52 protein-coding genes and 2 pseudogenes (1 of these 54 cut by a window edge) are annotated in these 57,671 nt (G+C 55.8%); 16 read left to right on the forward strand and 38 right to left on the reverse strand.

The window, feature by feature from the left end; all coding sequences use genetic code 11:
• From GF1_RS09580 to GF1_RS09595, 4 genes are all read right to left on the reverse strand, one after another.
• A protein-coding gene (locus GF1_RS09580) for a hypothetical protein (RefSeq protein ID WP_267926315.1) crosses the window boundary here: on the reverse strand, positions 1 to 571 show its 5' portion. Its footprint begins 1,799 nt before the window's first position; 571 of the gene's 2,370 nt are visible here — the first part of the coding sequence; its start codon is at positions 569 to 571; its stop codon lies off the left edge, out of view.
• A 157-nt stretch (positions 572 to 728) separates the two neighbouring features.
• Positions 729 to 1,910, reverse strand: a complete 1,182-nt coding sequence (gene dsrP / locus GF1_RS09585) for a sulfate reduction electron transfer complex DsrMKJOP subunit DsrP (protein WP_267926316.1) — start codon at positions 1,908 to 1,910, stop codon at positions 729 to 731.
• A gap of 77 nt (positions 1,911 to 1,987) precedes the next feature.
• Complete coding sequence (locus GF1_RS09590; protein ID WP_267926317.1) at positions 1,988 to 2,917, reverse strand: 4Fe-4S dicluster domain-containing protein; 930 nt, start codon at positions 2,915 to 2,917, stop codon at positions 1,988 to 1,990.
• A gap of 1 nt (position 2,918) precedes the next feature.
• Positions 2,919 to 3,599 (reverse strand): hypothetical protein, encoded by a 681-nt coding sequence (locus tag GF1_RS09595; RefSeq protein WP_267926318.1) that lies wholly within the window; start codon positions 3,597 to 3,599, stop codon positions 2,919 to 2,921.
• Positions 3,600 to 4,104: 505 nt separating this feature from the next.
• Between GF1_RS09595 and resB the strand changes: the two genes are divergently transcribed.
• The 3 genes from resB to GF1_RS09610 all read left to right on the forward strand — a co-directional run bounded on the left by resB (position 4,105) and on the right by GF1_RS09610 (position 6,894).
• A complete protein-coding gene (gene resB, locus GF1_RS09600) occupies positions 4,105 to 5,454 on the forward strand; it encodes a cytochrome c biogenesis protein ResB (RefSeq protein ID WP_267926319.1) in 1,350 nt (449 codons plus the stop codon).
• Between the two features lie 66 nt (positions 5,455 to 5,520).
• Entirely contained in the window at positions 5,521 to 6,372 is an 852-nt protein-coding gene (gene ccsB, locus GF1_RS09605; RefSeq protein ID WP_267926320.1) for a c-type cytochrome biogenesis protein CcsB, read from the forward strand.
• A 117-nt stretch (positions 6,373 to 6,489) separates the two neighbouring features.
• A complete protein-coding gene (locus GF1_RS09610) occupies positions 6,490 to 6,894 on the forward strand; it encodes a cytochrome c3 family protein (RefSeq protein WP_267926321.1) in 405 nt (134 codons plus the stop codon).
• Between the two features lie 119 nt (positions 6,895 to 7,013).
• On the opposite strand, the gene ltrA (GF1_RS09615) is transcribed toward GF1_RS09610, so the two are convergent.
• The 15 genes from ltrA (GF1_RS09615) to GF1_RS09685 all read right to left on the reverse strand — a co-directional run bounded on the left by ltrA (GF1_RS09615) (position 7,014) and on the right by GF1_RS09685 (position 23,076).
• Positions 7,014 to 8,282, reverse strand: a complete 1,269-nt coding sequence (gene ltrA, locus GF1_RS09615) for a group II intron reverse transcriptase/maturase (RefSeq protein ID WP_267926322.1) — start codon at positions 8,280 to 8,282, stop codon at positions 7,014 to 7,016.
• A 957-nt stretch (positions 8,283 to 9,239) separates the two neighbouring features.
• Positions 9,240 to 11,318, reverse strand: a complete 2,079-nt coding sequence (gene glyS / locus GF1_RS09620; protein WP_267926323.1) for a glycine--tRNA ligase subunit beta — start codon at positions 11,316 to 11,318, stop codon at positions 9,240 to 9,242.
• Positions 11,315 to 12,049 carry a GTP cyclohydrolase I FolE2 gene (locus GF1_RS09625; RefSeq protein ID WP_267926324.1) on the reverse strand — a complete coding sequence of 245 codons (735 nt, stop codon included), beginning with the start codon at positions 12,047 to 12,049 and terminating at the stop codon, positions 11,315 to 11,317. Before GF1_RS09625 ends, glyS begins: the two co-directional genes overlap by 4 nt.
• Before the next feature lie 271 nt (positions 12,050 to 12,320).
• The gene (locus GF1_RS09630) at positions 12,321 to 12,686 is read right to left on the reverse strand and encodes a response regulator (protein ID WP_267926325.1); all 366 of its coding nucleotides are present in this window, start codon (positions 12,684 to 12,686) and stop codon (positions 12,321 to 12,323) included.
• A gap of 11 nt (positions 12,687 to 12,697) precedes the next feature.
• The gene (galT, locus tag GF1_RS09635) at positions 12,698 to 13,696 is read right to left on the reverse strand and encodes a galactose-1-phosphate uridylyltransferase (RefSeq protein WP_267926326.1); all 999 of its coding nucleotides are present in this window, start codon (positions 13,694 to 13,696) and stop codon (positions 12,698 to 12,700) included.
• A gap of 81 nt (positions 13,697 to 13,777) precedes the next feature.
• Positions 13,778 to 14,140, reverse strand: a complete 363-nt coding sequence (gene dksA, locus GF1_RS09640) for an RNA polymerase-binding protein DksA (protein WP_267926327.1) — start codon at positions 14,138 to 14,140, stop codon at positions 13,778 to 13,780.
• A gap of 55 nt (positions 14,141 to 14,195) precedes the next feature.
• Entirely contained in the window at positions 14,196 to 14,711 is a 516-nt protein-coding gene (gene moaC / locus GF1_RS09645) for a cyclic pyranopterin monophosphate synthase MoaC (protein WP_267926328.1), read from the reverse strand.
• On the reverse strand, positions 14,712 to 15,842 hold the full coding sequence (gene dnaJ, locus GF1_RS09650; protein ID WP_267926329.1) for a molecular chaperone DnaJ: 1,131 nt from the start codon (positions 15,840 to 15,842) through the stop codon (positions 14,712 to 14,714).
• Between the two features lie 145 nt (positions 15,843 to 15,987).
• Entirely contained in the window at positions 15,988 to 16,254 is a 267-nt protein-coding gene (rpoZ, locus tag GF1_RS09655; protein WP_267926330.1) for a DNA-directed RNA polymerase subunit omega, read from the reverse strand.
• A gap of 202 nt (positions 16,255 to 16,456) precedes the next feature.
• A complete protein-coding gene (locus GF1_RS09660; protein WP_267926331.1) occupies positions 16,457 to 17,761 on the reverse strand; it encodes an adenylosuccinate synthase in 1,305 nt (434 codons plus the stop codon).
• Positions 17,762 to 18,092: 331 nt separating this feature from the next.
• Entirely contained in the window at positions 18,093 to 18,686 is a 594-nt protein-coding gene (locus GF1_RS09665; protein ID WP_267926332.1) for a hypothetical protein, read from the reverse strand.
• 97 nt (positions 18,687 to 18,783) lie between these two features.
• Positions 18,784 to 20,370, reverse strand: a complete 1,587-nt coding sequence (locus GF1_RS09670) for a multiheme c-type cytochrome (RefSeq protein ID WP_267926334.1) — start codon at positions 20,368 to 20,370, stop codon at positions 18,784 to 18,786.
• Between the two features lie 155 nt (positions 20,371 to 20,525).
• Complete coding sequence (nrfD, locus tag GF1_RS09675) at positions 20,526 to 21,731, reverse strand: NrfD/PsrC family molybdoenzyme membrane anchor subunit (RefSeq protein ID WP_267926335.1); 1,206 nt, start codon at positions 21,729 to 21,731, stop codon at positions 20,526 to 20,528.
• The gene (locus tag GF1_RS09680; RefSeq protein ID WP_267926337.1) at positions 21,731 to 22,531 is read right to left on the reverse strand and encodes a 4Fe-4S dicluster domain-containing protein; all 801 of its coding nucleotides are present in this window, start codon (positions 22,529 to 22,531) and stop codon (positions 21,731 to 21,733) included. Before GF1_RS09680 ends, nrfD (GF1_RS09675) begins: the two co-directional genes overlap by 1 nt.
• Positions 22,528 to 23,076, reverse strand: coding sequence for a cytochrome c3 family protein (locus GF1_RS09685; RefSeq protein WP_267926338.1), 549 nt, complete (start codon positions 23,074 to 23,076; stop codon positions 22,528 to 22,530). The genes GF1_RS09680 and GF1_RS09685 overlap by 4 nt, the downstream gene beginning before the upstream one ends.
• Before the next feature lie 390 nt (positions 23,077 to 23,466).
• Here GF1_RS09685 and GF1_RS09690 point away from each other — a divergent pair, with 390 nt between their 5' ends.
• The 3 genes from GF1_RS09690 (at position 23,467) to tatC (ending at position 25,296) form a co-directional block, all read left to right on the forward strand.
• Positions 23,467 to 23,823 carry a nitrous oxide-stimulated promoter family protein gene (locus GF1_RS09690; RefSeq protein ID WP_267926339.1) on the forward strand — a complete coding sequence of 119 codons (357 nt, stop codon included), beginning with the start codon at positions 23,467 to 23,469 and terminating at the stop codon, positions 23,821 to 23,823.
• 238 nt (positions 23,824 to 24,061) lie between these two features.
• The gene (gene tatB / locus GF1_RS09695; RefSeq protein ID WP_267926341.1) at positions 24,062 to 24,568 is read left to right on the forward strand and encodes a Sec-independent protein translocase protein TatB; all 507 of its coding nucleotides are present in this window, start codon (positions 24,062 to 24,064) and stop codon (positions 24,566 to 24,568) included.
• On the forward strand, positions 24,565 to 25,296 hold the full coding sequence (gene tatC, locus GF1_RS09700) for a twin-arginine translocase subunit TatC (RefSeq protein ID WP_267926342.1): 732 nt from the start codon (positions 24,565 to 24,567) through the stop codon (positions 25,294 to 25,296). Before tatB ends, tatC begins: the two co-directional genes overlap by 4 nt.
• An 89-nt stretch (positions 25,297 to 25,385) precedes the next feature.
• Here tatC and GF1_RS09705 read toward each other — a convergent pair whose 3' ends face one another.
• The 6 genes from GF1_RS09705 to GF1_RS09730 form a co-directional block, all read right to left on the reverse strand.
• On the reverse strand, positions 25,386 to 26,594 hold the full coding sequence (locus GF1_RS09705) for a tetratricopeptide repeat protein (RefSeq protein WP_267926343.1): 1,209 nt from the start codon (positions 26,592 to 26,594) through the stop codon (positions 25,386 to 25,388).
• Positions 26,595 to 26,644: 50 nt separating this feature from the next.
• Positions 26,645 to 27,667 (reverse strand): radical SAM protein, encoded by a 1,023-nt coding sequence (locus GF1_RS09710; RefSeq protein ID WP_267926344.1) that lies wholly within the window; start codon positions 27,665 to 27,667, stop codon positions 26,645 to 26,647.
• Entirely contained in the window at positions 27,664 to 28,158 is a 495-nt protein-coding gene (locus GF1_RS09715) for a nucleoside deaminase (RefSeq protein WP_267926345.1), read from the reverse strand. Before GF1_RS09715 ends, GF1_RS09710 begins: the two co-directional genes overlap by 4 nt.
• Positions 28,159 to 28,217: 59 nt before the next feature.
• Positions 28,218 to 29,036, reverse strand: a complete 819-nt coding sequence (locus tag GF1_RS09720) for a two-component system sensor histidine kinase NtrB (protein WP_267926346.1) — start codon at positions 29,034 to 29,036, stop codon at positions 28,218 to 28,220.
• Positions 28,952 to 30,388 carry a PAS domain S-box protein gene (locus GF1_RS09725; protein ID WP_267926347.1) on the reverse strand — a complete coding sequence of 479 codons (1,437 nt, stop codon included), beginning with the start codon at positions 30,386 to 30,388 and terminating at the stop codon, positions 28,952 to 28,954. The genes GF1_RS09720 and GF1_RS09725 overlap by 85 nt, the downstream gene beginning before the upstream one ends.
• A gap of 99 nt (positions 30,389 to 30,487) precedes the next feature.
• Positions 30,488 to 31,234 (reverse strand): substrate-binding periplasmic protein, encoded by a 747-nt coding sequence (locus GF1_RS09730; protein ID WP_267926348.1) that lies wholly within the window; start codon positions 31,232 to 31,234, stop codon positions 30,488 to 30,490.
• Between the two features lie 337 nt (positions 31,235 to 31,571).
• Here GF1_RS09730 and GF1_RS09735 point away from each other — a divergent pair, with 337 nt between their 5' ends.
• From GF1_RS09735 to nrfD (GF1_RS09765), 7 genes are all read left to right on the forward strand, one after another.
• Positions 31,572 to 31,922, forward strand: coding sequence for a hypothetical protein (locus GF1_RS09735; protein WP_267926349.1), 351 nt, complete (start codon positions 31,572 to 31,574; stop codon positions 31,920 to 31,922).
• 140 nt (positions 31,923 to 32,062) lie between these two features.
• Positions 32,063 to 33,175, forward strand: a complete 1,113-nt coding sequence (locus tag GF1_RS09740; RefSeq protein ID WP_267926350.1) for a sensor histidine kinase — start codon at positions 32,063 to 32,065, stop codon at positions 33,173 to 33,175.
• On the forward strand, positions 33,172 to 34,971 hold the full coding sequence (locus tag GF1_RS09745; RefSeq protein WP_267926351.1) for a sigma-54 dependent transcriptional regulator: 1,800 nt from the start codon (positions 33,172 to 33,174) through the stop codon (positions 34,969 to 34,971). Before GF1_RS09740 ends, GF1_RS09745 begins: the two co-directional genes overlap by 4 nt.
• A 279-nt stretch (positions 34,972 to 35,250) precedes the next feature.
• A complete protein-coding gene (locus GF1_RS09750; protein ID WP_267926352.1) occupies positions 35,251 to 35,472 on the forward strand; it encodes a hypothetical protein in 222 nt (73 codons plus the stop codon).
• 72 nt (positions 35,473 to 35,544) lie between these two features.
• Complete coding sequence (locus GF1_RS09755) at positions 35,545 to 35,766, forward strand: hypothetical protein (RefSeq protein WP_267926353.1); 222 nt, start codon at positions 35,545 to 35,547, stop codon at positions 35,764 to 35,766.
• A 43-nt stretch (positions 35,767 to 35,809) separates the two neighbouring features.
• The gene (locus tag GF1_RS09760) at positions 35,810 to 36,832 is read left to right on the forward strand and encodes a hypothetical protein (RefSeq protein ID WP_267926354.1); all 1,023 of its coding nucleotides are present in this window, start codon (positions 35,810 to 35,812) and stop codon (positions 36,830 to 36,832) included.
• A 151-nt stretch (positions 36,833 to 36,983) separates the two neighbouring features.
• Positions 36,984 to 38,183 (forward strand): NrfD/PsrC family molybdoenzyme membrane anchor subunit, encoded by a 1,200-nt coding sequence (gene nrfD, locus GF1_RS09765; RefSeq protein ID WP_267926355.1) that lies wholly within the window; start codon positions 36,984 to 36,986, stop codon positions 38,181 to 38,183.
• A gap of 323 nt (positions 38,184 to 38,506) precedes the next feature.
• On the opposite strand, the gene ftsH is transcribed toward nrfD (GF1_RS09765), so the two are convergent.
• The 7 genes from ftsH to GF1_RS09800 all read right to left on the reverse strand — a co-directional run bounded on the left by ftsH (position 38,507) and on the right by GF1_RS09800 (position 46,374).
• Positions 38,507 to 40,327, reverse strand: coding sequence for an ATP-dependent zinc metalloprotease FtsH (ftsH, locus tag GF1_RS09770; protein WP_267926356.1), 1,821 nt, complete (start codon positions 40,325 to 40,327; stop codon positions 38,507 to 38,509).
• 498 nt (positions 40,328 to 40,825) lie between these two features.
• Positions 40,826 to 41,650, reverse strand: a complete 825-nt coding sequence (locus GF1_RS09775) for a 4Fe-4S binding protein (RefSeq protein ID WP_267926357.1) — start codon at positions 41,648 to 41,650, stop codon at positions 40,826 to 40,828.
• The gene (locus GF1_RS09780) at positions 41,650 to 42,246 is read right to left on the reverse strand and encodes a 4Fe-4S dicluster domain-containing protein (RefSeq protein ID WP_267926359.1); all 597 of its coding nucleotides are present in this window, start codon (positions 42,244 to 42,246) and stop codon (positions 41,650 to 41,652) included. Before GF1_RS09780 ends, GF1_RS09775 begins: the two co-directional genes overlap by 1 nt.
• Positions 42,243 to 42,551: a chaperone NapD gene (locus GF1_RS09785; protein WP_267926360.1), complete on the reverse strand. Its 309-nt coding sequence runs from the start codon at positions 42,549 to 42,551 to the stop codon at positions 42,243 to 42,245. Before GF1_RS09785 ends, GF1_RS09780 begins: the two co-directional genes overlap by 4 nt.
• A gap of 273 nt (positions 42,552 to 42,824) precedes the next feature.
• Positions 42,825 to 45,212 (reverse strand): molybdopterin oxidoreductase family protein, encoded by a 2,388-nt coding sequence (locus tag GF1_RS09790; protein ID WP_267926362.1) that lies wholly within the window; start codon positions 45,210 to 45,212, stop codon positions 42,825 to 42,827.
• A 45-nt stretch (positions 45,213 to 45,257) separates the two neighbouring features.
• Positions 45,258 to 45,626 carry a cytochrome c3 family protein gene (locus GF1_RS09795; RefSeq protein ID WP_267926363.1) on the reverse strand — a complete coding sequence of 123 codons (369 nt, stop codon included), beginning with the start codon at positions 45,624 to 45,626 and terminating at the stop codon, positions 45,258 to 45,260.
• A gap of 178 nt (positions 45,627 to 45,804) precedes the next feature.
• Positions 45,805 to 46,374: a cytochrome c3 family protein gene (locus GF1_RS09800; protein ID WP_267926364.1), complete on the reverse strand. Its 570-nt coding sequence runs from the start codon at positions 46,372 to 46,374 to the stop codon at positions 45,805 to 45,807.
• A gap of 352 nt (positions 46,375 to 46,726) precedes the next feature.
• On the opposite strand from GF1_RS09800, the gene GF1_RS09805 reads away from it, so the two are divergent.
• From GF1_RS09805 to GF1_RS09815, 3 genes and pseudogenes are all read left to right on the forward strand, one after another.
• Complete coding sequence (locus GF1_RS09805; RefSeq protein WP_267926365.1) at positions 46,727 to 48,304, forward strand: ATP-binding protein; 1,578 nt, start codon at positions 46,727 to 46,729, stop codon at positions 48,302 to 48,304.
• Positions 48,305 to 48,343: 39 nt separating this feature from the next.
• Positions 48,344 to 49,179, forward strand: a pseudogene (locus tag GF1_RS09810) (sigma-54-dependent transcriptional regulator); the annotation flags it as partial.
• 48 nt (positions 49,180 to 49,227) lie between these two features.
• Positions 49,228 to 49,653: an AAA-type ATPase lid domain-containing protein gene (locus GF1_RS09815; protein ID WP_492226177.1), complete on the forward strand. Its 426-nt coding sequence runs from the start codon at positions 49,228 to 49,230 to the stop codon at positions 49,651 to 49,653.
• A 106-nt stretch (positions 49,654 to 49,759) separates the two neighbouring features.
• Here GF1_RS09815 and GF1_RS09820 read toward each other — a convergent pair whose 3' ends face one another.
• The 6 genes and pseudogenes from GF1_RS09820 to sat all read right to left on the reverse strand — a co-directional run bounded on the left by GF1_RS09820 (position 49,760) and on the right by sat (position 57,312).
• A complete protein-coding gene (locus GF1_RS09820) occupies positions 49,760 to 50,254 on the reverse strand; it encodes an FmdB family zinc ribbon protein (RefSeq protein WP_267926366.1) in 495 nt (164 codons plus the stop codon).
• A gap of 307 nt (positions 50,255 to 50,561) precedes the next feature.
• Positions 50,562 to 51,182, reverse strand: coding sequence for a 3-dehydroquinate synthase family protein (locus tag GF1_RS16605; RefSeq protein WP_267929133.1), 621 nt, complete (start codon positions 51,180 to 51,182; stop codon positions 50,562 to 50,564).
• Positions 51,165 to 51,640: pseudogene (locus GF1_RS16610) on the reverse strand (3-dehydroquinate synthase family protein); the annotation flags it as partial. The pseudogene GF1_RS16610 and the gene GF1_RS16605, both read right to left, overlap by 18 nt.
• A gap of 242 nt (positions 51,641 to 51,882) precedes the next feature.
• The gene (gene ltrA / locus GF1_RS09835) at positions 51,883 to 53,151 is read right to left on the reverse strand and encodes a group II intron reverse transcriptase/maturase (RefSeq protein WP_267926322.1); all 1,269 of its coding nucleotides are present in this window, start codon (positions 53,149 to 53,151) and stop codon (positions 51,883 to 51,885) included.
• 822 nt (positions 53,152 to 53,973) lie between these two features.
• On the reverse strand, positions 53,974 to 55,242 hold the full coding sequence (gene ltrA / locus GF1_RS09840; RefSeq protein ID WP_267926322.1) for a group II intron reverse transcriptase/maturase: 1,269 nt from the start codon (positions 55,240 to 55,242) through the stop codon (positions 53,974 to 53,976).
• A 789-nt stretch (positions 55,243 to 56,031) separates the two neighbouring features.
• The gene (gene sat, locus GF1_RS09845) at positions 56,032 to 57,312 is read right to left on the reverse strand and encodes a sulfate adenylyltransferase (protein WP_267926368.1); all 1,281 of its coding nucleotides are present in this window, start codon (positions 57,310 to 57,312) and stop codon (positions 56,032 to 56,034) included.
• Between the last annotated feature and the right edge of the window lie 359 nt (positions 57,313 to 57,671).

Genomic DNA, 57,671 nt, shown 5'->3' on the forward strand with positions numbered 1-57,671 from the left:
TGGTGGGATACTGATCCGGATACATGGCGATCTGCTCGCGCATGTACTCCTTGTAGGTCTCGGTACCGGAAATCGGTTCCTGACCGTCAATATCCTCGGTATCGTAGTTACCATAGGGATTCTTGAAATTCTGAACCTCCTCGAAGCCCCACGTGTGCAGATTACCCGAGATCTTGCCGGCCTCGGTGTTCATCAGGGACTGCTTGGTCCGGTAGACGTAACCGGGATGACAGGCCCCACAGGTGTTTTCCGCGATCCAGATGGAACCAGGATCCGGATAGAAATCCTTGGGGCCGGGCGCCATCCGCAGGGTTGCCGGAATTCCCTTGTGGGCCTCTTCCTTTTTGGTGGCCTTGGGATTGCCACCATGACACATGACGCATCCGTCAGGATCGCCATGCTGGGCACCATTCATCTTGATGGTGCGCATCATTTCGTGATCCGCCGGCTTGATATCGGACAGGCCTGCATGACACTCCTTGGTCGAGCAGCCTCCACCGGCGTACGCTGCTGACCCGGCCGCGAAAACAAGACCAAAGGCCAGCATGCAACAAACTTTTTTCCTTGCCATTTCTTCAAGTCCTCCTTTTTGAAAACAGCAACTCCAGTAGAAAAAACCTTTTTTCGCTTCTTTCCCTGTCTCACCTCCTTTTTGTTCTCTTTCTGATTGGCTACGCCGGCCACCGGGACGTGCGGCCTGGCGGAAACGGGCGGAAGAACCAAAGGGGTTATTCTTCCCGGTTGATAATGGGAATGGCTCCCTTGAGCATGAGGGTATAGACGAGCAGGCCAAAAGCCCACACACCCACGCAGACCAGGAGTTCGTTCACCGAGGGAACGTACTGGACAAAGTCGCCCAGGGTGGTCGGGATAAAGGCCGGAATAACAAAGCCAAGCCCCTTTTCCGTCCAGATACCGACAATGATCATCATACAGGCGACGATCAGGACCCCCTGGTTACGGCGGGCCGGAGAAAGGAGAAGGATGGCCGCCGCGACATTGAGACCAAGGGCGGTCCAGATCCAGGGCGCCAGCAGGCTTTCACCGTGCAGCCCGAAGAGATGGCTGAAATGGACCACATGCTTGGAGTCGGAGTAGAACTCGGCAAAGAGCTCGGAACCGGCAAAAAAAATGTTGATCAGGAGCGACACGGTGATAATGACCCGGATGCGGCCGATCACCTGATCGTTGAAGGTGATGGCTCCGCTTTTCCGGAGAAAGAGAAAGACAAGAATCATGAAGGACGGTCCGGCGGCAAAGGCCGAGGCCAGGAAACGGGGCGCGATCAGGCCCGAGTTCCAGAACGGACGGCCACCAAGGCCCTGGAAGAGAAAGGCTGTGGTGGTGTGAATGGAAAAGGCCCAGCCGATAGCCAGAAAGACAACCGGAATATAGAGAGCCGGTTTTGGCTTTCTGCCATGGAACCGGGAGTAGAGGACATAGAAACAGACATAGAGGTTGAGCAGCAGGTAGCCGTTTAAAACCAGGACATCCCAGGTCAGCATGGATCCAGGCCAGTTGAAATAACCAAGCCTGGGCACCATGTGCCAGATCCGGTCCGGCCGGCCCAAGTCCACGGTGACAAAAAGAATACACATCACCATGGCCGCCACTGCAAAGAGCTCGCTCAGCACGACGATCTTGTGCATCTCCCGGTCTTTGAAAATGTAAGCCGGGATAACCATCATCACCGCGGCCGCAGCCATGCCGACAAGGAAAACGAAGTTGGCGATGTACATACCCCAGGAGACCTCATCTCCCATGCCGGAGGTGGCCAGGCCGTGGGCCAGCTGTCGGGCCCAGGCATTGAGACCGATCAGGGAGACAGCGAGGAGAAACGTCACCCACAGCCAGTAGGTCCTGCTGCCGCGAAAGGTGGAGATAAATCCGTGCACGAAAAACTGTATCATGATGCTCTGTCTGGTCGGGTTAGCGGGTTAGTGTTGCAACTGCCTCAAGGGTAAGGACGGGCCAGCAGGAGCTTCGCCTACTTGGCAAAGACGTAGTAGAACTTGGGCAGGGTTCCCAGGTCCTGCTTCAGGACATAGACCCGTTCGTTTTCAAGGATCTTGCGCACCTCTGAATCTGGATCACGCAGGTTGCCGAACTTGCGGGCCCCGGTGGGGCAGACCTCCAGGCAGGCCGGATAACGCCCTTCCCTGGTCCGATGGAGGCAGAAGGTGCACTTCTCCATAACCCCCATGTAGCGGGGCCGGTTGGAGAGGTAGCCCATATCGGGATTAAGATCTTCGCTGGAGAGTCCGGGCTTGGACCAGTTGAAACGCCGGGCATGGTAGGGACAGGCCGCCTCGCAGTAGCGGCAGCCGATGCACCAGTTGTAGTCGATGACGATGATGCCGTCCTTTTCCTTCCAGGTGGCCTTGACCGGGCACACCTTGACACAGGGAGGATTGCGACATTGCTGACACTGGACCGGCATGTAGAAATAGTTGGGATCCGCGGCCTCTTCCGGCGGATAGTCATGAACGGAGGTCTCCAGATCCACGCTGCCTTTTTTCAGTTTCATCACCCGGATGTACTGGATCTGCGGATCGCGGGACTGGTTGTTTTCCTTCATGCAGGCATAGACACAGCGTCGGCAGCCGATACAGCGGCCTATGTTGAGCACATAGGCGAACTCGACCCCATCGATGGGTTTGGGATCGCAGATGGTGGCCTTTTTGCCGTACTGCTTTTCGATTTCCCGTTCCAGGCGGGCAAAGATCTCCTTTTTGTCCGCCGGAGTCAGCCGCCGGTAATGTTTCTGGATAAACTCATCAGCCGTGGGTATCTCCTCCGCATCCATGAGCGGGGCCAGGGCCGCGGCGCCGGCTCCGACACTTGCCAGGGTCACAGCGGCACCGGTGACAAAATCCCTCCTGCTGATACCTGCGCAGGCCTTCTGATCGCCAGACATTTTAGAACATCTCCTTGGGTTCCGATCCTATGATAAATTCGGACATTGCATCGCCGTGCTCTTCCACCTGACCTTTGCGGATGTACTTGGCCGGCCAGGTGGGCGCGGGGGCAAAATCCTTGAATTTGAATTTCGGGGAATGGGGATCGTGGCACTCGGTGCACTTGAAATTTTCCTGGTCGAACCGGCGCTTCACCTGCCACTTGCCCCGACGCAGACCATGGGTACCGTTTTGCCAGTCCTTGTAGATCAGCCCGTGGCATCGGGCGCAGAGCAACTCCACATTCTGGGGCATGATGCCGGTTCCATCATCGGCCACATACTTGTTACGGTCATAGATGAGGTGACAGTTATAGCACCGGTCGTTACGACCGTGATCGAGCTTGATAGCCACATGGGCAAACTGCGGCTGGCGCACTTCAGGATCCGGTGGCACCTTGACCCAGAAGGCATGACAGATGAAACAGTTACCGACCATTACCGCGTTTTTCACCTCTTCCCCCCGGGCGGTTTTGGGTGTATACCAGGCAGGATTGAGGGAAGGTACCGCCTCTTCAGACTCCGACGTCCCGGCACTGAAGAAGAGGAAATAGAGGGCCAGGGCGATACAGGCGGGGATTGTCAGCAGCAGATACCATCTGCTGCCACAGGTCTTGGCCAAGTCACGGTCGCGGTTGTTCATGGGATGCTGTTCTTTCCTGAAAGTTCATCTGTTGCAGGGTTTTGCCGGGAACCTCATGTGCAGCGGATTATGGCATAACAACCAACCCAAACAAATACCGGGAAGCCGGGATATGGACATCGGAAATCCAGGGAGCAGGTGACAGGATCTCCCTGATAATAAATAGTAAAATTCATAGATTTCTTCGGTGCATACTGGCTTGACAACGGCCATGGGAGAGCTGCCGAAAAAGGCTTTCAATGCCGGATCTGGCTCTGGACGGCCATTGGGACAAAAAAAAACAGTTGAGATCAGGTGGCAACAGATGTTAATAGTAATTATCAGTTCTAAATAGGTCGAGCTCGGGTCGGCTCCAGCAGCCGTGCAGCCGGCAGCTGTGCCGCAGTTTGCGCCGGTGTATTGTGTATTGACAGGTCACAGATGTTGTGGTAGCAGAAACAGCCATGCCACAGTGTGCGAACAGGCACATAATCCACTAAATATTCACTGATCCAAAAATATTCCCATGTCCCAAAAAAAGAAAAATCCTGTCTGGGCGTTTTTCGCCTCGGTCAAACTGGCGCTTTTCCTGCTCTTTATCCTGGCCGCCACATCCATCATCGGTACCATCATTCCCCAATCCAAGCCCATGGACTTCTATGTCCATGAATATGGAGAAAACATGGCCAGGCTCATGCAGACCCTGGGCATCCCGGACATGTACAATTCCTGGTGGTTTCTTGGTCTGCTCACCTTCTTTTCCCTCAACCTCATTGTCTGCAGCCTGGAACGCATCCCCACGGTCTGGAAAATCATTCATAAGGACAACCTGGACATAGACCCGGCCAAGCTTGTCCGGCGCAAGATCAAAAAGGAAGTGACTCTGCGGAGCAAGAAGGATGAGGTGGTGTCCAAGGTTGCCTCGTTTCTCAAATCCAAGGGCTGGAAACCTGAACAGCGGGACAAGGGCGACGGCGTACTGCTCTTTGCCGAAAAAGGCCCCTGGACCAGGTTCGGGGTCTACATCGTCCACACTTCCATTCTGATCATTTTCATCGGAGCCATTATCGGCTCGCCTACGGTGGCCAGGAAGATCTTCAAAAACCCGACCTTTGCCTTCAAGGGCTCGATCATGATCCCGGAAACCAGGCAGACCGATTCGATCTTTGCCTTTGACACCGGTGAAAAAATTCCCCTGGGTTTCACCATCCGCTGTAACTATTTCAACATCGAGTACTATCCCAATGGCATGCCCAAGGAGTATCTCTCCGACCTCACGGTCATCGAGGATGGCAGGGAAGTCCTGCACACCAGGATTGAGGTCAACAGCCCCCTGACCTACAGGGGTATCACCTTTTATCAGTCCAGCTACCAGCCCTATAACGACTTCGTTGTCCGGGTAAAGAGTGAAAAGACCGGGGCCACCTACGCATCGGTCATCCCCCCGGCCAAACAGATCCGCTGGGACGAGGGCGGAATCACCTTTGGTATCCTCAATACAGAGCGGTTCGGTGAGGTGGTCCGGCGGGTCAAGGTTTGGTTCTCCGACAACCAGGGCGAGCCCTCCATCTTCTGGATCGAGGCGGGACGGGAGGCCATTATCGAGCGGCCGTCCGGGAAATACGCCTTCACGGCCAAACAGCTCTATGCCACCGGCCTCCAGGTTGCCAAGGATCCCGGCGTCTGGTTTGTCTATATCGGTTGTGGTATGATGCTCCTGGGCCTCATGGTCGCCTTTTTCATGTCCCATCGCAAGATCTGGGCTTATGTCCGGGAAGAGGACGGGGCCATCCGGATCCTCTTTGTCGGCTCTGCCAACAAGAACAAGCTTGGGTTTGAGAAAAAATTCCACGAGATGCTGGACGATTTTTCCTGAACCTGATCTGTACGTTATGCTGCCTGGCAGCCTTTAAACTCATATCAACCAAATAGCGAGATAACTATGAACAGTTCACAGCTTCTTGGTATCACGACGCTTGCCTATCTGCTTTCGTCTGCGTTCTACATTGCCCTGTTTGTCTTCAAGAACAGAAAACTGGGGACCATCGGCCTTGCCATAACCGTTATCGGCTGGTTCTGTCAGACCGCTGGCCTTGGCCTGCGCTGGTACGAGTCCTACCAGATGGGCATCGGTCACGCGCCACTGACAAACATGTATGAATCCCTGGTCTTTTTCGCCTGGTGCGTTGTTCCGTTCTACATTTATATGGAACTCAAGTTCAAGACCAGTGTGATTGGCACATTTGCCATGCCCTTCGCCTTTGTGGCCATGGCCTATGCCTCGTTCGCCAAAGGTATCAACCAGGAGATCAGCCCGCTTATTCCGGCCCTGCAATCCAACTGGCTGATCGCCCACGTCGTCACCTGTTTTATCGGCTACGGTGCCTTTGCCGTGGCCGGCGGACTGGGCATGATGTACCTGCTCAAGAAATCGGCCATCAGGCGGTCTCTGTCGGCGGATTCTCTGACCGGCTCTCTGCCGGACCTCAAGGTGATCGACGACATGACCCACAAGACCATTGTCTTTGGCTTTCTCTGGCTCTCCGCCGGGATCATCACCGGCGCCGTATGGGCCAACGAGGCCTGGGGCACCTACTGGAGCTGGGACCCCAAGGAAACCTGGTCGCTGATCACCTGGTTTATCTACGCGTCCACCCTCCATGCCCGTTTTACCCGCGGCTGGAGCGGCAGCCGGATCGCCTGGCTCTCCATCCTCGGTTTCATTGCCGTCTTCTTCACCTATTTCGGTGTTAACTTCTGGCTCTCAGGCCTCCACAGCTACGGAGCCGGTTGATCCCCGGAACTTCCTAAAAGCCGGCTTGACACCACTACACTGTCGTGCTATAAAATGTTTGATTTTATGAATCACCATTCAGCAAAAAATGTGATACATACCAAGAGGAGGAGAAGTATGAAAAAAACAATCGTTTATGCAGTGGCTGCAGCCTTTGTGTTCAGTGTAGCCCTGAGTGGCCTGTCCATGGCCCAGGACAAGGGTCCGGCCGAGATGACCCTGAAATCCACCATTGATGGAGCCAAGAAGCCCAAACCGGCCCATTTCCCCCATGCCGAGCATCAGGAACGACTGAAATGCGGTGAGTGCCACCACACCAAGGGTGCGGACGGCAAGCAGGTTCCCTACTCCGAGGGTATGAAGATCGAGAAATGTGAGAGTTGTCACAACAAGGGTGCCGGAATGCCCAAGGGTCTGCAGACCTTCAAGGCTGTTGGCCATAAGAACTGCAAAGGCTGCCATAAAGAAACCGGCAAGAAAGAGCTGACCAAGTGCTCCACCTGTCATCCGAAGAAGAAATAACCGGCTGACAGCAGGTTAGAGGCAAATCGAGTAGGGTGAGGCAAGTTAATTACGCTTGCCTCATCCCTCTCACAGAACCGTACGTACGGGTCTCGTATACGGCTCCTGTTTATTTTCCTTCATATTGAAACAGAGATTCCAGTAGATACAGCACCAAGATCAAAGAGACCCAAGCCCCGGTGTAAATATCCGTTGGGCAGGGCATAATGGCTCAAAGGACTTGCCGCATTGGCCCAGGAGTTCATTTTGATCGCATCAAACTTCCCCCTGTATCCAAGCTGCCTCAGCCTGCGGTGAAGCCGATTGGGCTTCTTCCACAATTTCAGCTGGATGGCTCGCAGTCTTCTCCGAATCCATCTCATCAGCCTTGAAAATTCTCCTGTGCAGTTCGCTATCCGGAAGTAGTTGGCAAATCCCCTCAAGAGCGGATTGAGATCTGCAATCACTTTCTCAAGATTCACCGGGGAATTACGCCGGGTCATTGCCTTGACCTTTGCCTTGAAAGACTTAATCTTGCCTCGCTGGATTTGCGTATACTGAGAGCATACGGATACTCCCAGAAAGTTTACGCCCCGACTGCTGTGGCAGATATGGGTCTTTTCACGGTTGACAGTCAGCAGCAATTCTCCTTCAAGATAGTGCCGTGCCTGCTCAAGAGCATTCTCGGCCGCTTTCTTTGATTGGCACAGAATCAGGATATCGTCCGCATAGCGGACTATTCGGTGGCCACGATTCTTCATGAATTGATCAAAAGAATCGAGATACACATTGGCTATCAGAGGGCTGATCACGCCGCCCTGTGGACTGCCGATCTCGCTAGCCGTAAATCCCGAATCCGTCATTACACCGCTCTTCAGAAACTTCTCCAGGAGACCGAGGATACTCCCGTCCCTGATCCGGCGACGAAAGGCGCTGAGGATGAGATCATGGTCCAAGGTGTCAAAGCATTTGGACAGATCCATATCAACTACCCACTTTCGATCGTAGTCACGGATAAACATCGTCGCCTTGGATATCGCCTGATGACAACTGCGGCCTGGGCGATAGCCATAGCTCGACGGGTGGAAATCCCGATCGAATATCGGCAGGAGAATGTCGAGCAGTGCCTGCTGCACTACACGGTCACGGACTGCTGGAATACCGAGCAACCGAACTCCTCCGGTTGGCTTGGGTATCTCTACCCGGCGCACGGCCAGTGGCTGGTAACTCTTTTCCCACAGTTCCTTCAGGAGACAGTCGATGTTGGCTTCGGCTGATGCGGCAAAGTCCTTGATGGACTGGCCGTCTATTCCGGCAGCTCCCTTCGCAGACCTCACCTTCCCAAACGCCTTGTGCAGAGCGTCCCTGCTCAGCATCCGGTCATACAGACTGTACCAAACGTCAACCATGCTCCTGTCCTGCGTCCCCATCCCTCCACTTCTGCCTGGAATCCCCGGGTCTTCACCCAAATGAGAGCGCCTTCTATCCCAATGGGCAATGTACGCTCAACTGTTCAGGTTACTCCGATGAACGGCCAAAATCAGCAGACGGCCTCTCACAGCATACCGCCGAAAATGTGCCCCGCCCCGTCGGGCAGCTTGTGTTCTGACTCCAGACCTCCATGATCTTCAGGGAACCTTCAAATAAACTTCATCCCTTCGCAACTGATACCGCTTTTGGCAAATACCAGCCCCTGTCAAACAACGCTGACAGGTCATCCCGGTTTTATCCTCCACGCTGTTACCAGGCTTCTCCGGCCGGGATTTCATCACTACTACGGAATCATCTGCCACCTCCCACCGCTTCGGTAGGCCTTGGATCTCTCCTTGAACCTTCCTTAACTCTCGTACTGCAAGTACGCTAGGAGGCTTCCCCGGTTAAGGCGAACTCCCGGTGAGCAATCCCATCCTCAATCACGCCAAAGGTCTGACCAGGTATCGGGCTTCACGCTATTGTGCACGCTTACCCACCTATGACGCCGAATCAGGTTCACTTACGCTATGTACCGCTCACTTCCTATCGCTTCCTTCAGACCCTGCCGTTGCCAGCAACGCCCTTGCGATTCGGATTGTCTTCCCCTGGTCGGGGTGACGCCTGCGTTCCGCAGGCTGGGTTTGCCCGCCATGCCGGGCAAACACAAAAAAAGGCTGCTCAATTCGAGCAGCCTTTTTTTGTGTCTTTTTGTATTGTTACAACAAGGTCCAACAAGAGCGGCGGCCATCATCAGGGCCGCCTGAAATAATCTCAAGGTAGCCTCAAAATGTCCTGCAAGAAAACACTCCGCCTGGAGTGTAGTATCCCGGCATCGGACGACGGTCAGGTCAGCCCATCACGGGCTTATTGCCAGAAGGCCTGTTTGCCGACCTCTATCCCTCAACATGCATCTTGGAGATATCGCCCACCTGCAGGACAAGCTGGCCCAGGGCGGTGAGCAGGTTGAGCCGATTCTGCCGCACGGCCGGATCCTCGGCCATGACCATGACCTGGTCGAAGAACCGGTCCACCGGCTCCTTCATCCGCAGCATGGCCCGCAGCGAGGCCTTGTATTCTCTTTTCTCAAGCAGGGGCCCCACAGCCTCCTGAACTTCCTGCAAGACCTGGTAGAGCTCCTTTTCCGCCTCCTCGACAAACATGTCCGGATCCACGGCTGTCTCGGTATTGTCCTTGATGATGTTTCTGATCCGCTTGAACGATCCGGCAAGAACAGTGAACTCTTCCTGGCTGCGTATCCCATCCAGAGCCCGGATCCGGGCCAGACAGTCAACCACATCATCAAATCCGACCGAAGTCGCCGCTTCCACCACCTCGGACCGTGTACCCGAGGCCACCAGGTCGTTGGTAAAGCGCAGGCGGATAAAGCGGAGTACCTCGTCAACGATCTTTTCATCCGGCTCATGCCCGAGCAGCTCTCCGTATCCCTTAAGAGCATAACCGACAATGGCCTTCAGGGAGAGGGAAATATTGAGTCCTGAGATGATATGCAACAACCCAAGAGCCTGGCGTCTGAGACCAAAAGGATCCGTGTTGCCAGTGGGTTTTTCACCGATGGCAAAGCAGCCGGTCAGGGTATCGATCCGGTCGGCAATACCGACAATGGCGCCCAGCAGGGTGGTCGGAAGCTCGCCACCGGCCCGGAGCGGCAGATAATGTTCATGGATGGCCAGCGCCACTTCCGGTTTCTCGCCATCCAGCAGGGCGTATTCCCGCCCCATGACCCCCTGGAGCGATGGGAACTCGCCCACCATCTCGGTCAACAGATCGGCCTTGCACAGCCAGGCTGCCCGGACCGCGTCCTCCTCCAGGTCCGGGGCCAGTTCCCGGGCCAGCATGCCGGCCAGTCGGGCAATACGGGCCGATTTTTCCTTCATGCTGCCGAGTTTCTGCTGAAAGATGATACCTTCCAGAGCATCGATCCTCCTGGCCAGCGGAGTTTTCTTGTCTTCGTTGAAAAAGAAAAGTCCGTCTTCCAGACGGGCCCGCAGGACCCGTTCATGGCCGGCGACCGCCAGATCCCTATCCTCGATACGGGTATTGTTCACTGCAACAAAGAGCGGCATCAGGCAGCCGTTCCTGTCCTGGACTGGAAAATACTTCTGGTGCTCCCGCATGGAGGTGATCAGGGCCTCGTCGGGTAATTCGAGAAATTTTTCGTCAAAGCTCCCGCATACCCCCCAGGGAATCTCCACCAGATTGGTGACCGTGTCCACCAACCCCTCGTGGAGGACCGGTTCGCCCTCGGACGTGCGACCGGCCACGGCCTGTTTGACCTCGCTGATCACCTGGCGCCGCCTCTTTTGCGGATCCACCAGCACAGAGTGTTCCTGGAGCCTTTCCTGATACTGCGCAAAGCCGGTGACCACAAAACTCTCCGGAGCCATGAACCGGTGTCCCCGGGTCGTGTTGCCACTCACCGTATCCTCCACTTCAAACTCCACCACCTGGCCATCATACAGGGCCAGGAGCCACTGGATGGGCCGGGCAAAGGCCAGCGAGGTATTGGCCCAGCGCATGGACTTGGGAAAGACCATACTGCGGATCAATCCTTCCAGGATCTCCGGCAGAAGCTCGATGGTCTCCCGCCCCTGAACATGTTCAACAGCCATCAGATACGGCCCCTTGGGAGTCTCCACCACCTGGAGATCCTCCACCGCAACCCCGCGGGAACGGGCAAATCCCATGGCTGCCTTTGTGGGATTACCGTCCGCATCAAAACCGGCCTTTTTCGAGGGCCCGATATGTTCCACCCTTCTGTCCGGCTGCCTGGACTGGAGATCTTCCACGCAGAGGGTCAGCCGCCTCGGGGTTCCCACCGTATGAATGGGGCCGGATTCAAGCCCGAGCTCGGAAAACCTGGCCGCACAGGCCTGCTCCATAAATGCCAGAGCCGGCTGGATATAGCCGGCAGGGATCTCTTCGGTACCTATTTCAAACAGCAGTTCATTCATTGATTTTTTCTTGTTGAGGATGTGTGGTTAGATGAGTTGACACTGGCAAAGGTCGCAAACCCGCTGGCAAAATTTTCCACCACCACCGAAAACCAGCGGATGGCCGGCTGATCGGCAAGTATTTCACCCAGCTGGCGGCAGACCGTCTCCACCGAGTCGGGCAGGTCACTTCTGCCGGCCAGTCCCTGTTCCACCAGGCTGATCAGATCTTCGATCCAGATAAACTCCCGGAACCGGACCGCAACCCTGGCCGTTCCCCAGCGGCCCATGGACCGGGGCAATCCGCCCTGGTCAAGGCTTGAACGGGGAACCGTGATCGGGACATCGATTTCCAGCACCAGGTCGTCGCTCTCGGCCAGGGAACCGTGCATGCGGCACTCATAACGCTCGGTGCCGATGGAGTCGACCGAGGAGTCCCGCTGGAGAAAATAGGGAAACTCTATCTCCATGTGCGCGGCTTCCGCATCAAGACGGCCCTTGGTCTCCTCGAGAATATGATGGAAGCTCTCCAGATTTATCCGGCCATGAAACCGATTCAAGATCTCCACGAAACGGCTCATGTGGGTGCCCTTAAACCGGTGCGGCAGGTTGACGTACATGTTGACCGTGGCCACAGTCTGCTGCAGCCGATGCTCCTTGTCGAGCACAGTTACAGGATAGGAAATGGTTTTGACGCCGACCTTGCGGATGTTGATACGCCGGTCATCGCGGAGGTTCTGGATATCCTTCATGCTGATTTCCGGTTAACGGATTTTCCCCTGTGGGGGATTCTGGATACACCACGAAAAACACGAAGTACGCAACACGGTCTGGGCATTGCACACTTCGTGTTTCCCGGGATGAAATGTCTTTTTCATTCCCTGCCCGGCCACGAACCCTGAACAGCAACGAGTCAGCCCCTCACTGCGGGGTCACCCCACAGCCGGACCCGTATCCCTTGTGCGCCACCAGGCAGACCACAACGGTTGTTACCGGCAAAGCGGCCGTCGGTCCAGGGTCGGCTTATGCATCGAGATACTTGTGAACCGCAGCCTTGAGCTCGTCGAGGTTGGCTGACTTGACGATATACTCCTCCGAGGCCCAGGTTCCGAAATCCTGCTTGTACTCCTGGTAGGCAGAGGAGAGAATCACCGGCAGATCCGGATTGATCTCTTTCATCTGGCGCAGCACTTCGATTCCGTTCATTCCCGGCATGTTGATATCCAGGATGACCAGGTCCGGCGGATTGGCCTTGAATTTCTCCAGGGCTTCCTCGCCGTTATAGGCCGTGTCGACCTCGAACCCTTCATCCTCGAACTCCTCCCGGTACAGGAGCTGGATACCCTCTTCGTCATCCACGAGCAATATACGTTTCTTCCTGGTCTCCACTGGTACTCCTCCTAGAGGGCCTCGCGCAGATACCGGCAGGCATCTTCCGGAGGCATGGGATTGATATAGAAACCCGATCCCCACTCAAAACCAGCTATGCTGGTCAGCTTGGGAACAATTTCAAAATGCCAGTGATAATGTTCCAGCGGCTGTGAACGAAGTGGCTGGGTATGGAGCACAAAGTTGTAGGGCACGTTGGGAATACATGCATCAAGGCGCCGCAGACTCTCGGAAAAGATATCGGTCAGGGCGGCCATGGTCCTGTCATCCTGTTCTATGTACGAAGAGCTGTGCTGCCGCGGCAGGATCCACATCTCAAACGGGGTTCGCGGGGCAAAGGGTGTGACGGTCACGAACAGTTCATTACCGCAGACCAGCCTGATGTCCTGCTGGATCTCCTGGCGGATGATGTCACAGAAAATGCAGCGATCCTTGTACCTGTAATAGGAAAGACTGCCGTCAAGCTCTGAGGAAACCATGCGCGGCAGGACCGGCAGGGCGATGAGCTGGGAGTGGGAGTGTTCCAGTGACGCTCCGGCAGCGCGGCCGTAATTCTTGAACACCATGACATAGCGGAACCGGTCATCGCGGGCCAGGTCCCGGATCCGGTCCCGATAGGCCCGGAAGGTGAGAATCATCTGTTCATGGGGCAGATAGGTGAAGTGCTCCTCATGCTCCGGGGTCTCGATAATGACCTCGTGGGCCCCGATACCGTTCATCCGATCATAAAGCCCTTCGGCCTGCTTGTCCAGCTCACCCTCGATAACCAGGGCCGGATACTTGTTGGGCACCACCCGCAGCTGCCAGCTGGAGGAATTGGGCGGCATACCCGGCTCCCGGCCGTAGACCAGAACCTCATCAGGGGTGGTTTTTTCATTGCCGGGACAGAGAGGGCAGAAACCACCCTTGGTCGGATAATCTTCGATTATAAAATCAGTGGGGCGTTTGGACCGTTCCTTGGCAATGATGATCCAACGGCCCAGGATAGGATCCTTGCGGAGCTCTGGCATGATGTTTTTTTCTAATCCTGTTCTCAGGTGGACACAGATCGGTACCTGCTGCGAGACACAGAACGCCCGCAGCTGTCCGGGCTATCTGCCCTGGGCTTTTTCAAGCTGTTCCTGTTTGGTTTTGCAGTCAATACATAACTCAGCAACCGGTCGGGCTTCAAGACGTTTTATGCCGATTTCTCCACCGCAACCGTCACAGATGCCATAGGTACCCTCCTCGATACGGTGCAGGGCTTCATCGATCTTGTCCATGAGTTTCCGTTCCCGCCCTCGGATACGCAGCTCGAAACTGCGATCCGATTCCACCGTAGCCCGGTCATTGGGGTCAGGAATATTGCCGCTCTGGGTGGATATCTCGGAGAGGGTCTGTTCCACGTCCGAAATAATGGCCTGCTTCATGTCCAGCAGCTGCTCCTTAAACTGCTGCAGATCTTTCTTATCCATAGATAATCCCCGACTGGTAATCGTTCCCGGTCTGCAGAGGCCGACTGACCGGCCGTCATGGTTTATGTCCTGTACTCTCCGAAGGCTCTTGTCTGCAAAAATCTCCGCTCTTGCCACCACTCTTGCGAACCAGCCTGATATCAGAGATTTCCATGCTCTTGTCCACCGCCTTGCACATATCATAAATGGTGAGTGCTGCCACCGATACTGCGGTCAGAGCCTCCATCTCCACCCCGGTGCGGCCGGTTATGCCGACAGTGGCCTCGATATGGATGGTCCGGCCGTCGTCTGAAAAACGAAACCCGATGTCGGCGCTGGTGATGGCCAGCGGGTGGCAGAGAGGTATGAGCTGGTCCACCTTCTTGGACGCCATGATGCCGGCAATCCGGGCAACCCCAAGGACGTCGCCTTTTTTCATGGTCCCTTCCCGGACCATGGCAAAGGCCTGTTCAGACATGGTAATCCGCCCTTCGGCCGTAGCCCGGCGAACGGTCTCGCCCTTGGCACTCACGTCCACCATCCGGGCATTGCCGCTGGCATCAAAGTGGGTGAACTTCAATCCTGCTTCCATCTACGCTTCCTCGGCCTGCTGTTTCTTTTTATGTTTCTTCAGGTGACCGTGAAACAGCCGGGAGAAAAAGCCCTCATCCTCTGGTTCCTGACCACCGGTCGAGTCAAACTGGTGCAGCAGTTCCTTTTGTTCTTTGGTGAGCTTTCTGGGAATCTGGACCTGAACCTCGACGACCATGTCTCCCCGACCCCGGCCACGGAGGCTGGGCACCCCTTCTCCGCGCAGGGTAAAACGCTGCCCGGGCTGAGTGCCGGCGGGAATTTCCAGGGTGGTGGAACCGTGGATGGTCGGGACTTCCACCTTGCAGCCCAGGGTCGCCTGGACCATGGGCAGGGGATAACGAAGATAGATTGTCTGACCATCCCGTTCAAAGAATTCATGACGCTGGACATGGAGGACCACGTAGAGGTCACCGGAGGGTCCCCCCCGACGGCCGCCCTCGCCCTCTCCCCGCAACCGCATCTGGGCTCCGGTGTCAACGCCGGCCGGAATATTGATCTTGACCTTCTTGGTCCGATTGACCAGTCCCTGGCCGTTGCAGTCAGTACACGGTTCCAGAATGACCTGGCCCCGGCCATGGCACTGGGGACAGGTGGAACTGACCTGGAAAAATCCCTGGGAGCGAAGAACCTGCCCCCGTCCACGGCAGGTGGGACAGACCTGGGGCCGATAGCCCGGCCGGGCCCCGGTCCCTTCGCAGGTCCAGCAGGTTTCCCGCTTGGTGATCTCCACTTCTTTGTTGGTCCCGTGCACCGCTTCCATGAAGGTAATCTCCATGTCATAGCGGAGATCATCACCCTGGATGGGGCCATTGGGATTGCGGCGGCGGGTATTGAAGCCAAAGAGATCGCCGAAAAGATCGTTGAATGACGAGAAGATGTCGTCACTGGGACCCGAATAACCGCTGTTTTTCAGTCCCTCATGGCCGTAGGTGTCATACACGCGTCGTTTCTGCTCATCACTGAGAACTTCGTAGGCCTCGGCGGCCTCCTTGAAACGGGCTTCGGCTTCCGGATCGTCGGGATTGCGGTCCGGATGATATTTCATGGCCAGCTTGCGGTAGGATTTTTTAATCACTTCCATGCTGGCATCCCGGGAAACCCCGAGAATCTCGTAGTAATCTCTGCTCATATTCGTACTGTCATCGGCAGCAACCGGTTATCTTGAGGTTAATAAGCGGACACGACGTCTCCCCGACCGTTGCCGGGATGGTTGCGGGAAAGAGGCCTGGCCAGATTCTGCCTGGTCCTCCTGGCGGGTGAAGCACCGATCCGGCTCAGACGGTCTCGGCTCCATCGGATTCCTCGGTCTCGGCATCCTGAGCCGACCGACGCTGCTTGGGCAACTCGAGAATATTATCAAAAGTTACCTTGCCCGCCGCGATTTCCCGCAGGGTCATGACCACCTCTTTGTTCTTTCCCTCCACCAGATACGGCTCACCATTGCGGTGCTGGCGGATACGTTCAACGGCAAGGTGAATCAGGGCAAAACGATTGTCATCACCGACAGTGGCGAGACAGTCTTCAACGGTAATACGAGCCATGGCTGGAAAACCTCCAAAAGATTATCAGGTAACGAATCCAAACGATACATTACATGATAGCAGATAGTACTTTAGCAAATAATCATTTTTATTTTTTTGGCAAGAATCCCATCCGGCCAAAAATATTCCAGGACAAACATGCCCTGGTGAAGAACCGGCACGCCGGTGTCTGAAAACCAGAAATTCTGGGGATCACGGGCTGTTATTTTTCAAACGGATTGCGCAGAAGCAGGGTCTCGTCCCGGTCTGGACCGACAGAAACAATAACCGGTGCAACCCCGGTGATATCCTCGATCCGTTTGATATAGTCCCTGGCATTGTCTGGCAGCTCTTCAAGGGAGCGCGCCCGGGTAATATCCTCGGTCCAGCCGGGCATTTCCTCGTACACCGGCCGGGCCAGAGCAGACTTGCGGATATTTCCGGGCATGCAGTGAAACTCCTCCCCCTCCACCAGGTACTTGTTGGCAATCTTCAGGACCGGCTGCCCCGAGAGGACATCGAGCTTGGTGATCGCCAGACCGGTCAGGCCATTGAGGCGAACCGCATCGTTGGCAACCACGGCATCGAGCCAGCCACAGCGGCGCCGACGGCCGGTGGTGGCCCCGAACTCCCGACCCTTGGCCTGCAGAGCATCGCCCACCGGATCGCCTTCGGGAAGCTCAGTGGGGAACGGCCCCTCTCCCACCCGGGTGGTGTAGGCCTTGAGAATGCCGATGACCTCGTCGATATGGGCCGGACCATAGCCGGCACCGATACAGGCGTTACCGGAAATGGTGTTGGACGAGGTGACAAAGGGATAGGTTCCGTGATCGATATCGAGCTGGGTTCCCTGGGCGCCCTCGAAGAGGATGTTCTTTCCTTCCCGCCGGGCCGTGTCCAGGGTCGTGGACACGTTGGCGATAAAGGGCTCGAGCTGTCGGGCAAAGTCCTCGAACTGGGCCCGGATTGCATCAAAGGATACCGGTTCAGCGCCAAATTTTTTTGTCAGGAGAAAGTTTTTCTCCTCCACGTTGGAACGGAGTTTGTCGAGAAACAGTTCCGGATCGAGCAGGTCACCGGCCTTGATGCCGAAACGGCCCACCTTGTCCATGTAACAGGGGCCGATCCCCCGGCCGGTGGTCCCGATCTTCCGGCCCTTGGAGAGCGAGGCCTCCCGGGCCTGATCCAGGCTCTTGTGATAGGGCATGATCAGATGGGCGTTTTCACTGATCATCAGCCGCTGTGGGGTAACCGGCAGTCCCTGGGCATCGAGACCGGCGATCTCTTCGAGTAACACCTCGGGATCAATGATCACCCCGTTGCCGATCATGCAGATTTTGTCCTCATAGAGGATCCCGGAGGGGATGATGTGAAAGATAAATTCCTTCCCGTCTACCACCAGGGTATGACCGGCATTATTGCCGCCCTGAAAGCGAACAATACAATCTGCGTACTTTGTCAGCAGATCAACTATCTTGCCCTTGCCTTCGTCTCCCCACTGGGTGCCGACCACTACCACACTGGCCATGATAAACTCCTGAGATTAAACTTGAGGCTGTCCTGAAAAATCAGGGTGTTCGTCCACGATCAGGAAAGGAAAAAAATCTTACCGCAGGCATCTGTCCAACCATTGCGAGGATAAAATTTTTCACCTGCCGCAGAGATCAGGCGAAAAGACAATTTTTCAGGGTTGCCGTGATACAAAATAAAAGGCCGACCAGTATACCCGAAGGCCATACTGGCAGCCTGAAAAACCGGAGAAATATAGCCAGGAATGATTGAAAAGTCAAACGATGTGAAAAAAAACCCCGAATTCGGGGCTGAAATCACCGGTGAAGAGAAAAAGCAGACAGGCAGCTCTACTGCTGACTACTCTGCATGAACTCCTGCAGAAGGGGATCGGAGGAGATGATGTAGTAGATGACCGCTGGCTCCTGGTCGTCGGCGCCGGCATTGGAAATGGTAATTGAGCTGGCGAACTTGACCGTGGCCAGCACCTTGATGCTGCCGTCTTTCTTGGCAATGTTGAACTGGTCCTCGCTGATCTTGCCGTCCTTGTTCCAGGCCCAGTAGATCATCTTGTCATGGGCCATGGTGGTGGGCTCGCCAAACCGGTCAAGAAGCTCGACAATCATGGCCTTGACCTCCCCGGAACCGGCTTTTTCATTGCGGTGATACAGGGCCAGCACGGTGCCGTCCCTTTCTGCCGCTACAACCCCGGTTCCGCCATCCATGAACTTGATGGTGCCCGGGTAGGCGTCTTCCATGGCCGCATCCCTGGCCTTTTCCATCTGGGCGGCGGTCAGCTTTCTGCCAAGTATATAGTCACCGATGCCAAGACCGAGTCCGGCAACCGTCTCGACCTTTGAGGCAACAGCGCCTCCGGTGGAAGGCATCAGAAGAAACGAAGTCAACAACAGGGATACGAGACTGATGGTTTTGAAAAATTTCATGATCAGGTTTTTCTTTCCTTTCCGTGGTAAAAAAGTCCCCGGACTGCGGAGGGCACAGCCCGGGGACAGGATAGGCAGGTAAGATTCTATCTGCGGTTTACTGCTTATACCGGTCTGCCTGCTCGGCCTGGATAGCCTTCATGACGTCGGTCCCAAAACCTTCCTGGCGCCACTTGTGCTCGGGCCGGGACAGGATCTCGCCGATGGCCTTCTCGTACTTGGCGGTCATGCCATGCTCGGTGGCCAGCTTCATCAGCTCGGGCAGGAACTTGAAGTAGAATACCTCGGCGACATCGTACATTCCATGCCAATGGGTGTAGTCCGGTCCCTGCATGGCTGCACCGTGCCGGGCGCGCCGTCCCTGATGGTGCCACAGCTCCCACCAGTACCAGCCCAGGTCGGTATGGAAGGTGGAGCCCTTGATCAGGCCGTCCTTTTTGGCCATACCGTACAGTTTTTTGGCAGGCTTGGCGAATTTTTCGTTGTAGGTCACAACCAGGGCGTCGAACTGCTTGTAGAAGTTATCTACCTGCTGCATGCCGTGACAGGACTTGCAGACACCCTTCATGTTGTTACGCCGGTCCTCCCAGGAGATAACCTTCTCGACCTGCTTCTCGGCGCTGATCTTTTTCCACTTGCCGTTCTCGATAACAAAGGTCTTGTAGGTTGCCTTCTGGCCGGGCTGCGGCGGAATCTCGCCCGGAATGTCAGCCACGGTGCCGTCGGTGAAGATGGCCCGATTCAGCTTGACAGACACTTTCGGACGCAGGGTCCAGGAAATACGGTCACCAACGTTATGGGTGTTCTGGGCAATGCCGCCATCCAGCTTCACGTAGGAACCCATGTGACAGGTGGAACAGGTCGGGGCGGTGTAGTAATCCTTACCCAGTACCCAGGTGCCGTTCTTGAGGATGTTCATACCGTTCATACCACCCTCACGGACCGCGGAGTAGTAGGCAATACCGTGCTTGGACTCCTCGTAAACCTCTTTCTGCGGATGGTCCGGGCCGAGATGACACTTGCCGCAGTTCTCCGGCTGACGGGCAACCGAAGAGCGGAAGGAATGCTTGGAATGGCAGGCCATACAGGAACCCTTGGTTCCGTCCGGGTTGAGCCGGCCAATACCGGTATTGGGCCAGGTCATGGGATCAAGCATTACAGCCTTGGCTTCGTTCTTGAGCGGCTTGCCGTCCTTGCCCTTGAGTACCTTGACCACGGAACCGTGACACTGCCAGCAGCCGTTGGCGGCGTCGGCCTTGTCTTCCATGGAGCAGATAACCTCACCCAGGACGTTGTCCAGGGAAGCCATAATCTGGCCGGCGGTGGCATGATGGGAGTTCACCATCTCTTTTACCTCGCGCTCATGGCAGTACCCACAGTCACGCGGCGAGAGAATGGTCTTGATGAAGGCGCCCTCGTGCTCGTAACCGAGCGCATCACCCTTGTCGGCGGCATGGCAGTTGTAACAGCCGATCTGGCCGTCCTTGGCAGCCGCATGGGGCGAATGCTGCCACTGCTTGACCAGGGAACCGTTTTCCTTGAGATGGCAGTTGACGCACTTGACGTTTATTGCCTTTGCTTCCTTGTTCTGGGTATCCTTGGACTGCTCGGTGGTCGCGTATGCGGCGCCGGCGGCAAAGAGTCCCAGGACAACCATGCAAAATGTTTTTTTCAAATGTTTCATACAGTTTCCTCCTGATATGGAACTTCGTTGGGCAATCCTCTGATGGACCACCAGGTCCACCTGCAAAGTGTTTTTCTCTGCAGCTTCACCTCCTTTGTCTCTACGTTCAACAACCTCCTTGCAGTTATGTGTCTTTTTTTCTTGATTACGGGCCATTATTCCCCTGAGGCGGCGGACCCGGAGACATACGGATCATCTTCCTGCCAGAAGGGGAAAACCTTGCTCAGTATATAGAGAATCACCAGGGGCAGAACCATGATGATGATGGCCGGCAAAATACCTTCCTTTTCAAGCCACTGGGGCTGAAAGATCACCGAGCCGCGCTCGCTCTTGGACATGAGCTGGCCGCCGATGACCACGTTCCACCGCATGAGCAGAACCTGGAACAGGATCATCAGGGAGACCACCGGGGCCAGGAACTTGACCAGGCCATCCCCGATCCTGAAGAGGTTCATGAAGGTCAGGATAAAAAACGGGATCACAGAGAAGATGCCCACCTGCAGGACCCAGAAGCTAATGTACAGCGGTCCCCAGTAAAGTTCGTGCAGGGCATGCCAGTGATGGGTGGCCATATAGGCATGGGAGAAGAGCTCCAGCATCTCGAAGGTGAAGTCGAGGATGAAAAACCCCCACAGATACTTGATGCAGGTGCGGATACATTCCAGGTCCACCGGCCTCCCCTTGATCTTCATGATGAACATGTAGGCCACGATGATACCGGCGATACCGGAGACACAGGCAGAGAGGAGAAAGATTACCGGCATGAGCGGCGTGGCCCACATGGGGTTGGCCTTGACCCCGCCAAAGATAAAACCGACATAACCGTGGAGCACACAGGCCATGGGGATACCCAATCCGGCGAGGAAGGAGATGATCTTGTGGTCGAGATGCAGGGACCGGGACGACAGGTTGTCGCTCCCGATGCTGAGCACGTTATAGACCGTGCGCATGAAACCGGTGGCCTGATCCTTGAGCACCACCAGGGTAGGCCGGTAAATGAAGAGGATCTCCAGGATCAGGACAATGGCATAGGCGGAGTAGATGTATCCGAACCCGGCCATTGCCGAGGTGGGACTCGGAGTGAGCATCATATTGAAGGCCCGCTCGGGATGACCAAGATGGTTCAGAAGCGGCAGGGTCGCACAGGCCAGGAAGGCCAGAGCGAAAACCAGGGAAAAGCGGGCAATGGGCTTCAAGGCCTTGACATGGAAGACATGATAGAGCGAGGAGACAATAAAGGCCCCTGCAACGATCCCGGTGATATAGGGATAGAGAACGATCATCAGGCTCCAGTGCACATGGAGATCGTTGGGAAACGCGTATCCGATGGCGCCGGTGGCCGTTTCAGCAAGTCCGTGCATTAGACAACCTCCCTTCTCAGGCCCACGTAGTGGAGCGAGGGCTTGTTGCCCATGCCCGGTTTCAGTACAGACACCACGTGTGGCTGATGCAAAATTTTGTATACTTCCGAATTTCTGTCGTTCACATCACCGAACTTGCGCGCCTGGACCGGGCAGACGTTGACGCAGGCCGGCAGGAGTCCCTTGCGGACCCGGTGGTAGCACCAGGTACACTTGTCGGCGGTCTTGGTTTTCGGATTGATGAAACGCACTGAGTAGGGACAGGCCTGAACACAATAGGAGCAGGCCACGCACCGTTTCTGGTCGATCAGGACAAAACCGTCCTTGGTCTGATAGGTGGCCCCCACCGGACAGACCTGGACACAGGACGGCTTTTCACACATGTTGCAGAGCTTGGGGACAAAAAAGGTATCCCGCACCGGATGGGGAATATCGGTGCGTGGTTTCTGGTAACCGTCCAGCCCACCGTTGGGTGAATCGACATAGACATTGTCATGGTCGTCGATCACGTAGCGCTCCACCCAGGTGCGGTAGTTGCCGTCCGGTACCTGGTACTCGTTCTTGTCGGCCACACAGCAGGAGCCGCAGCCGATACAGCGGGTGATATCGACGATAAAGACGAACTTCTTCCCCTTGATAAAGGGACCTTCCTGCTCCCGCATCCCGGGAATCTGTTCGGGAACGTCCATGGCCCCAGCAGGAATCACAAGGAGCAGCGACCCGGCGATGGTTCCGCCAAGCACCTTCTTGATAAAGGCCCGCCGGTCCCGGCTTATCTCAGACTGAATTGCATCCATCATTTGCTTTCCTCCTCGACACCGACAATGGCCCTGGCCTCCAGTACCCACATCATCGGCGAGTGGACATTGTGACACTGGTTACAGTTATGATCCGTGCGCACATGCTTCTGCTCCAGATGCTCCGGCATGGAAATCATCTTGATGGCCTCTTTGGGCCGGGCCCTGATAATCTTGTTATGACAGCGCAGACAAAGGGTCTTGATCTCTTCGCCCTGCTTCTTGGGCAGTTTGGCAACGACCTTGCCGTCCTTCACATGATCGGCCACCGGCCCGTGACAGAACTCGCAGGAAACCGTGCGATGTATGCCCTCGAGATGCATTTCCCGGATATAGGGATGGCAGGAAAGACAGGCGGCGTTGGTGCCGTTGCGGATGGGCCGGTTGACCTCGTCCTTGATGGCATCGGCGCGGTAATGGCCATACTTGCCAAAGGACTCGGGAATCACCATGGACCGGACCGTCACACCCACAACAGCGACAACGGCCAGGACCAGGACAATCCTGATCACATGTGTGTTGTATTTCGACTTATACTCTGGCTGCACGTGAACCTCCCTGAAACTGGACTGCTTGAACCTCGGGTTACAGTGGGTTTTCCCTATATAAGCAAGCCCTGTTCCATATTCTTTTTTTCTTTTTTTTCAACACATTGCAATCCATACCAAATTGGATAGTTACCCGCCGGTAACACAAGGAAGCATATGGCGTTACCGATGGGTAACCCGGGCTTTATCTCAAAATCGACCGCATGGCGGAAGGGCAAAATGCAATGAAAGTGGACGTATGGGTGCCTTGAAAATACAATTTTGCAAGGTTGCCTTACGGGTTGACCTAGATCAAGGCGCAAACCGACAAAACAGCTACCATGGACTGGTAAAACCCTATTCCGTGATTATTTTATTTCCAGAAACGATCCCTGAAATACGAGGCTGAAGATGGCAAAACAATTCAGTTCAAAACGGATGCAGCGCGAGGCCAGAACCGTGGAGGTGATGATCCGCCGCTATTGTCGGGACAAACATGGGAGTGGTCAGGGGGAGCTATGCGACCAGTGCCAGGAACTGCTTGACTACGCCTATCTGCGTCTTACGCACTGTCCTTTCCAGGATGGCAAGACAACCTGCGGCAAGTGTCCGGTCCACTGTTACAAGCCGGGAATGAGACAAGAAATCCAGGAAGTCATGCGATATGTGGGGCCGAAAATGGTGCTCACCAACCCGCTGATGGCCCTGAGCCACGCCTTGGACGGGCTTCGCAGAAAACCGGTCAAACGGCGCTCCTCTGCTGCTTGACACTGGTTGGCAAATCCCGTACAGTGTGGCAGATATCGGCCGGACTCCTCTTGGGGTCTGCTGCCGGACTGGTTTTCCCGGGCAGCGCCTTGGCCCTCACCCGGCCCTGCTGCCTTGACCGTCATGACCGGCTCCTGAAACCGGGGGCCAACTCAAACAAAAGAGTACGCTTCCACAGAGGAGCCCGGAGCTGCTCCAAGCGGTGGCCCCGGCCTCTGACTTCTGAATTCGGATACATATGTTTGGCATCGGACTTCCTGAAATGATCGTGATCCTGGCAGTGGCTCTCATCGTGGTGGGCCCTGACAAGCTGCCGGACCTGGCCCGGTCCCTTGCCAAGGGGGTCTTTGAGCTGAAGAAGACCATGAATGAAGTCAAGGCGAGCCTGACCGAGGAAAGCGAGGTGCTGGGAGAAGTCCACGGCGAACTGAAAAAAACCACCGCAGAGCTGCAGGAGCAGTTGCTTGACAACGAGACCCAGACCTGGAAACGCCCTGAACCGGAAACCCCGGAAGCGAACGATCTGGGAGTAATCGACCTTCAGCCGGTGGAACAGCGGCCCTGGGAAGCCGATGCCCTGACACCCCCGCCCGGCGACGCACCAGTGGAAGAAAAGGTGGGCGTCGACGCGGGAGATCAGCAGGATCCCGATGGTGAACCCGCGGCCACCGAGACTGAAATCGCCGCTGACATGCCCCAACACCGCAACAAAGCAGACAAAACCACCCCCGACCAACCTGCATGATCGCAGCGCTCGAACATTTCGCCCCCCACCACAGAGAGTTGCGCCAGCGACTGATCCGCTGCTTTCTGGCCATGGGCGTCACCACGGTGATCGCCTATCTCTTCATAGATGAGCTGGCCGGCTTCTGCATGCAGCCCCTCTTTCATGCCTACCCCGATCTCCAGCGGCTGGTCTATACCAAGCTGACCGAGGCCTTTATCTCCTATCTCAAGCTGTCCTTCATGGTCGGCCTGCTGTTCAGCTCGCCGGTGATCCTCTATCAGCTGTGGATGTTTGTGGCCCCGGGATTGCTGGATCATGAAAGACGTATCGCCCGCCAGGTCATCATCTGGGCCACCATGCTCTTTGTCGCCGGCGGGCTGTTCGCCTATTTTGTCGTTCTGCCGCGCACCCTGATCTTTTTCATGAGTTATGCCGGTGACAACCTCCAGCCCATGCCCAAACTGGGACTCTACCTCACCTTTGTCGCCCGGATGGTCATGGCCTTTGGCATCGCCTTCGAGATTCCCTTTCTCATGGTCATGGCCGACCGGACCGGGCTGGTTCCCAGGCAGCATTTCAAGGCCAAGCGCAAGTATTTCTACCTGGCCATCGTCGTCCTGTCCTTCCTGCTCACCGCCGGTGACCCGACCGCCACGGTCCTGCTTGCCTTTCCGCTTTTCGGCCTCTATGAAGCCGGTATCATGGCAGGCAGAGTCTTTGGCAAAAACAGGAAAACGAAAAAGTAAAACCTGAATCCTGCAGTCGTCATGCGGTCTCGTCGCTCGAATGCCGGATAACGGCAGGATTCAGGTGAAAAGCCAATCGAGTCGCCCCGTTACCCTTCCCTGATCAGGCCAAACACATTGCCCCGGATCCACTGGTCCCGCTCCTTGCGGGTGGGGACCTCTTCCCGGCAGGCCACTGTCCAGCCGGTCTGTTCGCTGACCTCTCTGATATACTCGGGATGATAGGCATAGCGGCCACTTGGCTGCAGTTGCCAGCCCCCTTTCTCCAGGTACTCGGTGGAAAAAAGGAACAGACCACCGGGCCGGGCCCTGTCCGCCAGAACCTGGAAGAACTCCTCCAGCGCACCCATGTAGATGAGAACATCGGCGGCCAGGAAAAGATCATAGCAGACATCCACGGACCGGAGGTACTCGACGATATCCCCCACATGGAGATGCTGGTATATCCCTTTTCCTCTGGCCATTTCTATCATTTTCTCCGAAAGATCGATCCCGTCCAGACGGGAACAGACCCCCTGGAACGCCATACCGGCAAGACCGGTGCCGCAGCCAAGATCCAGGGCAAGTTCATAGTGGCTTCGGCGTCCATCAAAGCGGTCAAACACCGCCCGCATCTTCAGCGGCAGGTCATAACCCAGATCCAGCACCAGATGCTGCTCGAAATTATCCGAGTACTGGTCAAAAAGATCCCGGACATACTCCCGGGGCGCGGACCTGGGATTATCGCCACTGAGTGCCCCGAACATGTGCCGGGCCGAGGGATGCCCGGGCCGCAGCTCCAGGACCCGGCCGTACAGCTTCCGGGCCTCCTCGAAATGGCCGCGAAGATGCTTTAGATAGGCCAGGTTGTTGAGGCCGGAGACATGGTCCGGCTTCAGCTCTATCAGATGTTCATAGACCTCCATGGCCCGTGATACCTGGTCGCTGTCCTTGTAACAGCAGGCCAGGTTGTACAAGACCTCCGCATCCTCTGGATGCAGAGCCAGGGCCTGGAGATACGCCTCTTCGGCCTGGGAAAACTCATGGCACTGTTTCAAAGCCAGGCCCAGGTTATACCAGGAGTCCACATCCTCCCGGTTCAGCTCCACCGCCCGGTGAAAGGCTTCGGCCGCCTCCCGGTACAGCTCGAGTTCATAGCGCGCCAGGCCCAGGTTGTAGTACACGGGTCCGGCTTCCGGCACCATTCCGAGCAGATGTTCGTAGAGGCTGGCGGCGCCGGCGCAGTCGCCTGCCTGATGCAGGCCCACTGCCCGGCGATACATGTCTTCCAGGTCAAGGGCTTCGCTTGGTGTATTCATGGGTTGACAGTTCGGTATGGGTTGAATTGCGATTATGGTGGCAATTAGGGTCAGACACAGGGCTCCATTTCCTGCTTGAGCAGACAGCAGGAGATGCGATGCCTGGGCCGGCCGCCAGGGAGATAGTCTATGTTATCGGGCTGCAGGAGTTTGTTCATCACGCACCCTTCCGGAATATTGAGGGTGAAGAACCGGTCTTCGTTGAGGCCATGGCGCCGGATCAGCCGGTCGTTTTCGATACACATGGAATGGACCGGATAATCTTCGCACAGCGGACAGCGATAGACCCGGCCGTTGGGGAAGATGAAAAAATTTTCCGCCACCAGGCCGGCACACTCGAAGTCCTCGTCCGGCTCGAGATAAACCTTGGGAAAGGTGACATGGATCCCCAGCCGGGCGGCGTGGGAGGCAACTTCCGGCACCACGGCCAGCCATTGCTGCGGATCCACCTGCCAGCCAGTGGTCGGAGCCGGCTCACCGGTGGCGGGCTTACCCCGCAGGCCGATCACCTGAATGAAGAACCGCTGGACCCCGAGAGCGGCCAGCAGTTCCGGCATCCGGTGCAGGTGTTCGATATTGAGAGCGGAAACCGTGTAGATCACACTGGTATGAAACCCTTTTTTGCCGGCTTTCTGCAGATTTTCCGTGCAGGTGGCAAAGACACCCTCACCACGGATCGGATCGTTGACCGACGGATCCGGCCCATCGAGGCTGAAACTGAGAAAATCCAGTTCGTCGGGCGCCACCCGCTCGAGCAGATCGTGGAACAGAAAACCGTTGGAGTCCACGGTCACTGCATAGCGCATCATCTTGGCCGCCCGGATAATCGAGGCCAGCTCAGGATGCATGGTGGGTTCGCCGCCAAGCAAAACAAGGTTGGTCTCCTGTTCCGGGCGGGCAAAGAGTTTGAGCCAGGTAACGGCCTGGTCCCTGTCCAGCATGGTGGTTCCGTGCTGGGATGGATTGATATAGCAGTGGCGGCAGGAGAGGTTGCAGGCGGTGAGCAGATGCAGAAAAACGTTGCGCTCGCCCGGCTTGAACTGCACCGTCCTGGCCCTGGGCTCAATGGTCATGATCGTTCCTCACTGGATTGCGAAAGGGTATATCTGGCCAGGAAGCTGTCCTGCCAGTAATCGTGCTCCTTGAAAAATTGCCTGAAAAGGGCCAGGCTCTCGGCCCGCAGTACCCCGGGAACAAGCTCCACCTCCATGGCAGCATAGAGTGGCGGCAGATGGTTGAGCTCCAGGCCGGTTCCACCGCCCATCACATCCTCATACCCCCAGACAAAACGCCGGATACCGGAGAGCAGCATGGTGGCATAACACATGAGACAGGGCTCCATGGTGCAGTAGAGAGTGACCCGCCCAAGGTCAATGCCCGGTTTTTCCTCAAGCAACCGCCGCAGGGTGACCACCTCGGCATGGTCGATCTCGTTGCGGCTCTCGGCCCGGCTGTTGCGACGGTGCCCCCGGGCCAGGACATTGTCGTCTGCTACCAGAACGCAGCCCACCGGGAATTCACCCTCGGCCAGGGCGGCCCCGGCCTCTTCGAGGGCCAGTTTCATGAAAGCTGTATCCCGTGGATGCGGTCGAAAGCGACGCAGTCCCTGTACGTTTTGTTCGTTCATGAATCGTGGTTGTTTCTGTCCCGGTCCGGCACCGGCAGGGTTACGGTGAAGTTTGTCCCCTGCCCCGGCTGGGACGTAAAACTGATATCACCGCCATGTTCCTTGATAATACTGTAAGACACGGCCAGGCCAAGACCAATGCCTTCGACTTCGGACTTGGTACTGAAAAAGGGCTCGAAGATCTCGCGGTCATAGCGGGGATCGATACCAATCCCGGTATCAGAGACCGAGACTTCGATCATGTCCCGGCCATGCCAGGCCGTGGCCACCCTCAGGGTACCGCCCACATCGGCCATGGCATCCATGGCGTTCATGACCAGGTTGACAAAAACCTGGATCATCTGATCTTCAACAACAAAAACCTCGGGCAGGTCCGGGGCGTAGTGTTTCTCCACCCTGACTCCGCTGGTCTTGATATACTTACCGTGAAACAGCAGTACCTTATCAAGAACCTTATGAATGGCAACCGATTTTCTCACCCCGCTGGAGGGCCGGTTGAACTGCTGCAGATCGCGGATCAGAGATTTGAGCCGATCACACTCGGCCAGGGCCAGTTCCATGAGCTGGCGCTGCTCGGAATCGAGATTGGTGGCCTGAAGGACATCCTTTATGGCAAATCGGATCCCGAGCAGGGGGTTACCGAACTCATGGGCAACCGAAGCCGAAAGTCGACCGATGGCCTCCATCTTCTGGGCATGGTTGAGCTGATCCTGGAGTTCCATCTCCCGGGTCACATTCCTGGCCAGGTAGACAATCCGGTTGATGGAGCCATTATCACTGCGGATCGGTGCCACCACGGCCTCGACCTGGAGCACCTGACCCTGCCTGGTTCGAATCTGAAAAAAACCATGCCAGAAACGCCCCCCAGCACCTGCCGCCGCATCTGCCGATACAGGTCCCGGTTCTCCGCGTCACCGGCGAGAAAATAGAGCCGCCTGCCCACCACTGCCTCGCTCTCATATCCCACCACCCGTTCAAACCATGGGTTGACATATTCGACCAGCCCTTTCCGGTCCGCAACCACGACAAAAAGAGGGGCATACCGGACCGCGGCGCTCAAGAGACTGGCCTCCTGCTGCAGCTTCACCTGTTCGCTGATATCGGCCAGAAAGACCACCGCTCCGGTACAGCGGGATCCGGAAAAAACAGGATAGGAACGAAGTGAAATAAAAATCGAGGAGCCATCCTGCCGGTGAAGCTGACAGTCATGGTCGGCATAGGAGCGTTTCTCGGCAATGGCCCGGAACACCAGGGCCTGCAGGGGATCTTTGTCCGACCCTCCAGCATAACCACAGCTAAGGACATCACGAATATCCTTTCCCAGGATATCCTCCTGGTGCCTGGTACCGGAGATCTCAACAAAGGCCTTGTTGACAAACACACAGACGCCCTGCTGGTTGACACCGACAATCCCCTCCTCGGTGGCATCAAAAAAGAGCCTGAGCCGTTCCTCGCTCTGACGAAGCGAGGTATACGTCCTGTAGCTGCGTTCCTGCATGGAATTAATCATGGAAACCATCAGGTCCAGCTCGTCGGGATGGCTGTTCTTTTTCCGGTCAAGGCGCAGAGGAGGTCCAGGGCGGTGTATCTGCAGATGCTGCAGATACTCCACCATATGGTCGAGATGGCGGGTAACCAGCCGCTGAAAGAGGATGATGACAAAGGCGGCGACCAGAAAGGTCTTCAGACCGTTGGTGGCCAGGATGACGATAACCCGGCGAACCAGACGGCTGTACACATTATCGAGACTGGCGGTGACCTTGAGACTGCCGATGATCTCTTCCCGACCATGCTGAACATACCTGAGGGGATACACCCGGACCACGGTGCGTCTTCCACCCGGTTGCCCATGGACCCAGCGGGGTTTTCCGTCCATGATGATCGCCGCATAGACAATGTCAGATCCCTGGACAATGGCATCGAGCTGCAGCAGGACCTGAGTATCGTCCATGACCCAGACGCTCTGGGCTATACCGCGGAGATACCCCTGCTCTATCTGGTCAAAATATCGCTTGATACCCGAAATATCCTGGCGATAGTCCAGAAAGAGCTGCAGCCCGGTCCCGAGCAGGGTGATAACAGAGCTGCACAGGATAATATAGATGATAAGCTGCCGGGCAATCCGGTCGGGCTTGAAGGTTCCGTGAATGGAAAATCGTGATAACAAGGGTTGTTGTGGAGAAGTTTTTAAAAAACCTGGGGCAGGATTCCGGCAGGAACTGGACATGCCGGCGTATCTGGGTCAGCTGAGCTGGGAACAGGACTGTCACCTCTGCATGAAGGCATCGATAGTCTTTTGAATGAAATCCGTCTGCTGCAGTTTATCGTTGGCTTCCCGGAGCCGCTGAACAATGACGTCATCGGTCTGGATGTTTGCCGCAAGATAGTACCCTTTCTCGCTCATAAGCAGGACCGGCTCGATCACGTCCGGAGAAAACCCCTCTGCCTTGAGGGCATTGAAGATGGTGTACTCATTGCCGGTGATGAGATCGGCCCGCCCCTTGAGGAATACCCGCATCTGCGTTTTCTTGTTCTTGGTTATGATCAACTCCCGGCCATCCTCAAAACCCAGGGCCTGGAGCTTCTGGGTCAGGGCATAACCGAGGATCACCGCGGTGGTGTAGTGTTTGAGATCATCCACACTGTGAACGACAATGTCCCGGCGGTCCTTGAACCTGTAGAGCGATGTCCGCTTGGAAAGAATGGGGCCGATCCACTTGAAGAGCTTTTCACGCTGGGGGGTGCGGTTGATGGTATAGATAAAGGTGCCCGGATTTTTCAGGACCATGTGATAGGCCCGTTTCCAGGGATAGACCTCGATCCGCAGATCCATGCCGGCCAGGCGAAAGATTTCCCGGACTATTTCCGTGGCAATACCGGTGACCCGGTTGTTTTCGACATAATGGACCGGAGGCAGCGGTTCGGTATAGACGGTATACGTTTCGCCGCGGCAGACAGAGGCCAGCATGACAAGACCCATAAGTACCGGGAGAAAACGCGAAAACAACACCATTAATGCTCCGTAAGCCAACCGTCAGACCAGCAGAAACCGCAACATCGCCACGTGGTTGAATCATCAGCCAACAACCCATAATGTCGACCAAATCGAATGCGATTTTATACCATAAACCATTACGGGACGCCAGTATCTTCTACGGACAGCCCTTACGCCGCCAGGGTTCTCCGGTTAATAGCCCTCCCCTGCCCCCTGCTGCGGACCGCCGGGAGGAGATGGCCTGATCGGTGGCCCAACCGTCGGCTCCGGCCAAAAAAAAATCTGCCAGCCTGTCGCAGGTATGCTATAGACGCAAAAAACATGTCGATCATGAACCAAACAGAGGAATGGACCGATGGAAAATTTCAAAGAGCAATGGACCCTGGAAGCGGCAATGGAAATCCTTCAGCACCCGACCGTTGACTCCAGGACTTGGGCCGAAGCCGTGGAATGGCTGCTGCTCCATGGTCCACCGGAGATACGCCAGCTGCTGCAGCAGGCGGCAGGTCATGCCACAGCAGAATGTTTTCCAGAACTGAAACCGGAAGGCTTCACCGCCGATGGCGAGCCCTGTTACGATATTTCCGCGGTGGCCAGGACCCTGGGCATCAGCGAGGAAGAGGCGGCCAGGGTGGTTGCGGAAAAGGAGAGGCAGCACGGAATACGTCAGCTCTTTGACCGCAGTGAGACCAGGAAACTTCAATGACAGTAACCTTGGACAGGCCCGAACGGTCTGATATTCATCCTTTTGCCTTTCAACACAATGTGGTATTTTAAAAAAAGATCGGATGGCCGCGCCATAACGATCTGAATTCATAAATAAATACTTTTCGAGGTCTGTAACACATGGAGAAAGGCTGGGACCATATATGCGAGACACTGGAATACCCCCTGTTCATTGTCAGGCCGGACGGGATCATCACCCGTGCCAACCAGGCGGCTGCCAATGCCGCCCGCAGACCTCTTGAGGAGATCATTAACAAGGGGATCTGCTATATCATTCATGGCGGCCGCCTGCCCCATATCCGCTGCCCCCTGGAAGAATTCCTCCTGACCGCCAGGGCGTCCAGAATTATGGAGACCCGGTTGCCGGGCCTGTTCGGCGATTACCTGCTCTCCATCGCGCCGTCCCTGGATGAAAACGGCGAGGTGACCGCCTTTCTCCTCATCGCCCGGGAGCTGACCGGGGAGGAAGCCCGCAAGGTGGAGTATTACCGGACCGCCCAGCTGGCCTCCATCGGTGAACTGGCTGCCGGCGTGGCCCACGAGGTGAACAACCCCATCAACGGCATCATCAACTTTGCCCAGCTCCTTTTCGAGGAATCGGAAGACCCCGAGGAACAGGAGATCCTCGGCCGCATTGTCCGGGAGGGCGAGCGTATTGCCTCCATTACCTCAAAGCTGCTCTCCTTTGCCCGCACCGGCGGCAGTGAACGGGAGCCCCTGAACATCAAGGATATTCTGGACAACTGCCTGGCCCTTATCCAGCATCAACTGAAAAAGGATTCCATTGCCTTTTCGACCAGCTACGAAGACAATCTGCCCGAAATCATCGGCAACAGCCAGAAACTGCAGCAGGTGTTCTTCAACCTGCTCAGTAACAGTCGCTATGCTCTGAACCAGCGCTACTCCTGCCCATCGCCGGACAAGAAAATCACCATCAAGTGCGGCACGGTGACCAATGAAATGGGCAACTTTGTCCGGGTCGCCATCAAGGACCTGGGCACCGGTATCCCCCAGGGTATCCTGGACCGGATCATTCTTCCCTTCTTCACCACCAAGCCGGCGGGTGACGGAACCGGTCTCGGGCTCAGTATCAGCCATGGTATCATAAGGGACCATGAAGGAACCCTGCGCATCGACTCAGTCCTGCACCAGTACACCACAGTAACGGTCGACCTGCCGGTGGCCGGCCCCCAGAATGCGATCCAGCAGCAAGAGGATACAGGTACGACATGATTGACAACGACAAGAAGCAGGCCCACATCCTCATTGTTGACGACGAGGAATCCATCCGGATGACCTTTGAAATCTTTCTGGTCCGGGCTGGATACCAGAATGTCTCCACAGCCACCAACATCAGTGAAGCCTTGGCTGCTGTGGAAAAACAGAAACCAGACCTGGTTATCAGCGACATTGTCCTGGTTGGAGAAAGCGGCACCGAACTGCTCCGCCGGTTGCGGGAAATGAACATCAACTGTCCGGTGGTCATGGTCACCGGTTTTCCCAACCTGGAATCGGCGGCCAAGGCGGTCCGCCTGGGAGCCTTTGATTATATCCCCAAACCGGTCAACAAGGACACCCTACTCCACTTTACCCGCCAGGCCCTCAACCACCGCTGGCTGCAGAAAGAAAAAGAAAGACTCATTACTGAAAATGAACAGTACCGCAAATACCTGGAAGCTGTTTTCCGCTCGGTCCAGGACTGCATCGTCACTGTGGACCCGGAACTGAGCATCGTTCAGGTCAATGACACGGCCAGACAGTGCATGCTCGCTGCTGCACCCGAAGGCAAACTGCCCACCAGTCTATATGAAGTGAGCGGGCCGCTTGGAAAAGCGTGCCTGGAAGACGCAAAAAAGGTTCTCGAAACCAGGAAAGAGGTCCGTGAACACCGGATCGAGTGTCAGTTCCATGGAGGAGAACTCAAGGTTCTGAGCCTTAACGCGGCACCAATTCAGGTCAACGGCCACTCTTTTACCGGCATCGTCCTGGTTGCCCGCGACATCACCAACACTCCTTCACCCGACAGCGGCAAGCAGCGTGATTATTTTCATGGCTACGTTGGCCACAGCCAAGCCATGCAGGAGGTGTACAACCTGATTGAAAACGTGGGCCGGGTGGATACCACAGTGCTCATTACCGGGGAGTCGGGCACCGGCAAGGAACTGGCTGCCGAAGCGCTGCATGCAGAAAGTCTTCGCCGCGACAAACCCCTGATCAAGGTGGACTGCGCTTCGATCCCCGAGGATATCCTGGAGAGCGAACTCTTTGGCCACCGACGAGGCTCCTTCACCGGGGCGGAAAAAAATCGCCAGGGCCGGATTCTCCAGGCCGAAGGCGGAACTCTGTTCCTGGATGAGATTGGCGATATCTCTCCCCGCATGCAACTGCGGCTCCTCAGGTTTCTCCAGGAACGAACGTTCTATCCTGTGGGCCAGGACCAGCCGGTTCAGGTCGATGTCCGGGTTATTGCCGCCACCAATGCCGACCTGCGAGAAAAAGTGGCCCTGGGAGAGTTCCGCGAGGACCTCTATTATCGCCTTCGGGTTATCGAGATCAACCTGCCACCCCTGCGGGCCAGAAAAGAGGGGATCCCCGTGCTGGCCAACCACTTCCTCAAAAGTTTCCAGGAAAAACTGGGCCACAATATCAGCGGTATTTCTGACCAGGCCATGGAGGCCCTGGTGCACTATTCCTGGCCTGGGAATGTGCGCGAGCTCAAACATGTGATCGAGCGCGGCTGTGTCCTCTGTACCGGCCAAACCCTGGCCCTGGAGCACCTGCCCGAAGAAATCCGCAACAGTGAGGCCTCATTGCCCCTTACCGCCCTGGAAAAACCAGCTGCAACACCATCACCGCAACACCAGGAACCAGAACCCCTGAAAAATGCCACAACTTCGATGAGCCCGGAAGAAAAAATCCGAGCCGCGCTAACGCAGGCAGGGGGCAACAAGTCCAAGGCTGCCCGTCTACTTGGCATCGATCGCTCTACCCTCTACCGGAGAATGCGACGCTACAACATCAGCGACTAATGCAACACAACTGTAGCAATGCAACACCGTGGTAGTGTTGCATTGCTACACATTGTGGCACCACTCCTGCAACACATCAGCATCATTCCCACACGACCCCCACCCACCAATTTAAAAAATTCTTGTTTATTTTCAAGAAGATACCCCCAAAACGCAACAGAAAAAAACGCCCTGCCCCAATTCTGGCCCCCAACTTGCTACATAAGAGACAAACGCAACAACACCTGTGCAAACGGAAGGAGCTGTACAGGATCAGATGTGCACCAGGAGGACAGAAAGATGATGAACAGAGAATCCATAATCCAGAGAGAAAAAGGAAAGATACTGACGCGCCCCGAGGCGGTGGACACAGAGGTCAACAAGGTAACCATGGGCGCCCTGGGCATGTTTGCCGGTCTCGTCGGCGCCTGGGCCCTGGCATGTATCATTGGCGGCATTGTGGCCAGCACCGAAGTCACCGGACTGCTGGACGGCTGGTTCCATGCCGTGAGCGGACTTTAAGAACCAAGTACTACGACGTAGCAATAAAACAATTGACACGAAGCATCTATTCACAATCGAAGGAGGAACATCATGGCCAAGACAGCAAACGTAAAAACCCGCACTCAGACTGGCGTCCAGGCAAAGGATATCACCCCGGCATCCGAAATATCAAAAGTCGGCGTCTACGCAGTCGGTATCGGCGCGGCCCTTATCGGCCTCTGGGGCCTGGCCTGCTTCATCGGCGGCATGATCAGCGCCGGCGGTCCCCTGGCTCTGATCGGCAGCTGGTTCAAGGCTGTCAGTGGAATGTAGGAGAGCAGACAGTTCTCTGCAACGTACTGGATTTACAGGAAGGGTGACAGGTATCAAGGAACAACAGGCAGTGTATGGTGATGGCAGCCAGCAGCCTTCCAGCCGCCAGGCACCGGGCAGCAGCACCCTGCCCGGTGCCGCAGCTGGAAAGAGCGGGGCTGGGTCACGCTCCCTGGTCTCCACGCGGAAGATACTGTACTCCGTATTCTGTGGCATAACCGTGCTGCTCTCAGTGGTCATCATCATGGCTTTTCTGCAGTATCGGCTAACGGCCCAGTATAATGAAATTATTGACCAGGGGGAAAAAATTGTCTTTCGTTTTTCCTCGCTCAGGGAGTATCTCACCCGGGCAATACTGGAGAGAAAATGGAATCAGCTAGAAGGGTTCGAGGCTAAAATCGAAACCCTTAACAGCGATTTTTCCAAGCTCCTTGACCATCAACTGATACCGACCCAGTACAAACTGGCCCTCATCGACAAAGTTGGCATAGGTGAAATCGCCCTCCTGGCCCGGCAACTGGCAAATGAGGACGATAAGCTTGCCCCGGCCCTCAAACTGCACGACAGGCTCCGGGCCATGTCCGACCAGCTCATGCAGTTCGACCGGGTCCTGATAGGCCAGATGAAGAGCAACCTGGTGCGGTTCCAGAACCTGATCATAGGCACCCTGGCCCTGATCACCGGAGCTATCAGCCTGCTCTTTGTCTTCCTGTACCGCAAGGCCCTGCTTCCTCTCATGGATCTCTCAAAACAGGTGCATGAGACAGACCGGGACCGGGAGTTGGCCATAGCGCCAGGGGCCTGTCAGGAACTCAAGGATCTGACCGAGAGGCTGAATTTTCTTCTGAACAGCAGTGAACCGGGACATCCGGGGGAAGGAAATGTTTTTTCACCCCACGAGGTGAATGTCCTGAGTAATCAGCTCAACGCCATCATCAACTACACTCAGTTGCTGCTGGACAACGACACCCACCGGGAGAACCATCCCGAAGAGGTAAAAATCCTCCGCAGCATCATGATGTCCGGCGAACAGATCGGCCTGATACTCCAGGAAAAACAACGCTGACCGGTATCGCGCCGCCCGCATATTCTGTTAGCCGGCGGCCCTGGCAACGCATACCGGCACTCTCTGTCAGAGACCAGTTACTACGTATTTAATTTTAAAGGACCATAAAATTATTCAAATGTACCACAGGTAACCCAAGGAGGAGGAATCAATGGACAATGTTCGACCAATGGACAACAAAATAGGTATTGCCGGAATAGAGATCCCGTTTCCGGTTTTTATCATCCTGATTGCGTGCGCTTCCATGGCCGTAACCGGAATACTTTTCGCTGGCCATGCACTTTACATAGGTCACCATCATGCCCTCGGCACATCCCGCGAGGTACCCTGGGGTATTCTTATTGCCGGTTATGTCTTTTTTGCCACCTTCTCCACCGGACTGTGCATCATTGCCTCCCTGGGGCAGGTTTTCGGCATCAAGGCATTCAAGCCCATTGTCGGCCGGACCTTGTTCCTGGCTGCGATCACCATTGCCGCCGGACTGATGAGTATCTCCCTGGAGTTGGAGAACCCGTGGCGGGTCCAGATATGGGCCCTGCTTTCGCCCCATCCGGAATCAAATATCTGGTGGAAGACCTCAATTTACTCCATGTACCTGATGCTGCTCATCTTCAACCTCATCCTTCTCAACCGGGGCAAGGTCAAGGCTGCATCACGGGTTGGCCTGGTGGCCCTTCTCGCCTGCCTGGCAGCAGTCCTCAACATGAAGGAAGACATGAGCATCCTCGGAGCCCGGGCCTTCTGGCCTGACCAGTACATGCCCATCTACTTCCTGACCTTTGCCACTTTGCTGGCCTGCTTTGGAATTTTCTTCTTCAACTGGGCAGCAGCCAGGATCAGCGGCGAAGAGATAAGCAGTGAAGTAAAGTCTGCCCTTTCGGCCACGAGCAAGCTCACCATTGTCCTGCTGCTGATCTACGGCCTGTTCACCGCAGCCAAGATCATGGCTGGATACGCCGGAGAAGGCGTCAACAATCCCGACGCCATGAGCCTCCTGCTGACCGGTCGATTTGCCGGTAATTTCTGGGTAGGAGAAGTAGGCATGGCCTTTATCATTCCCCTGGCTCTCCTTCTTATCGCCCGGCGCAACGTTGATATCAACGGCTTGTTTACTGCCGCCCTCACCGGCCTGGCAGGACTGTTCATCAGTGTCTATGACCTGATCATGGCCGGCCAGCTGGTGCCCCATTTCGCCCAGTACAATATCGTCGGCCTGCCGAAATATTACAGCTACACCCCGTCCCTGCACGAGTACATGATGCTGGCCGGAGGTTTCTTTCTTGTCTTCACTCTCTTTATCCTGGGCGAGCTGCTCCTGCGGCCCGACCGCCTCTCCGTGGATGAACAATAGCATCCGCCGGCAAACCTGATCAGGCAACAAAAAAACAGCCCGCTGCGTTCGCAGCGGGCTGTTTTTTTTATCCAAAAATCGTCCCAGGGCAAGATATTGCCAAGGTACTTTTCATGGTTCGAAGTCTTCGCTATCTGTTGTGGCAGGGCCGTGCCAAAACCTGGAGTCTCCCTTCAGTCGCTTACCCGGAGTCTCCCTTCAGTCGCTTACCCGGAGTCTCCCTTCGGTCGCTTACCTGGTCCAGCCATGCTGGTTTATCCTGATATTCCTAATCAGCTCAGCCTGGAGCAGCCCGACAGACAGCATCCCAAATCCATGCGACGTTAAATCTGGCAGGCCTTGTTCTTCTCCTCGCGCGCTTTCTGAGTGGTGCACTCAAAGATGATATCGAGTTCCTCATTGTCCAGGGTTTCTTCTTTGAGCAGAACTTCGGCCACCTGGTTAAGGTAGTCCCTGTTCTCGGTCAGGATATCCCGGGCCTTCTGGTAACATTGCTGCAGAATATCGTTTATCTCCTGATCGATCTGCCGTTCCGCCTCGTCACTGTGCAGCAGCATGGTCATGGGATCGCCTAGAAAACCACCTCCCTCCCGGACATACGCCCGCGGCGCCAGGGTATTGGCCATACCCCACTTGCATATCATTGAGGTGGCGATTTCCGTCGATTGCAGAAGATCATCCTGAGCCCCGGTGCTCCGCTGGCCGAAAATAATCTCCTCTGCGGCCCGGCCCCCCATGAATATGGTGATCTTGTCGAGCAGGTATTCCCGGGAATAGGCGTGCCGGTCATTGAGGGGCAACTGCTGGGTCTGGCCCAGCGCCCTGCCCCGGGGAATAATGGTGATCTTCACCAGAGGATCTGCCTCGGGCAGCCTTTTGGCGACAATGGCGTGTCCGGCCTCATGAAAGGCCAGGATCTTGCGGTCTTTTTCTGAAAAGACCATCCCCTTGCGCTCCACTCCCAGAAGAATCCGGTCCCGGGCCTCATCGAAGTCCTCCATGGTTATGTACTGCCGTCGTTTCCTGGCCGCCAGCAGGGCCGCCTCGTTGACCAGGTTATGCAGTTCAGCCCCGGTAAAGCCGGGGGTCGTCTGGGCGATTAGCTTGAGATTGATATCCGGGCCGAGCTTCACCTTCCTGGTATGGACCTCCAGAATTTTTTTCCGTCCCTTGACATCGGGCGGCAGAATGGTGATCTGGCGGTCAAACCGCCCCGGTCTGAGCAAGGCTGGATCAAGAATATCGGGCCGGTTGGTTGCCGCCAGGACCAGGACCGTATCATCGGTGCCAAAGCCATCCATCTCCACCAGCAGGGCATTGAGGGTCTGGGCCCGCTCATCCGTTCCTCCGGCCACCCCGGAGGCGGCCCGACTCCCCCCCACCGCATCGATCTCGTCGATAAAGACGATACAGGGGGCATTCTTTTTGGCCTCCCGGAAGAGGTCCCGCACCCTGGAGGCGCCGACCCCGACAAACATCTCGACAAAATCAGAGCCGGAAAAACTGAAAAAAGGCACTCCGGCCTCACCGGCTATGGCCTTGGCCAGCAACGTCTTGCCGGTTCCCGGAGGCCCCTGGAGGAGGATACCCCTGGGAATGGTGGCGCCCACGGCCTTGAACGGCTCGGGATTCTTCAAAAATTCGATCACCTCCACCAGCTCTTCCTTGGCCGAGGAGATCCCGGCCACATCGTCGAAGGTAACCCGGTTCTCCTTGGTGAAGCGGATCATCTTTTCACTGGCAAAGGGCTCATCTTCAGCATTTTTTTCCTGTCGTTTCAGGTTTGCAGCCCAGACAAGAAGGACCACGGTCAAGGCCACGGCAAACAGGACAGTGAACCAGATCAGCTGAGTATTGTCACGGCTGACAGTGACCCGGATTCTCTTGCTCTCCAGCTTCGGGACCAGGGAGGATATATCCGGCGCAATAGTCGTATAGAGCCGGCCATCATTGCTGGTCACCATCAGGGTATTGCCGCGGATCTCCACCGCAGCGACCCGATCCCGGTGCAGATTTTCAAGAAAATCCGTGTAACTCTGGGTCGGCAGGGCCGTCTTATGTTCAGCCCGCCAGAAGATAAAAAGGGTGCCGAGCACAAAGATAAAAATAAAGAAAATGAAAATATTACGGGCAAAATAAGCCATAAGTGCGACCAATCCTCAATAGAGCGTGGGTTATGGAAACAATTCTTCCGCTGTCTGTCCCGGCCATTGTAGGAAATCAGGAAAAAAATGTACAGCACTACCACCCGGTACCCTGCCCACAATGGTCTGTTTTTTACATGAACCTGAATCCGTGAAGCTGTAATTTCGCCGCATGCGCAAGGAAGAGACCCGTTGATTAGAGTGATGCTCTATCAAGGGGTTGATGACGCAGCGTATGCGGTGAAACTACAGCTCCCGAAGGGCGGCTTCATAGCAATGGGTGAAAAGAAACATCTCAGGTTATCTTTTCTTTTTGATGGTTATTCAAGGCAGATAACAAAGAAACAATATTTTTCCGTCACGGATTCAGGATGAAAGGAGTTCTCCGGGTTGAATAGGCGTGGAAAAAGCCTGCGGATTGAGGCTCGACAGGTGCAGAAGGAATCAGAAATCTTATCCGGGGGGAAATCAAGAAGGACAGACAGGCCGGGCAGACGCCTATCGCACGCGCCAGGTAAAATCCAGCGCTCCTGGCCGGCAGGAGTCTACACAGGCACCGCAGTTCCAGCAGTAGACAGACCGGCCCTCACCAAGACTGGGATTGAGACCAAGGGGACAGGCGTGATCACAGAGACCACACTGGGTGCAGGCCTCCAACTCCTGATGAATGACCAGCCGACGCCGGGAACCGATCAGAGCAAGGAGACCGCCCAGAGGACAGAAATAACGGCAGTAGAATCGACGGGTCAGAAGTTCAAGCAGGAGCACTGCCACCAGCACAACCCCCTCGACCGCCAGTTTATGAAAAAACACCGCCATCATGATCTCGCGGCCCACCAGTCCCGGTGGTGACATGATGACAAAAATCGGCGCCCCCAGGATCATGGTCAACAGAAACTCGCCGATCAGGGCAAACCACAGAAGTCTTCGGGCCAGGACCAGCCGGTCTTGGAGGCGTTTTTTCCTGGAGATCAACCGTCGCAGCCGGTCGAGCAGTTCTCCGAAAAAATTGATCGGACAGATCCAGCCGCAGAACACCCGGCCCAGCAGCAGGGCCAGCAGGACAGGCGGCAGCATGCCGATGAGGGCGGGGAGGTAGAGTTTTTTGGTGACCAGGATACTTTCCAGCCCTTCCAGCGGCGAGACAAACCAGAGCTCGCCGATGCCAAGCGACTGATACCATCCCTGGACCAGGGTTATGGCTTTATAGTAGTTAAGAAACGGATTGAGCAGGATAACAAGAAAGGCCGCCAATAGAACCGCAAAGCGCAGGGTGTTGTAGCGTCGCCTGCGGCCCTGCCCATTCCCCCGGTGTTCAGTCATCAGTATTTCACCTTGCCTCCGGAGTACAACGGCTCCACATTGATCCCCTTCCGACCGTCAACACTGGTCACCGGGCAGGCATGGGTGCAGAGACCGCAGCCCGTACAGTCCGTTTCGTCCACCACCGGTTTCAGGGCCTCCAACCGGATCGCCCTGTTCTTGAAAGGACATTTGTCATAACAGGTCCGGCACAGTGCCCTACCGTTCCAGGCCGCACAGATAAATTGGTTGATGACCGCAAGTCCCATTCGGGTTTCGGCCATTTCCACCCGCTGCAGGGTTCCTGTGGGACACACATCCACACATTTCATGCAGAGATAGCAGGGGATTTTCTCCACCGCAATCAAGGGCGTTCCCGCATGGAGTCCATGACGGATATCCAGCAACTCGATACAGTGATAGGGGCAGACCTCCACGCAGCGGCCGCAGCGTAGACATTTGCCGGCAAAAATCTCTTCCGGTACCGCCCCCGGAGGCCGCAGTCTGTTGGTGGTGACCGGTGAGCGTACCAGGGCGGCGGAGGTCTCAGCGCTGCTGGAGACCAGCGCGGTGACCGTCACCGCGCCGGCCAGCTTGAGAAAACCTCGGCGTTTCACATGCCTTGCCCCTTTTCATCCCGTCGGCGGCCAAATATCTGCGGCACATACTCGCCCCGGGCGATTTTTTCGGCTTCATCCTCGGTGTTAAGATAGGTCAGGCCGACACTGAGCACGGTTTCCATCTTCTCGATGTCCCGCATCAGCTTTTCCATGGCATCGGTGGTCCTGCTCTCCAGCACGACCACGATATTGCCCTTGTCATCGGCTCCATAGACCTCGACCTGGCTCATCCGGTGCAGCGCCTCCAGGGTCTGATCCCGGTCTTCCGGCCATGTCGATATCACCACTCCACCAATAGGCATAATCAGTCCTTTGCTAAGATCAGCCGTCCCCGGCCATCCGGCCTTGAAGGGACAGCAGAAAAACACAACCCTGTGACTGCATAACCCTCTCCAGAACCCGAATTTCCGGAACCGGATACCGTCTGCACCGATCTTCGGAAGAGGCAACAAACAGGTAAGAAGGAGAAGTCCGCGCTTTTGGCAGGAAAGCGGCAAACATATCGACACTCCGGTATCCGGTCCCGGAAATCCGGGATGGGGGGCGGTTTTCCACCCCCCGTACTATGGAGGTAGTTACACAATCAGTGGTTTCAAGGGCACAGGCCCGGAAACACGTTTCACTTTGACCGCACAGATCTTGAACTCGGGTTCCTTGGAGCCGGGATCAATGGCATCCTTGGTCACCTTGTTGATCATCCGTTCCGGGTGCTGATCGTGCCAGTAGACAAAGACCATACCTTCGATGGGCCCTTCGTACACCTTGGCCGGCAGAACATTCACCCCGCGGCGGGAACGAACCTCAACCATGTCGCCAGGCTTGATGCCAAGCTTTTTCGCATCGTTCGGGTTGATCTCCACGTAGGCATAGGGATTGGCTCTCAGCAGCTCGGGTACCCGACCGGTCATGGACATGGTATGCCAGTGGTCGATGATCCGTCCGGTGGAAAGATAGAACGGATATTCGGCATCCGGCATCTCCTCGGGATCCGCCTGCGGCCGCAGCCAGACCCACAATTTCCGGTCCTTGTGGGCCGGTCCGTAGAACTGGTAGGGCAGGTCACTGGTAGCCTCGCTGTCGGCCATGGGATCCATACCACGGACGAATTTTTTGACGGTACCGCCCTTGAGCGCATGCGCTCTGGTCGGGGCCGGCCACTGAACACCATCGTACATCTGTTCCAGGACCTCGTAGGTGGCCCCCTGCAGGTCATTGTCGCGGCCCTTGGTCAGCTTCTGGGTATATTCGTTCCAGATGGCCCTGGGAAGCTCGTAGCCCTCCTCCAGGCCGTCAAAGGGCTTGACGCACTGGGCAATGACCGGATCGTTCAGCTTGCTGGCCAGTTTCTTGGCCCATTCACGGACGATCCATACCTCGGGTTTGGCGTCGCCAGGCGGGTCAATGGCCTTCCTGGTCAGCTGGGAGCGCCTTTCCGTGCAGCCATAGACCCCGGTCTTCTCGAAATGAAAAGCCGTGGGCAGAATCAGGTTGGCGTACTCTGTGGTCCGGGTTGGGAAAATATCCGAGCAGACGATGAAGACATCCTCACGGGCCAGTCCCTTGTTGTATAGATTGCAGTTGGGTAGACTCTGGGCAGGGGAGGTGCAGTTGATCCAGATCGCCTTGATTTTGCCGGCATTGACGGCCGAGAACATGGCCATGGTATGATAGCCGGGCTTGGGCGGAATCCGTCCCTTGGGAATACCCCAGGCCTCCTCCACCTGGTTACGCAGTTTTTCCTTCTTGACCAGCCGGTGACCGGGCAGAATATGGCACAGACCACCGCCTTCACGGACACCGCCGCAGGCGTTGGGCTGACCGGTGAGCGACAGAGAGTCGGCACCGGGCTTGAGCAGCTGGCCGGTGAGGATATGGAGATTATGGATCAGGTTGTTGGCCCATACCCCTCTTTTGCGCTGGTTGATACCCATGGTCCACAGGGAAACCGTACCCTTGGAGGTGGCGAACCAGCGGGCGACTTCGCGGATATCATCGGCTGTCACCTTGCCGCCCATGATGCGGGCGGCCTTTTCCGGCGGATAATCGGCGACAAATTTTTTATACTCATCAAAAGAAACTTCCTTTTTCTCCTTCCCCTTACGGAAGGTAGCGTAGGTGGAGAAAAAGGACTGGTCATAGAGTTTTTCCTCGATAATCACGTACGCCATGGCATTGAGCAGGGCCAAGTCGGTACCCGGTTTGAACTGCAGGTGCTTGTCGGCGATTCTCGAGGTCTGCGACAGGCGCGGATCGGCGTTGATCACCTTGACCTCGGGATTGTCGAGTTTACGGCGCATGATCCGGCGAAAGAGGACCGGATGGGCCTCGGCGGTATTGGAACCAATAATGAAGAAGCAGTACGCCTTTTCCAGGTCGTCATAACCGCCGATGGGCTCATCGGCCCCGAACGAGGTCAGGTAACCACCCACGGCCGAAGCCATGCACAACCGCGGATTGCCCTCCACGTTGTTGGTCTGCAGCCCGCCCCGCATCACCTTCTGGAACAGGTAGGTCTCTTCAGTCAAAGCCTGGCCTGAACCGTAATAGGCCACGGAATCGTTACCATGGGCGGTGACAGCTTCGGCGAATTTGCTCGCCGCGATATCCAGGGCCTTGTCCCAGGATATCTCGCGGAAGGTACCGGTTTTTTTCTCGCGGTACAGTGGTCTGGTCAAGCGGTCGGCATGGCGCATGCATTTCCAGAAATGCATGCCCTTCATGCACACATAGCCAAAATTGGTCCGTGCCTGGGGCACACCGCGTAACCCGACCGGCTGACCGTTTTTCACTCCCAGTTCAACCCGGCAACCCACCCCGCAAAGCCTGCAGGAACCGCGATGCCACCGAATGCCTTCTTCGGCCCGGGCTACGGAATTCTTGTCCAAAGGCAGGTTCATCCCCACATACGAAGCAGCGGAAAGAGCTGCTGTTTTCTTGAGAAAATCTCTTCTTGTCTGAGCCATGAATATTGTCCTCCTTACAAACTGTCTGAGCGTGATTGGCTGCTCTTATCTGGTCTTGAACGCATGCGGACTGTGGCATTTCCAGCAGTCTTTATCCTTGGGACATTTCTCCAGCATCTTGGCATGGCAGACCGCACAGTCCTCTCTGGATGGCGTCAGACGGAATGTTTCAAAGGTTCCATGGCACTGGTAGCATTTCACCATGGCGATGCCATGGGCTGAACCATACCACTCCTTGTAGACATCGGGTGTTGCCTCCTGATGACAGTCAGCGCAGGCAACATACATCTCCTCCTCACTCAGCTCTGGATGACCATTGACCGATTTGTCTCCTGCTGCCCCGGGGGATGCACCCCAGACCATCATGGCAAGAAACACCATGACACAACACGTCACGAACATTTGTCTCTTCACGGTTCACCTCCTGAAGATTTTCTTCTTCCGGGCAGCCCCTCCCTTGGTCTTACGCCCGTTTCCTGGCTTATAGGCAGAGGCGGTGATTCCTACCGGCATGACAGGAAGCACTGACGACTCTGCACAAAAGTTCGAACCTGAACTGAGTGATTTTCAAATGGTTCCCCGCAGGGGATGCTCAACCTCCTTTGTGCAAATAAAAAAACTTCTCTGCCGAACTGAGCCCGTTCCGGTGCCCGACCCTGGGATGACATCCGGTGCAGCTGCTCTCCTGGCGACCGGCCAGGTACTCCCGATGGGCCTGGACGCCTGCTTCGGATAACCCAGGCGGCTCAAGTTCCCCGTGACAATCCATGCATCCTGAATCATGAACGAAACGGTTGCGGTTCTCCCGGGCATTGCCGGCCCAGTCATAATTCCTGCCCTCGATGAAGAGATTATTCACTGCCATCCGTACACCGGAGGTAATCTTGCTCTCCAGGAAAGACAGCAGGTTGTCGTGGGGCAGATGACACTGATTGCAGTGGGCCACACTACCTGTCCGGTTCTGCCCGCCATGCACATCCTCCTGCCAGGACATCACAAAAGGTTTCATGACATGACAGCTCCCGCAAAAGGAGGCCCGGTTACCCAGATCAAAGACAAAGCCCGAGGACATCACAACAACCACACCGGCGACCAGGGCCCAGACAAGCAAACAAACCAGGGTTCCTGTCAGATGGTTCTTCTCCCCTTCTTCACACTGCACGGGCCCGTGTCTCCCTGATGCCGAAGAGTTTTTTCAGTGGCTCTTAAAAAAGAATTATTGTCTAACGAGAATCAGTACAGTGCCCTGGAAAATTTTCCAGACAGTCTTATGGTGTACTGCAGAGAAAGAAGCAAAGAGCATTCCAGTTTAATAACTTGTGAATTTCACATAGATATTCGCTGCCGCCAGGGCGCACCATTACCAGCAGGTAACAGTCATGGCATAGAAATGATACCGCCAGGTAACGTTTTTCCGATACTGCCACAATCTTAAACCACTCCCCTGTTGCAAGGCGCGACTGGTCGGGTACAATACAGGTCGGGAGAGATGTACAGTTATGCGAAAAATATCCATGAGACTTCGATCTAAATTCATCCTGGCCATCGGCGCCATTCTGGCGGCGTCCTACGGTCTGCTGTTGGTTTATACCTCCATCCTTCAGAACAGACTGGTTATCGGCCAGGCCCGCCAGGAGGCCCGGATGCTGCGCCAGCAGATTCTCCTGACCAGACAATGGGTGGCGGATCACAGGGGCCTGTTCATCGTCAAGACAAAGAAGGACCATGCCAACCCCTTCCTGCCCGATCCCATACTGCAGACCAGGGACGGAACCATCCTCGTCAAGAGAAATCCCGCCATGGTCACCCGTGAATTATCCGAATATGCCAGTCGATCTGGCTTCTGCTGGTTCAGGGTCACCAGCCTCAGGCCGATCAATCCGGCCAATGCGCCCGATCCCTTTGAGCGTTCCAGCCTCCAGTTGCTTGAGGAAGGCGTTCCGGAGATTATCAAGATCATAGAGGGAGACAATGGCCGGATCCTGCGCTACGTGACCCCACTGCAGGTCAAGTCATCCTGCCTTTCCTGCCATGCGGAACAAGGCTACAGGATCGGCGACATCCGGGGGGCCCTGTCCATCTCCATCCCCATCAACTGGGCCGACGAGGCCATCAGGCATAACAACCAGTCAATTATCATCTTCGGCCTGTTATCGGTCTGCTCGGTGGCCATGGTGCTCTACCTGCTGTTCAACAACCTGGTCGCCAGACCCATCAATCAACTGGCCGATGCCATGGATGATTTCCCCGAAAAAGACCCGGATACATTCAAGCTGCCGGACACCAACGATGAAATCGGTTTCCTGTCCCGCCGGTTTGTCAATCTCTGCGAACGCCATAAACGGTCCCAGGAGGCCCTGGAACAGGCCAGAAAACAGGCCTTCCGCAGCGAAAAGCTGGCTGCCCTTGGCCAGCTGACCGCGGGTATTGCCCACGAGATCAACAATCCCCTGGGCGGGATGCTCAACTGTATCCGCACCATCCGCGAGGAACCGGACAACCGGGAGCTGCACGACCGCTACCTGCCGCTCATCGACAAGGGGTTGCACCGGATCGAACACACCATGCGCCAGCTTCTCAACTACGGGCGAAGCGAACCGCTGCAGCTCATGCGGGCCAGCATTGACGAAATTATCCGGGAATGCCTGGAACTGCTTGAATACAAGCTGAAAAACATAAACGTGGAACTGGACCTCCAACTCGATGAAGCCTACTGCATTGACACCGAGGCTGCCAAACAGATTGTCATGAACATCTGTCTCAACGCCATCCAGGCCATGCGCGACGGGGGCACCCTGAAGATCACCACCTACCGGACCGACGACGACCTGGTTCTGGTCTTCACCGATACCGGTTCCGGTATCCCGGGAGAAATCATTGACAAGATCTTTGATCCCTTTTTCACCACCAAGGAGGTAGGCGAGGGTACCGGGCTTGGGCTGGCGGTCACCGACTCCCTGGTCCAGCAGCTTGGCGGCCATATCGAGGTGGAATCCGAGCCGGGCCGCGGCAGCCGGTTTATCATCTATCTACCCATCAAACTGTCCTGCCCACGTCCGGGAGAACACCAATCCAAGTCCCAGGAAACATAACGTATGCCGAGAATACTGCTTGCCGAAGATGATGAAATAATGCGTATCACGGTGGAGGACCGGCTGCGCCGGGAAAACTGGACCGTGGATGCCGTGGACGATGGCCTGAAGGCCAAGAAATGCCTTGAACACAACAACTACCACCTGGTGCTCTCGGATATCCGCATGCCCGGACTTTCCGGGGTGGAACTGCTGGAACAGGTGCGCCAGCTGACCCCGCCCCGGATATTATCATGATGACAGCCTATGGCAGCGTGGATGATGCGGTCAGCTGCATGAAAAAAGGGGCCGTGGATTACATCCTCAAGCCGTTCAACATGGATGACCTGGTGATCCGCATCAAGCGGGTCCTGGAAATGCAGTCGGTCAAGGCAAAATGTGCCTCTCTGGAAGAGCACTGCCTCCTCACCCAGAAGCACATCATCGGCGAAAGCCCGGCAATCAAGAAGGTCTACAGGATAATCAGTCAGGTGGCGCCTACCGACTCTACAGTGCTGGTTACCGGTGAGTCAGGTACGGGCAAGGAGCTGGCCGCGGCTGCGATCCATCGCTCCAGTACCCGGGCCACTAAACCCTATGTCCGGATCAACTGCGCGGCCATCCCGGAAGGATTGATCGAATCCGAGCTCTTTGGCCACGAACGGGGGGCCTTCACCGGCGCCCACAGCAGAAAACCGGGCAAATTCGAACTGGCGGATGGAGGGACACTGCTGCTCGATGAAATCGGTGACCTGCCCCTGCCGCTGCAGGCCAAACTGCTCAGAGTGATCCAGGAGGGTGAGTGTGAGCGGGTGGGCGGCACCAGGACCATCAAGGTGGATGTGCGGCTCATATGTGCCACGGCCAAGGATCTCGGTGTGGAAGTGAAGGAGGGCCGGTTCCGGGAGGATCTTTATTACCGCCTCCGGGTGATTCCGGTGACCATGCCGCCCCTGCGCGAGCGGCGGGAAGATATCCCCATCCTTATCGACCATTTCCTGGCGGAATTCAGCCAGAAACGGGGGATAACCCTGAAGCTGTCTCCAGAGGCCATGGCCTGCATGCTGGAGTATGATTTCCCCGGCAATGTCCGGGAACTGAAAAACATCATCGAACGGGCCTCTGTCCTGGCCCCGAACCCGGTGATAACTCCAGCGGACCTGCCGGCGGACCTGCATTCAGGCGATGACGTCGCGGAGTCGTTCGAGGGGCCGGTTATCCTCAGTGAGGCCCTGGCCCAGACGGAAAAACGATGTCTTTTAAGTGCGCTGGCCCGTACCGGCGGTAACCGGACAAAGGCTGCCGAGTTGCTCGGCATCAGCAGGAAAAATCTGTGGGAAAAGATGAAACATTACGAAATCACCCTCTGAAAGGGTACCGGCCCCGGCCAGTTTCGGGCTGAAAAATCGATTACCACCCGGGGGTTACCAGGCTGTTGAAAAAACGTAGCGAACACAGTAGGTTTTCAACGGCCTGTTACATTTCATAGAGTTTCTCGTCCCGACGCGGGGTTTTTCGATGTCCCCGCAGTTTTTTCTTCACGCCGTCAAGGGAAAAGGCGTCATCACCATCGAGCAGGTCACCCATCTCCTGTTCAATCTGATCGGGATCCTCCCCCGCCTCCATGCGCGCCAGGGCCTCCTCCATCTGCTCTCCAAGGGATATCCCGGTCTTTTCGGTGAACTTGCGCATCAGGCCGGCCATCTGGCGGGGATCATCTTCATTGATGTTTTCAGCCTCCCGCATCAGACTCTCAAAGGCCTTTTCCATCCTGCTCTCGTCGAGTCCTGCCAGCGGATCATCGCTGTCTTCCTCTTTGGCCTTGCCGATGGTGGCAAAGGGGGACATCATCTTCTGCAACTCTTTCCGACCGCATTGCGGACAGTCTGGCCGAGTCTCCGTGTTGATCCGACGGGAGAAAAAATTAAAGATAGTGTTGCACTCTTCACAGAAAAACTCGTAGATAGGCATGGCGTACTCAATCCGATGTTTTTTATATGAAAGAGTCTCCGAGTCTCCGGCCGGGTTCAAATCCGGCCATGCCCGGTAAGCGAGCCATACGAGACTCCGAGCGACCAACTTTCATGTTTCGTTGTGGTTGGCCGGTCTGGTCCAGCCATGCTGGTTAGAAAAAACGATCTGCGGCCACAGGTCAATTCTTGAGCAGAGAAGGGGGGGGCAGCGCCTGGTGTGGCGGAGATCCGGAGGGACCCCGACCGCTTGCGACCTGCTCCGCACCCTGAAAGCGGCAACGATACCTGCCGCATTGTCCCTGAAATTAATCACTGTTCAGGACTGCGTCAACATCAGCGGGCCGGACCTGATCCGTGACAACAACCTCACCGATACCTGTAGGCAGAACAAAGAATACCCGACCACCGACGGTTTTCTTATCCGTGAGAAGAAACTTTTTTATTTCTTCCCGGCCAAGCTCCGGCGGTATGGTGGTCGGCATGCCATAGGCGGCGATGAGATCACGGATTTCCCTGGCCTCATCTTTGCCGAGCAACCCTGTCCGGACCGCGAGATCCGCCGCCGCGCACATGCCGATGGCCACAGCCAGCCCATGGATGATCTGAAAATTCGAGGCCGCCTCCACCGCATGCCCGATGGTGTGCCCGAAATTGAGGATTCTCCGCAGGCCCCCTTCCCGTTCATCCTGCTCCACCACCCGGGCCTTGATCTCACAGCACCTCGCTATCATCTGGCTTATGATCTCTTCCTGGAGAGAAAAAATGTCCTGCCGGTGCTGGCGGAGAAAGTGGAAAAACTCCTGATCGGCGATTACCCCGTACTTTATGACTTCAGCCAGACCGCCCTGGAGCTCTGATTCCGGCAGGCTGCGCAGGACATCGGTGTCGATATAGACACTTTTCGGCTGATAGAAAGTACCGACCAGGTTCTTACCCTCCGGAATATCGACCCCGGTCTTCCCCCCACCGAACTGTCCACCTGGGCAAGCAGGGAGGTGGGAGCCTGGACAAAGGGAATGCCACGCATGTAGATGGAGGCCAGAAACCCGGTGATATCGCCGGTGACCCCGCCACCCAGAGCAATAAGGCCATCGGCGCGGTCAAATCCACGCCTGGCCAGCTCACTGGCCAGGGACGCGATGATCTGCAGGTTCTTGGACGCCTCTCCGCGGGGAAAGGTAATCAACTCGGCTGGTACCGAGGCCTGACCCAGCGAATCCAGGACCTTGTCACCATAGAGCCGGGCCACATATTCGTCGGCAATGACCCCGTACCGTTTGGCCACGTTCCGCGCCCTGAGATCAGGGCCAATTTCGGCAAGCATGCCGGAACCGATCATGATCGGATAGCTTCGCTCATCCAGACCGACCTGTACTGTTTTCATATTTTGTTTTTCTTTTTTCTTTTTCTATCTTGTTTCGAGAGGTTGGCGTGTACCGAAAAAGGTACCATCAGGGTACCAGATTATCTCACCGCCCGGGAGAGCAAATTTTTCTTTTCTCTTATCCTGGAGACAGAATTTTCATCCAGAAATCGAGTAGGGTGAGGCAAGTTAATTACGCTTGCCTCATCCCTCTCACAGAACCGTACGTACGGGTCTCGTATACGGCTCCTGTTTATTTTCCTTCATATTGAAACAGAGATTCCAGTAGATACAGCACCAAGATCAAAGAGACCCAAGCCCCGGTGTAAATATCCGTTGGGCAGGGCATAATGGCTCAAAGGACTTGCCGCATTGGCCCAGGAGTTCATTTTGATCGCATCAAACTTCCCCCTGTATCCAAGCTGCCTCAGCCTGCGGTGAAGCCGATTGGGCTTCTTCCACAATTTCAGCTGGATGGCTCGCAGTCTTCTCCGAATCCATCTCATCAGCCTTGAAAATTCTCCTGTGCAGTTCGCTATCCGGAAGTAGTTGGCAAATCCCCTCAAGAGCGGATTGAGATCTGCAATCACTTTCTCAAGATTCACCGGGGAATTACGCCGGGTCATTGCCTTGACCTTTGCCTTGAAAGACTTAATCTTGCCTCGCTGGATTTGCGTATACTGAGAGCATACGGATACTCCCAGAAAGTTTACGCCCCGACTGCTGTGGCAGATATGGGTCTTTTCACGGTTGACAGTCAGCAGCAATTCTCCTTCAAGATAGTGCCGTGCCTGCTCAAGAGCATTCTCGGCCGCTTTCTTTGATTGGCACAGAATCAGGATATCGTCCGCATAGCGGACTATTCGGTGGCCACGATTCTTCATGAATTGATCAAAAGAATCGAGATACACATTGGCTATCAGAGGGCTGATCACGCCGCCCTGTGGACTGCCGATCTCGCTAGCCGTAAATCCCGAATCCGTCATTACACCGCTCTTCAGAAACTTCTCCAGGAGACCGAGGATACTCCCGTCCCTGATCCGGCGACGAAAGGCGCTGAGGATGAGATCATGGTCCAAGGTGTCAAAGCATTTGGACAGATCCATATCAACTACCCACTTTCGATCGTAGTCACGGATAAACATCGTCGCCTTGGATATCGCCTGATGACAACTGCGGCCTGGGCGATAGCCATAGCTCGACGGGTGGAAATCCCGATCGAATATCGGCAGGAGAATGTCGAGCAGTGCCTGCTGCACTACACGGTCACGGACTGCTGGAATACCGAGCAACCGAACTCCTCCGGTTGGCTTGGGTATCTCTACCCGGCGCACGGCCAGTGGCTGGTAACTCTTTTCCCACAGTTCCTTCAGGAGACAGTCGATGTTGGCTTCGGCTGATGCGGCAAAGTCCTTGATGGACTGGCCGTCTATTCCGGCAGCTCCCTTCGCAGACCTCACCTTCCCAAACGCCTTGTGCAGAGCGTCCCTGCTCAGCATCCGGTCATACAGACTGTACCAAACGTCAACCATGCTCCTGTCCTGCGTCCCCATCCCTCCACTTCTGCCTGGAATCCCCGGGTCTTCACCCAAATGAGAGCGCCTTCTATCCCAATGGGCAATGTACGCTCAACTGTTCAGGTTACTCCGATGAACGGCCAAAATCAGCAGACGGCCTCTCACAGCATACCGCCGAAAATGTGCCCCGCCCCGTCGGGCAGCTTGTGTTCTGACTCCAGACCTCCATGATCTTCAGGGAACCTTCAAATAAACTTCATCCCTTCGCAACTGATACCGCTTTTGGCAAATACCAGCCCCTGTCAAACAACGCTGACAGGTCATCCCGGTTTTATCCTCCACGCTGTTACCAGGCTTCTCCGGCCGGGATTTCATCACTACTACGGAATCATCTGCCACCTCCCACCGCTTCGGTAGGCCTTGGATCTCTCCTTGAACCTTCCTTAACTCTCGTACTGCAAGTACGCTAGGAGGCTTCCCCGGTTAAGGCGAACTCCCGGTGAGCAATCCCATCCTCAATCACGCCAAAGGTCTGACCAGGTATCGGGCTTCACGCTATTGTGCACGCTTACCCACCTATGACGCCGAATCAGGTTCACTTACGCTATGTACCGCTCACTTCCTATCGCTTCCTTCAGACCCTGCCGTTGCCAGCAACGCCCTTGCGATTCGGATTGTCTTCCCCCTGGTCGGGGTGACGCCTGCGTTCCGCAGGCTGGGTTTGCCCGCCATGCCGGGCAAACATCGAGTAGGGTGAGGCAAGTTAATTACGCTTGCCTCATCCCTCTCACAGAACCGTACGTACGGGTCTCGTATACGGCTCCTGTTTATTTTCCTTCATATTGAAACAGAGATTCCAGTAGATACAGCACCAAGATCAAAGAGACCCAAGCCCCGGTGTAAATATCCGTTGGGCAGGGCATAATGGCTCAAAGGACTTGCCGCATTGGCCCAGGAGTTCATTTTGATCGCATCAAACTTCCCCCTGTATCCAAGCTGCCTCAGCCTGCGGTGAAGCCGATTGGGCTTCTTCCACAATTTCAGCTGGATGGCTCGCAGTCTTCTCCGAATCCATCTCATCAGCCTTGAAAATTCTCCTGTGCAGTTCGCTATCCGGAAGTAGTTGGCAAATCCCCTCAAGAGCGGATTGAGATCTGCAATCACTTTCTCAAGATTCACCGGGGAATTACGCCGGGTCATTGCCTTGACCTTTGCCTTGAAAGACTTAATCTTGCCTCGCTGGATTTGCGTATACTGAGAGCATACGGATACTCCCAGAAAGTTTACGCCCCGACTGCTGTGGCAGATATGGGTCTTTTCACGGTTGACAGTCAGCAGCAATTCTCCTTCAAGATAGTGCCGTGCCTGCTCAAGAGCATTCTCGGCCGCTTTCTTTGATTGGCACAGAATCAGGATATCGTCCGCATAGCGGACTATTCGGTGGCCACGATTCTTCATGAATTGATCAAAAGAATCGAGATACACATTGGCTATCAGAGGGCTGATCACGCCGCCCTGTGGACTGCCGATCTCGCTAGCCGTAAATCCCGAATCCGTCATTACACCGCTCTTCAGAAACTTCTCCAGGAGACCGAGGATACTCCCGTCCCTGATCCGGCGACGAAAGGCGCTGAGGATGAGATCATGGTCCAAGGTGTCAAAGCATTTGGACAGATCCATATCAACTACCCACTTTCGATCGTAGTCACGGATAAACATCGTCGCCTTGGATATCGCCTGATGACAACTGCGGCCTGGGCGATAGCCATAGCTCGACGGGTGGAAATCCCGATCGAATATCGGCAGGAGAATGTCGAGCAGTGCCTGCTGCACTACACGGTCACGGACTGCTGGAATACCGAGCAACCGAACTCCTCCGGTTGGCTTGGGTATCTCTACCCGGCGCACGGCCAGTGGCTGGTAACTCTTTTCCCACAGTTCCTTCAGGAGACAGTCGATGTTGGCTTCGGCTGATGCGGCAAAGTCCTTGATGGACTGGCCGTCTATTCCGGCAGCTCCCTTCGCAGACCTCACCTTCCCAAACGCCTTGTGCAGAGCGTCCCTGCTCAGCATCCGGTCATACAGACTGTACCAAACGTCAACCATGCTCCTGTCCTGCGTCCCCATCCCTCCACTTCTGCCTGGAATCCCCGGGTCTTCACCCAAATGAGAGCGCCTTCTATCCCAATGGGCAATGTACGCTCAACTGTTCAGGTTACTCCGATGAACGGCCAAAATCAGCAGACGGCCTCTCACAGCATACCGCCGAAAATGTGCCCCGCCCCGTCGGGCAGCTTGTGTTCTGACTCCAGACCTCCATGATCTTCAGGGAACCTTCAAATAAACTTCATCCCTTCGCAACTGATACCGCTTTTGGCAAATACCAGCCCCTGTCAAACAACGCTGACAGGTCATCCCGGTTTTATCCTCCACGCTGTTACCAGGCTTCTCCGGCCGGGATTTCATCACTACTACGGAATCATCTGCCACCTCCCACCGCTTCGGTAGGCCTTGGATCTCTCCTTGAACCTTCCTTAACTCTCGTACTGCAAGTACGCTAGGAGGCTTCCCCGGTTAAGGCGAACTCCCGGTGAGCAATCCCATCCTCAATCACGCCAAAGGTCTGACCAGGTATCGGGCTTCACGCTATTGTGCACGCTTACCCACCTATGACGCCGAATCAGGTTCACTTACGCTATGTACCGCTCACTTCCTATCGCTTCCTTCAGACCCTGCCGTTGCCAGCAACGCCCTTGCGATTCGGATTGTCTTCCCCCTGGTCGGGGTGACGCCTGCGTTCCGCAGGCTGGGTTTGCCCGCCATGCCGGGCAAACACAAAAAAGGAGATGCCACCTGGCACCTCCTTTTTTCTAATTCCAGCTGAAGTGGAAAGAATTACATGGCATCGCCGGAAGCGGCACCCTGCATCTTGACCTCAACTTTCTCGGTGAGACCCTCGTAGTACTCGCGAAGCAGAGCGAGAACTTCGTCACGACCAAAGTGATCCGGAATCTCGGCACCCTCGGAAAGGGCCTTACGCAGCTTGGTACCGGAGAGGATGACCCGATCTTCCTTGCCATGCGGGCAGGTCCGCAGGGATGCCATGCCGTCACACTTGTAGCAGTAGAAGGTCCAGTCGATCTTCATGGGCTTGCAGAGCAGGTCCTTGGAAGAGTCACCGGTTTTGGGGATCCGGTCAAAAATTTCCTGGGCCTCGAACAGACCGTAGAAATCGCCGACACCGGCATGGTCACGACCGATCAGCATGTTGTTGACACCGTAGTTCTGGCGGAAGGTGGCGTGCAGCAGACCCTCACGCGGACCAGCATACCGCATGTCCAGCGGATAGCCAGCGTTGATGACGTTATCTTTGACAAAGTAGTTGTCGATCAGTATCTGGATGGCCTTGACACGGACGTTGGCCGGAATGTCACCGGGCTTCAGGTTACCGATCAGGGAGTGAATCAGAACGCCGTCACATACCTCGATGGCGATCTTGGCCAGATACTCGTGGGAGCGATGCATGGGGTTACGCAGCTGCAGTGCGGCTACATCGGCCCAGCCACGCTCGTCGAACATACGACGGGTCTGAGCAGGGGTCAGGTACACACCCGGGTACTCCTCGGGATACTCACCCTCGGACAGGACCTTTACAGGACCGGCGATATTGTACTCTTTCTGAGCCATAACCATCTGGACGCCCGGGTGATCTTCCATGGCAACTTCCCAGAAACGGCCACCAACAGAGTCCTCGCCCTGGCCCTTGAAGACCATTTCACACTCCCACTTCTTGTCAGCCTCGGTCATCTCATATTTTTCCATGACCTTCATGGTGGCGTAGATCTCGCCGCCATTGACAAGAGCGATCTCGTCGCCTTCCTTGATGGAACCAGCATCGTCGGCAGAGACATCCAGGGTGATCGGTACAGGCCAGAAAGTGCCATCAGCCATCTGGAAATTTTCACAAACTCCCTTCCAGTCTTCGCGGGTCATGAAACCATCCAGCGGAGAGAAACCACCGATACCCATCATGATCAGGTCGCCCTTTGCCCGGTCGGAAACCTCGACCTGCTTCAGGCTCTTTGCTTTTTCCAGCTCTGCCTCACGCTCCTCTCCATGAAGCAGGGCACAAACAAGACCTCTTCCGCCGTGGGGTGGTACCAACTTTGAGAACATAATTTTTCCTCTCTCGTTAAGTTTAGAATTACCGTTTAGTTCAACATAACCTACTTTCAGACCGGATACATCAATCGCCTTGAAACTCCTCCTTCCTCGGGCTGATGTTACTGAACCGGCATTCAGAAATCACTGTTATATAAAGACCAGCATCAGAGTATGTCAAGCAAAAAAATCCGTTTCACGATCCATGGTTCTGCAAATCCGGGAAGGCCGAACATTTCGAAACTCGGAGGTGTTCGACCGCGGCTGGTTCGAAACGGAGTGAAGGCCGACACGAAGAGCTTTGCGGCAGCGCGCATGGGAGGCTGACGACATAGAAAGGCTCTGACAGGGTGCAACCCGCACCCTGTCAGAGC

Source organism: Desulfolithobacter dissulfuricans (assembly GCF_025998535.1).
Classification (GTDB): Bacteria; Desulfobacterota; Desulfobulbia; order Desulfobulbales; family Desulfobulbaceae; genus Desulfolithobacter; species Desulfolithobacter dissulfuricans.

What these genes read in the sequence shown, in the direction of transcription:
- dsrP (WP_267926316.1), bottom strand. Translation starts at nt 1,910, where the DNA reads ATGATACAGTTTTTCGTGCACGGATTTATCTCCACCTTTCGCGGCAGC.
- GF1_RS09590 (WP_267926317.1), bottom strand. Translation starts at nt 2,917, where the DNA reads ATGTCTGGCGATCAGAAGGCCTGCGCAGGTATCAGCAGGAGGGATTTT.
- GF1_RS09595 (WP_267926318.1), bottom strand. Translation starts at nt 3,599, where the DNA reads ATGAACAACCGCGACCGTGACTTGGCCAAGACCTGTGGCAGCAGATGG.
- resB (WP_267926319.1), top strand. Translation starts at nt 4,105, where the DNA reads ATGTCCCAAAAAAAGAAAAATCCTGTCTGGGCGTTTTTCGCCTCGGTC.
- ccsB (WP_267926320.1), top strand. Translation starts at nt 5,521, where the DNA reads ATGAACAGTTCACAGCTTCTTGGTATCACGACGCTTGCCTATCTGCTT.
- GF1_RS09610 (WP_267926321.1), top strand. Translation starts at nt 6,490, where the DNA reads ATGAAAAAAACAATCGTTTATGCAGTGGCTGCAGCCTTTGTGTTCAGT.
- ltrA (WP_267926322.1), bottom strand. Translation starts at nt 8,282, where the DNA reads ATGGTTGACGTTTGGTACAGTCTGTATGACCGGATGCTGAGCAGGGAC.
- glyS (WP_267926323.1), bottom strand. Translation starts at nt 11,318, where the DNA reads ATGAATGAACTGCTGTTTGAAATAGGTACCGAAGAGATCCCTGCCGGC.
- GF1_RS09625 (WP_267926324.1), bottom strand. Translation starts at nt 12,049, where the DNA reads ATGAAGGATATCCAGAACCTCCGCGATGACCGGCGTATCAACATCCGC.
- galT (WP_267926326.1), bottom strand. Translation starts at nt 13,696, where the DNA reads ATGCCAGAGCTCCGCAAGGATCCTATCCTGGGCCGTTGGATCATCATT.
- dksA (WP_267926327.1), bottom strand. Translation starts at nt 14,140, where the DNA reads ATGGATAAGAAAGATCTGCAGCAGTTTAAGGAGCAGCTGCTGGACATG.
- moaC (WP_267926328.1), bottom strand. Translation starts at nt 14,711, where the DNA reads ATGGAAGCAGGATTGAAGTTCACCCACTTTGATGCCAGCGGCAATGCC.
- dnaJ (WP_267926329.1), bottom strand. Translation starts at nt 15,842, where the DNA reads ATGAGCAGAGATTACTACGAGATTCTCGGGGTTTCCCGGGATGCCAGC.
- rpoZ (WP_267926330.1), bottom strand. Translation starts at nt 16,254, where the DNA reads ATGGCTCGTATTACCGTTGAAGACTGTCTCGCCACTGTCGGTGATGAC.
- GF1_RS09660 (WP_267926331.1), bottom strand. Translation starts at nt 17,761, where the DNA reads ATGGCCAGTGTGGTAGTGGTCGGCACCCAGTGGGGAGACGAAGGCAAG.
- GF1_RS09665 (WP_267926332.1), bottom strand. Translation starts at nt 18,686, where the DNA reads ATGAAATTTTTCAAAACCATCAGTCTCGTATCCCTGTTGTTGACTTCG.
- GF1_RS09670 (WP_267926334.1), bottom strand. Translation starts at nt 20,370, where the DNA reads ATGAAACATTTGAAAAAAACATTTTGCATGGTTGTCCTGGGACTCTTT.
- nrfD (WP_267926335.1), bottom strand. Translation starts at nt 21,731, where the DNA reads ATGCACGGACTTGCTGAAACGGCCACCGGCGCCATCGGATACGCGTTT.
- GF1_RS09680 (WP_267926337.1), bottom strand. Translation starts at nt 22,531, where the DNA reads ATGATGGATGCAATTCAGTCTGAGATAAGCCGGGACCGGCGGGCCTTT.
- GF1_RS09690 (WP_267926339.1), top strand. Translation starts at nt 23,467, where the DNA reads ATGGCAAAACAATTCAGTTCAAAACGGATGCAGCGCGAGGCCAGAACC.
- tatB (WP_267926341.1), top strand. Translation starts at nt 24,062, where the DNA reads ATGTTTGGCATCGGACTTCCTGAAATGATCGTGATCCTGGCAGTGGCT.
- tatC (WP_267926342.1), top strand. Translation starts at nt 24,565, where the DNA reads ATGATCGCAGCGCTCGAACATTTCGCCCCCCACCACAGAGAGTTGCGC.
- GF1_RS09705 (WP_267926343.1), bottom strand. Translation starts at nt 26,594, where the DNA reads ATGAATACACCAAGCGAAGCCCTTGACCTGGAAGACATGTATCGCCGG.
- GF1_RS09710 (WP_267926344.1), bottom strand. Translation starts at nt 27,667, where the DNA reads ATGACCATTGAGCCCAGGGCCAGGACGGTGCAGTTCAAGCCGGGCGAG.
- GF1_RS09715 (WP_267926345.1), bottom strand. Translation starts at nt 28,158, where the DNA reads ATGAAACTGGCCCTCGAAGAGGCCGGGGCCGCCCTGGCCGAGGGTGAA.
- GF1_RS09730 (WP_267926348.1), bottom strand. Translation starts at nt 31,234, where the DNA reads ATGGTGTTGTTTTCGCGTTTTCTCCCGGTACTTATGGGTCTTGTCATG.
- GF1_RS09735 (WP_267926349.1), top strand. Translation starts at nt 31,572, where the DNA reads ATGGAAAATTTCAAAGAGCAATGGACCCTGGAAGCGGCAATGGAAATC.
- GF1_RS09740 (WP_267926350.1), top strand. Translation starts at nt 32,063, where the DNA reads ATGGAGAAAGGCTGGGACCATATATGCGAGACACTGGAATACCCCCTG.
- GF1_RS09745 (WP_267926351.1), top strand. Translation starts at nt 33,172, where the DNA reads ATGATTGACAACGACAAGAAGCAGGCCCACATCCTCATTGTTGACGAC.
- GF1_RS09750 (WP_267926352.1), top strand. Translation starts at nt 35,251, where the DNA reads ATGATGAACAGAGAATCCATAATCCAGAGAGAAAAAGGAAAGATACTG.
- GF1_RS09755 (WP_267926353.1), top strand. Translation starts at nt 35,545, where the DNA reads ATGGCCAAGACAGCAAACGTAAAAACCCGCACTCAGACTGGCGTCCAG.
- nrfD (WP_267926355.1), top strand. Translation starts at nt 36,984, where the DNA reads ATGGACAATGTTCGACCAATGGACAACAAAATAGGTATTGCCGGAATA.
- ftsH (WP_267926356.1), bottom strand. Translation starts at nt 40,327, where the DNA reads ATGGCTTATTTTGCCCGTAATATTTTCATTTTCTTTATTTTTATCTTT.
- GF1_RS09775 (WP_267926357.1), bottom strand. Translation starts at nt 41,650, where the DNA reads ATGACTGAACACCGGGGGAATGGGCAGGGCCGCAGGCGACGCTACAAC.
- GF1_RS09785 (WP_267926360.1), bottom strand. Translation starts at nt 42,551, where the DNA reads ATGCCTATTGGTGGAGTGGTGATATCGACATGGCCGGAAGACCGGGAT.
- GF1_RS09790 (WP_267926362.1), bottom strand. Translation starts at nt 45,212, where the DNA reads ATGGCTCAGACAAGAAGAGATTTTCTCAAGAAAACAGCAGCTCTTTCC.
- GF1_RS09805 (WP_267926365.1), top strand. Translation starts at nt 46,727, where the DNA reads ATGAGACTTCGATCTAAATTCATCCTGGCCATCGGCGCCATTCTGGCG.
- GF1_RS09815 (WP_492226177.1), top strand. Translation starts at nt 49,228, where the DNA reads ATGCCGCCCCTGCGCGAGCGGCGGGAAGATATCCCCATCCTTATCGAC.
- GF1_RS09820 (WP_267926366.1), bottom strand. Translation starts at nt 50,254, where the DNA reads ATGCCTATCTACGAGTTTTTCTGTGAAGAGTGCAACACTATCTTTAAT.
- ltrA (WP_267926322.1), bottom strand. Translation starts at nt 53,151, where the DNA reads ATGGTTGACGTTTGGTACAGTCTGTATGACCGGATGCTGAGCAGGGAC.
- ltrA (WP_267926322.1), bottom strand. Translation starts at nt 55,242, where the DNA reads ATGGTTGACGTTTGGTACAGTCTGTATGACCGGATGCTGAGCAGGGAC.
- sat (WP_267926368.1), bottom strand. Translation starts at nt 57,312, where the DNA reads ATGTTCTCAAAGTTGGTACCACCCCACGGCGGAAGAGGTCTTGTTTGT.